Here is a 57,671-nt window from a genome sequence, read left to right as displayed (position 1 = left end):
GCGGCACCAAAAGAACCTACAATTGGTGAGTTCGAATCAGGCAGAAACGGATTTGAATTGGTTGAAAAACTTTTGGTATGTCATCAGCATTTTGCTGTTGTTGTGGATCATTGAGATCGTTTTTTATACCAATTTTCTAGGCGGTGAAATGAGTTGGGCGTATTGGTTAGGGACTTTTTATTTGGGTGCTTACGCGATTCAACAAAAGGAGATTTACCCGTTTGTAGCCCAGGAATTGGCTGAAATCAAGGAAATCATCCAGGAGAAAAACCTTTCTCAGATGGGTGCCATCGAGGTTGATCCATTGCAAAAAGAGCAACTGCTTACACTGATGAAGGATCAGAAACCCTACCTCGATCCCGAGCTTAGTTTGCCCAAATTGGCTCAACTGATGCATTGTAGCACCCACGAACTTTCCCACCTGATCAACCAAGGGTTTGAACGCAATTTTTACCAATTCATCAACACTTACCGCATCGAAGAAAGCAAACGTTTGTTGCAAGATCAAAAACTGGATCACCTGAATATCCTGGCGATTGGATTTGAGGCGGGATTCAACTCCAAGACGACATTCAATACCACGTTTAAACAGCTGGTGGGAATGTCGCCGCTGGAGTTTCGCAAACTTATGGCCTAAGGACGACTAGCCTTCGCGTCCAGACCTGATTTTGACTTTGTACTTCTATTATTGTCCAACCGGCAGCACCACAAATCCGTTTTGCGCCAATTGCCCAAAATGCTCGTAAGAAATCCAGATGTAACCCGCGCGACCCCAGTCACTGCCCCAAGGGCTCATCAATTCGATCATCCTTTTGTCCTCATTAAAACTCACCACCGCCATGGGATAAACTTGCGAAGGTGCACCCGTTGGTATCCAGGTGTCCTTCCCATTGGCTTGCACCAGACTAGGATCGGCATTGAATTCCACAATGACCGGATTACCACGTACCAGGGCCTTCCGCAGTTCAAAGATTTTTTGCAGCGACTTGGTCAAAGGGGTGAATACGTGCAGGTAATTGGTGATGCGAAACTTGCTGGCGTTGTAGACGGCATTGGTCAATTTTTGCGAGCCATAAGGTAAAATAGCCGAGTCAACGGTGCCATTTTGGGACAAAAACTGGAAGGCGTCTTTGAATTGTAGTGCCCGGTTCTGCCCCAACAAATTGAGGGTGATGAAGTCGGGGCTGAGGTTGATTTTATAGTTGTTGTCTTGATTAAAGTAAAATTCCAGACAAGCGGCCAGGGTGTAACTCATTTCGGTGCCTACTTGTTCGATCTCTCGCACCGGCATCATGAAAGGTTTTACACTTTGTTCCCGCAGATTGTCCAAACTGTTTGCCCGACCTACCCCTTTTACGAAGGGCATCATCATGTCGATCATTCTTTGGTCTTGTACACCAAAAGCAACGGCTTGGGCATTGCGCAAGTTGATGGATTGATTTTGAGTGCTAGTGGGTTTGTCTTGCGCTTGTAAATTGTTGACTATCAATAACCCCAAACTACATACTAGGCTGAAACTTATTCGGTTCATAAAAATCATTTTGCAGAAAGAACGTCAATTTGCCCCACTTTGGTTTGTAACGGTTGAGGAAAAAATAAATATCTATGTGTAAAAGGAAAATGTAATCTCCCAACCTAGGGTTTGTAGGTGTGCTTACTTAAGCGTACCTTTGTAAGCTAAATGGACAAGAGTCGGAGTAATGGAGCAGGAACCAATTGAACAAGAAGACAACAATCATCAGTATTCCGACAACCTCAGCGACGAATTTTACGAACATCGGATCATTGAGGTTGATGCAAAGCAATCACCTTTGCGGATAGATAAGTTTGTGATGGACCGAATCGGGGACGTATCCCGCAATCGGGTGCAAAATGCCATCAAAACCGGAGCAGTACTGGTCAATGACCAAGAGATTAAACCCAATTTCAAGATCAAACCCGGGCAAAAAATCACCCTGATTTTACCCAAATCCACGACCGACAAGTACCGCATCGTTCCGCAGAATATCCCGCTTACAGTGATCTACGAGGACGAGGACTTACTGGTGGTGAACAAACCTGCGGGTTTGGTCGTACACCCTGGGGTTGGGCACTTCCGAGGCACCCTTGTCAATGCCCTGGCGTATCACCTCAAGCTGGATCCCACTCAATTATCAAGCGGCAATTTTCAGGAACGGGTTGGTCTGGTACACCGCATCGATAAAAACACTACCGGCCTTTTGGTGGTGGCTAAAAATGAATTTGCGCTCAGTCATTTGGCCAAGCAGTTTTTTTTCCACACCATCGAGCGGACTTATTACGCCCTGGTTTGGGGCGAACCCGAAGAAGATAAGGGTACCATCAACGCCCACGTGGGTCGTCATCCCCGTTTCCGCAAGGATTTTACAGTTTTCCCGGAAGGTGACCAAGGCAAGTGGGCCGTTACCCATTACGAAGTACTTGAACGTTTGTACTACGTGAGTTTGATCAAATGTACCCTTGAAACGGGGCGCACCCACCAAATCCGGGTGCACCTGAAATACCTCGGCCATACCTTATTCAATGATGAAAAGTATGGTGGCGACGAGATTCGGAAGGGCACAATCTTTAGCAAATACAAAACTTTTGTTGACAACATGTTCGACGTCTTGCCTCGGCACGCCCTGCATGCCAAGTCACTGGGTTTCGTTCATCCCCGCACCAATAAATTCATGCACTTTGAATCGGAATTACCCGACGATTTTAAAGCGGCCCTGGAACATTGGCGGGTGTACCTGGAAGGCCGAAAATCTTCGGCCAAAGGGAACATGAGTCAGCTTTAGCTCCGCAACCCATGGCTTTAGCCGTGGGCAGGCACATAAAAACTAGCCCACGAATGAATTCGTGGGTTGGCACCATAGAGTAGCCTCCCACGGATGAATCCGTCGGTTGGCGGAAAGAACCCGATTATTACCATGCAACTTTCACAACGCCTCAACGCACTCATCCAACTCGGCGAACATCTACGCGGCGAAGACGACTACCTAAAAGCCGTAATCCACCGCACGTCGTACCATAACCCCTGGTTCACCGCCGAAAACCAGGAGCGGGCCATCGCTGCCATCGCCGAGCAATTTTTAGCCACCGCTGCTTTGGAAGAATGGCTGAGCCGGTATTCCATTCCCAATGAAACCGCGATAAAAACGGTGGGCCTGGTCATGGCGGGCAACTTACCCCTGGTTGGATTCCACGATGTATTGTGTGTTTTTGTAGCTGGGCACAAGGCCAAGATTAAGCTGTCGGAAAAGGACCCTTACCTCTTGCCGTATTTGTTGAAATTGTTGGAAAAAATAGACCCGGCCACCACAGCCTATTTTGAAATTACCGAACGACTCCTGGATATGGATGCGGTGATCGCCACCGGGAGCAACAATTCGGCGCGTTATTTCGAATCCTATTTCAGCAAATACCCTAATATCATCCGCAAAAACCGCAATGGGGTGGCCGTGTTGACAGGGACTGAAAGCAAGGATGATCTGCATGAATTGGGGCACGATGTCTTTCGGTATTTTGGTTTGGGTTGCCGCAATGTGGCCAAGTTGTACTTGCCCAAGGGGTATGATTTTATTCCCCTTTTGGAGGCTTTGCACGAATACCGCGACATTATTTTGCACCAAAAATACAAGAACAACTTCGACTACAATTTTGCCCTTTACATCCTCAATAAAGTGCAATACCAGGCCAATGGCTGCATCCTGATGATTGAAGAAGCTTCCCTGCATTCGCGGATTGCCTCCCTGCACTACGAATATTACGATTCGCTGGAGACAGTGGAACATGAACTAGAGCGCCACGCCGAAGCGATCCAGTGCATCATTGCACAACCCAATGTATTAAAAACCAAAACTTTCCCCTTTGGAAAATCCCAGGAGCCCGCCCTCTGGGACTATCCTGATGGAGTGGATAGTATGGCTTTTTTACTCAGCTTAAATTAAACAACAATGCGTTTTGTAGCCATTTCCGATACCCATGGCAAACACTTGTTTGACCTGCCGCCCGGCGATGTGATTTTGCACGCTGGCGATGTGTCTTCACGCGGATTAAAAGCAGAAATAGAACGTTTTTTGGACTGGTTCTCCAGTCTGGATTACGCTTACAAAATATTCATTGCGGGCAATCACGATTTCTTTTTCGAAAATGCATCTCCTTTAGAGATTCAAGCGCTGATTCCTGACAACCTGATTTATCTGAACGATTCTGGGGTAGAAATTGAGGGCATCAAAATTTGGGGTTCACCCATTCAACCCTGGTTTTACGATTGGGCTTTTAACCGCCAAAGGGGGCCAGCCATTCAAAAGCACTGGGACTTGATTCCCGATGACAGCGACATCATCATTACCCATGGCCCGGTTTTTGGCATTCACGATCGGACGGCGAGTGGCCAGTTGGTGGGTTGTGAAGATTTGCTCCCGGTTATCCAGCGCATTGCCCCCAAAGTGCATTTGTGCGGGCACATTCATGAGGCTTATGGAACCGTGCAGGTCGGCGAGACCTTATACATCAATGCAAGTATTTTAGACCTTCGGTACACCATAGCCCACGATCCTGTCGTTTTTGATGTATAAATATGAAAATATGATCTATAAATTACTCCTATGCGCCCTTTTAGGCCTCGTTTTGAGCACTGAAATAGCTGCTCAAGGCAAAAGTAATGGCCAAGGACCACCACCCTGGGCCCCTGCACATGGCTTTCGCGCCAAAACCAGACACGTATATTTCCCTGAGTACAATTTATATTTCGACATCGAAAAAAGGGTGTACATCCATTTTCAGGCAGGGCGATGGAGCATTTCAGTAGATTTACCTACTCGTTTGGGCAACATCAATTTGCGCAATGCTTCCAAGTTTGAATTGGACATCGACATCGACAATCCCCAAATTTACAACGGCGAACACCAAATGCGCTTCAGGCCTAAATATGCCCTGGCTGACGCCTCCGCTCCGGTCAAAGTACATCCAACCAAGGCGGTACATCCGGGTAAAGGCCACGGCAAGAAAAAATAATCGCGGGTTTTACGCTTAGTCCGCTTCCTGTTTCTACTTTTTTGGCTATACTTACTGAGGATTAGTACTCAAGTTTAGCCACATGAAACACAGCATCTTTTTTCTCCTGTTTTTAGCCTTTACCCGCATCCAGGCCCAGGAACAACTCAAACTCCCCGGACTGGAACAAGCCGTGGAAATCATCACTGATCAATGGGGCGTCCCCCATATTTATGCCCAAACCGAGCATGACCTCTTTTTTGCCCAAGGATTTTACGCCGCACGCGACCGCACGTTTCAGTTTGAAATGTGGCGCAGGCAGGCAACGGGTACCGTAGCCGAAATTTTGGGTGAACGAGAACTGGATCGCGACCGGGGCGCCCGACTGTTTCGCTTCCGTGGAGACATGGACCAGGAAATGATGCATTATCACCCCCGAGGCAAACAAATCATCACGGCATTTGTAGCGGGTGTAAATGCCTGGATTGCACAAACGCAGGCCAAACCGGATTTACTTCCCCTGGAATTCAAATTATTGGGCATCAAACCAGGTTTGTGGACGCCGGAAATTGTCATTTCTCGCCACCAGGGTTTATTGGAAAATGTCACCGATGAATTAAAGAATGCCCGGGCTATTGCGCTCCTTGGTGCCGACAAATTGAAAGGACTGCAATGGTTTCACCCCAAGGAACCCGATTTGCGCCTTGATCCCAAAATTCCAGCGGCGCTTTTTCAGCAGGATGTCCTGAAATTGTACAATGCCTTCCGCGAACCACTCAAGTTTCAACCCGAAGATTTAATTGGGGCGGTCCGCAACCCCAACCCAAAGGACTACTCCAATCTAGCAGCCCTGGAAACCCGGGAATACCTCGAAGCCCAGGCTGATCGAAGCTCTAACGTAGGCAGCAACAACTGGATTGTCAGCGGCAAACTCACCCAAAGTGGTTTTCCCATGTTGGCCAACGACCCCCATCGGGCGATTTCTACCCCTTCTCTGCGCTACATGACGCATCTGGTGGGGCCAGGCTGGAACGTGATTGGGGGCGGTGAACCAGTGATCCCCGGCATCTCCATTGGCCACAATGAGTATGGTGCCTGGGGCTTGACCATCTTCGCGACCGATGCTGAGGATATGTACGTGTACGAAACCCATCCGAACAACCCCAACTTGTACAAAGTCGGCACAGAATGGCGGAGTATGCGCATCATCAAAGACACCATTCGGGTCAAAGGAAAGGCTCCCGTGATTGTGGAACACAAATACACCCACCACGGCCCCGTGGTTCATGAAGATCGGACCCTAAAAACAGCCTGTGCCGTGCGTTGCGCCTGGTTGGAGGTGGGTGGTGCTCCCTATTTGGCAAGCTTGCGCATGGGGCAGGCCAAAAACTGGCAGGAATTTCGTCTGGCGTGCCAGTACAGCCACATCCCGGCCGAAAATATGATTTGGGCCGACCGAGCTGGCAACATCGGCTGGCAGGCAGTGGGCATTACGCCGATTCGCCGGCAGCACAGCGGTTTGGTGCCCGTACCCGGTGATGGGCGCTATGAATGGGATGGCTATTTGCCGATTTTAGAACGCCCCAGTGTATTGAACCCTGAGCAAGGTTTTCTGGCTACCGCCAATGAAAATGTCACCCCAAATGATTACCAACACTGGGACGCGGTTGGCTTTAAGTGGGCTGATCCTTTTCGGGGAGATCGTTGTGCGGAAGTGTTGAATACTGGCCGTCGACATACTTTACAGGATTTTATGAACCTGCAAACGGATTATTTGTCCATTCCAGCGCGGAATCTGGTGCCTTTGTTGCGCAATTTGCCTTGTGCGGATACCAGTGCGGAATGGGCGCGCCAGCAATTGTTGCAATGGGATTTTCAACTGGAAAAAAACTCCATCGCGGCGACGCTTTACGATGCCTGGGAGCGGGAACTGCGCAGCCAATTGGAAAAAATACTTTTGCCTGAAAATGCCCGTTCATTGGTGACGATGCAAGCCTATCGCATCCTGGAGTTTTTGATGCTACCCGACGGAAAGTTTGGAGCGAATCCGGTGCAAGATCGAAATGCCTTTTTGATCAAAGCACTGAGTACGGCCATGCGCAATTTGGAAACTCGCCTGGCGGGGCTGCCGCGCAGCCAATGGCAATACGGGCAAGAAAAATACAAACATGTGCTGATCCGCCATCCTTTGAGTAGTTCGGCTAGCCCCGAGCTGCGCAAAAAACTGGATCATGGCCCGCTACCCAGAGGGGGAAGCTCCCAAACGGTTGGAGCTACTTCGGGAAATTACAACCAAACCCACGGTGCAAGTTTTCGATTGGTGGTGGATACGGGCAATTGGGATTATTGCCTGGCGACCAACACACCGGGGCAATCGGGAAACCCTGATCATCCGCATTACCGCAATCTGTTTGAGATGTGGGCAAATGATCAGTATTTTCCTTTGTTTTATTCGAAGGGGAAGATTGAGTCGGTGCAGTTCAATAGGTTGAAATTGATGCCTTAATTTTTCACCACCTAAGAAACCTAAGACACTAAAGACACACCTAAGACGTTTAGGTGAAAAAACTGAGGTGTCCCTTTAGTGTCTTAGGTTTCTTAGGTGGTGAAAAAATTAACATTGTATACTCAATTTTTCCTGCACCAATTTCGCGATGCGCACCGCCTCCTCAACACTCTCCGCCAGCACCGTAGCATGCCCCATTTTGCGGAAAGGTTTGGTTGTGCTTTTGCCATAAAAATGCAACTTAACTCCTGGTAAAGCCAAACAATCCTCCAGGCCCACATACCGCGTTGGCCCACTAAACCCTTCTGCGCCCAACAAGTTGACCATCACCGATGGGCATTTCATGGCAGTACTCCCTAAGGGAAGATTGAGGATACCCCGCAGGTGTTGCTCAAATTGGGAAGTGTAACAACTATCAATGGTATGGTGGCCGCTGTTGTGTGGGCGGGGTGCCACTTCGTTGATCAGGATTTGATTGTCATTGGTGAGGAAGAGTTCAACCGCCAGAAGGCCACAAATCCCGAAAGTTTCGATGACCTGTTTGGACAATTCGATCGCCGCTTGCTCAATGGCTGGATCAAGGCGGGCGGGACAAATCAGGAACTCCACCAAATTGGCTTCGGGGTTAAAATCCATTTCTACAACCGGGAATGCCGCGATCTCTCCACGGGGATTGCGCGCCACAATCACGGCCAGCTCTTTTTGGATGTCTACCATGGTTTCGAGCAAACAAGAGCCCTGCAATAACTTGTGCTGCAAGTCCGACTCGTTTTTAATCACGGCTACTCCCTTGCCATCGTAACCAGCGGTGCGGGACTTTTGCACAAAAGGATACTGCCAACGACCGGAATGCACGGCATGGCGCACCGCGTGCTCATCCTCAAACAATTCAAAATGGGAGCTGGGCAAGTGGTGCTCCTGGTAAAATAATTTTTGTAAACCTTTGTCCTTGATCAAATCCAGGGCTTCTGGATGGGGATGTACCGTAACTCCCTGTGTTTGCAACAACTCCAACGCCGCAGTATTGACATGCTCAATCTCAATGGTCAGCACGTCTTTATCCTGACCAAAGGCGAGCACATCGTCGTAGTTTTTAAAATTGCCTTCCACAAATTCGGCGGCAACAACCCCGGCTGGAAAATCACGGGATTCATCCAAAAAATACAGTGGCAAATGCCAGTTGGAGGCTGCTTGGCCGAGCATTTTGCCTAGTTGGCCACCGCCGAGTATGCCCACTTTGAAGGTGGGGGAGAGGATTTCTTTCATGGTTGTATTCTTGGGGTTGAGGAACAAAGAGCATCTCAATGAATAAACTCGACTAAAGCAACATTATTTTCACAAAGGACACAAGGCAGCACAAAGAACACAAAGTTAGACGTTGACGCCTCTTTGTGTTCTTTGTGCTGCCTTTGTGTCCTTTGTGCTCATTTGTATTCGCTTTGTGCTACTTGGTTTACCTTGAGCAGCTTCATGCAAACTCAACAGTGATCTTTTTCCGCGAAATACCTCATTTTTCCTGAAATTATCCGCACGATTTGCCCAAAATCGGTTTATTTCGCTCTCACAATTGTACACACATGGCCAGAATATTGTTTAAAAATGCCCAAATCGTCAATCGGGGGCAGATCAACAGTGGGGATTTGTTGGTGGAAAACGGCAAAATTAGCAAAGTTGGGGGGGTGATTGACGCCGCTGGCGCACGCGAAATTGTCGCTGAGGGTAAGTTTTTAATTCCAGGCATCATTGACGATCAGGTGCATTTTCGGGAGCCAGGTTTGACCCACAAAGCCGATTTGTACACCGAACCCCGGGCAGCAGTGGCGGGCGGAGTTACTTCTTTTATGGAGATGCCCAACGTCAAACCACCCACTTTGACCCAGGAACTGCTGAAAGAAAAATACCAGATTGCCGCCCAAAAATCCCTGGCCAATTATTCTTTTTTTATGGGTGCTTCCAACGATAACCTGGAAGAAGTGCTCAAAACAAATCCCCAAAACGTATGTGGGATCAAGGTGTTTATGGGCTCCAGTACGGGAAACATGCTGGTGGATGATACTCAAACCCTGGATGCACTTTTTTCCCAAGTTCCCATGCTGATTGCCACACATTGTGAAGATGAACATACCGTTCGTGCCAACGAAGCGACTATGCGCGAGCGCTATGGCGAGGAGGTACCCATTGCCATGCACCCCATCATCCGGGATGTGGAGGCTTGTTTAAAATCTTCCAGTATGGCGGTTGAATTGGCCAAAAAGCACAATACCCGACTGCACATCCTACACATTTCTACGGCGGAGGAATTGGCCTTGTTTCGCAACGATATTCCTTTGACGAAAAAACGAATAACAGCCGAATTATGTGTACACCACCTCTATTTCAGTGCCGATGATTATGCCACTTTTGGCACCCAAATCAAGTGCAACCCGGCGGTAAAAGAAAAACGACATCGGGAAGCTCTACTAGCTGCTTTGTTGGACGACCGGCTCGACATCATTGCCACCGATCACGCGCCACATACCTGGGCGGAAAAACAAAACAGCTACTTTCAAGCACCATCTGGCGTCCCACTAGTACAACATACCCTGAATGTGATGTTGGAGTTTTACCACCAGGGCTTGATCAGTTTGGAAAAAATTGTGGAAAAAATGTGCCACGCTCCAGCTCAATGTTTCAATGTGCATCAACGTGGCTACCTGGACGAGGGCGCTTGGGCCGATGTAGTTTTACTCGATTTGAACAAAGAATGGACGGTACAAAGGGACAATATTCATTACAAATGCGCCTGGTCACCTTTTGAGGGGCATTCCTTTAAGGGGCAGGTGGAGGCTACCGTGGTTAGCGGGCATTTGGCCTACCAGCACGGCCAGTTTTTTGAAGACAAAAAAGGCGAACGTTTGACCTTCAAAGCCTAATTGCTAAGGTGTTTCTTGAGTGTCTTAGGTTTCTTAGGTGGTGAAATTAATACCTTGCTTCGCAAGGCTTTTTCTTTTTCACCACCTAAGAAACTCAAGACACCGAAGAAACACCTTAGTTGCGTTTGAACTTGGGACTCACGAACTCCCAATCCTTAATATGTGATGGCACGTGCTCTCGCTCCACGATTTTATCCATCTCATTTAAGCGTTGCGGTAGTTCCTCCGCACGGTTCTTCTGCTCACTCCGGTCGCTGCTCAAATCATACAATTCCCATTTGGCGGCGGGATTGGTTTTCATCTGCACTTTCACCCCTTTCCAATTGCCCAAGCGTACTGCGATTTGGCCCCCTTTTTCGGGAAACTCCCAGTACAAATAAGGGTGCTGCTTTTGCAAGTCCTTCTTACCCAATAAAGTGGGCAAATAAGAAACCCCATCATTTTTGGGCGCTTCGATTTTGAGCAAATCTGCTAATGTAGCCATCAGATCGTATTGCACTGAGAGGTGATCACTCACCTGCCCTGGCGCAATTTTTCCTTTCCAACGCGCCATAAAAGGCACCCGAATGCCCCCTTCGTAAAGCTCTGTTTTTAAGCCCCGTAGCCCTTGTGTGCTGTTGAAAAAACCGGAATTGACCCCACCCACTTCAAATGTCGTTCCATTGTCGCTGGAAAATAGAACCAGCGTATTGTCGTCCAAACCTTGAGCTTTTAGTGCTGCTATGATGATGCCGACCTGATCATCGAGGTACGTAATCATACCCGCATAGGCAGAAAGCGGGTAACGTTGAGGGGAATAACCTTTGTCGCCAGTATAAGGCGCTTCGGCAAATTTGCCGAGATAGGGTGAAAGCGCCTTTTCTGGCACCTGCAAAGACAAATGGGGTAGGGGGAAAGCTAGGTATAGGAAAAAAGGTTTGTCCTTCCGTTTTTCAATGAATTTTAGCGCTTTGGCCGTCATGTGATCAACGACATACTCCTTGCCAATGAAATACTCAAATGGTGTTGTTGGAGATAAACGCTGGTGCACCGTGATCGGAGGATTGTTCAAAGTATCCCATTTTCCGTTTTCCCAGAGGTGGGTAGGGTAGTAGTTGTGTGCTTGTTTTTGGCAGAGGTAGCCGTAGCTATAGTCAAAACCTTGCAGATTAGGGTTACCCGTAGTGGTATGCATGCCCAAGCCCCATTTGCCCACAATGCCCGTTTGGTAGCCATTTTTTTGTAACATATGCCCAATGGTGATGGTGCCCTCAGGCAAAGGCATTTGGCCACCTTCCATCTCGTCACTGAATTCTCCCAATTCATAATTCCCCCGGATGTAGGAGTGTCCTGGATGTTTGCCAGTTAACAGCATACAGCGGGAAGGCGCACAAACCGGAGCACTGGCGTAATGTTGAGTGAATCGGATACCCTCACCTGCCAATCGATCGAGGTGTGGCGTTTTGATTTTTTCCTGGCCGTACACACCTAATTCGCCGTATCCGAGATCGTCGGCAAAGATGTAGATGATGTTGGGCTTTTTGGCCTTGATTTCCAGTGGAGTGGAAGGGCGATATGCCAACAAAAGTGGCACCGCTAATACGAGGAGGAGTGCGATTTTATTCAAATTCATGTTGCTTGCGAACTACATTAAACAATATTCAGAGTAGTTTCGAAGATAGCAACAACTTTCAAATGGCTACTACTTTTTTAAAATCCATTTTTTAAGCGCAAAATCCATGAAAAAATAACTCAAAACCGCCAATGAAACCAAAAAAGTGCTAAAGACCATGGGATTGGAAAAAACACCTAGATTCAGAGTGTACCCCCATATTATATTGAGCTCTCGTTGGGGCAACCCTACGTGGTTGCCCATACCCGTGTGGTTGCCCAGCACACCATGCCCAGCAAAAAACAGGACCAAACTCATAACCGCAACGGCACCTACCAAACTACCAAAAATACGTACCAAACCTTTGGGTAAAATATCCGCCGAGGTATGAACTGGTCGATACAAAGCAGGCAATTGTTCAGTCACATTGGCACTAAAACGCATAGATGGCTGTTCTGGCTCCATTTCTTGAAGGCTTTCCTGCAAACTTTTGGCTAGCTCTAACTCCTCGGCAAAGGCCATGTCATGAGTCAGTAAGTGTTGTACCTGCTCTTTTTCCTGAGGCGTACACTCCCCATCGAGGTATTTCCAGATTAAAATAGACTGCTCATTTTCCATACTCAGTGTTGATCCAAAGCGCTGGCCGTCAATTCCTGGCGCAACTGCTCTCTTAAACGAAACAATTTTGTTTTGACATTGGTCACACTCAAACCCGTAATTTCGGCAATCTCTTGTACCGATTGTTCATTCAAATAATACAGTGTAATGATGCTGGCGTCACTAGGTTTTAGCCGATTGATGACCGACTGCACCTGATGCTTAAGATCATTGTCCTGGGTCAGTTCAGCCGGACTTTTGCTGTGTACATCTGGCGTTTGGAATGCTGTATTGCCCGACTCAATACTCTGCAAAGGTAATTTTTTCTTGCGGGCATTGTCAATAGCAGTGCGGTAAGTAATGGCATACAACCAGGAACTAAATTTGGACTCCTGCCGATAACTGCCCAGCATTTTGTACACCTTCAAAAACACATCCTGAGCCACCTCTTCCGCTTCCTCACGTGAATTGAGCACCCGCATCGCAATGGTAAAGACATAGTTTTGGTATTGTTCCACCAGTTGGCGGAAAGCAGTCTGTTCTCCTCTCAGTACGCGCTGAACCAAAAGTAGGTCTTCTTCCATGTATTGCGTTTGCAAAAATCCTAACTCGAGCTAAGACGAGGTTTTACTTTTGCTAGGTTACAACTTTTTGGGAAAATATTCCAATCCGAATAGATATATTTGCGCAAGACGAACCCCTCATGGGCGATAAAAAAGTGTCGATGCAAGCATTTGAATTCATCACTACAAAGGAAGGACTAGAACAATTTGCTCAAATCAACGCGGATGTTGAGTGGATGTGTTTTGACTCAGAATTCGTCGGGGAAAAAAGATTTACGACCCGTTTGTGCCTCATTCAGGTGGCAACGGTGCATGGTTTTTTTTTGATTGACCCGTTTCCACTCAAAAACTTGGATCCATTTCTGAAAATGATTGAGGATCCGAACATTGTCAATATCACTCATGCGGGCGAAAATGACTACCGTTTGCTCTATGCTACGCATGGCACCATTCCCAAGAATACTTTTGATACCCAAATTGCCGCAGGTTTTTTGGGTTATCGCTATCCTTTGGCTTTCAAAAAATTGGTAGAAACAGAGTTGAAAATCAACCTCAATAAAAGTTTCACCGTAGCAGATTGGGAAGCCCGTCCTTTTAACCAGAACCAACTCAAATACGCCATCCAGGACATTGAACCCCTGTATGATTTGTGGAAAAAACAAGAGGCTGAACTCGCCAAACAACACCGCTTGCATTGGGCAGAGGAAGAATTTCGGGTGCTGGAACGGGAAGCATATTACGCCAGAGACCCTCACCACGAAGCGCTAAACAGCGATTTGATGAAGTCTTTAAACAAAAGGGAGCGCTTGTTTTTGCTGCGTTTGTTCGAATGGCGACGCAAAACGGCTGAGGAAAAGAACTACTCCAAAGAAATGGTGTTGCCCAGCAAGTTTATGAGCCAAATCGTGCGCAGCATGCGCTCGGGCCGGGCCGGCTTGCGCGAAAACCGCCGCATTCCCGATAAGTTCGCGGGCGATTTGTGGTCAGTGATGAACGAATTGTACATCCGCGAAATGAGTGAAGACGAAAAGTTTCTGCTGCTCCAGGTGCCTTCCGAAGACGAGGAAAACGCCAACGAAGAAATCCTGACCGAATTTTTATACCTCATCATTCGCCACCAATGTATGCAAAAGGGGGTTTCCCATTCCTTGGCCCTACCGCGCAACTGGTTTAAAAAAATCAAAAACGACCCAGCTTTTGCCGAAGAGGTTTTTAACCAGGGTTGGCGCAAGGAATTGTTCGGTGATACTTTCGTGAGCTGGTTGAGCCAGCCGGATAATCTGCGCATCGATATCAAACCAGATGTGATTGAATTGCGGCTTGCGGACAATTAAGACAAGTTTTAAGCATTAGAAGTATGGAGGACTTGTTGGAAGTGCAAAATCTAAGCATTCGCTTTGGTGCCAATACCGTGGTGGATGACCTATCCTTTGTACTGCCAAAAGGAAAAACCCTCGCCATTGTGGGGGAATCAGGCTCCGGAAAATCCATGACTGCCCTCGCTTTGTTAGGGCTTTTGCCCCCCGAAGCCCAACTTAGTGCCCAACAATTGCGTTTTCAGCCCTCCACCGAACAGCAATTCCAGCTGCAAAATTGCCAGGCCAACGATTGGCAACACATTAGAGGCAAAGCCATCGGCATGATTTTTCAGGAGCCGATGACCTCCCTCAATCCCTTACAACGTTGCGGGGCGCAAATTGATGAGGTGCTTCGCCTGCACCTGGACCTCAACGCCCAACAAGCCCGCCAACGTAGTTTGGAATGGCTCATCAAAGTGAAAATTCAAGACCCCAAGCGCATTTACCACGCTTACCCCCACCAAATTTCGGGTGGGCAAAAACAAAGGGTCATGATTGCCATGGCCATGTGCTGCAATCCCGGCTTGTTGCTGGCCGACGAGCCTACTACTGCTCTGGATGCCACGGTACAAAGGGAGATTATCCTGCTCATGCGCGAATTGCAGCAGGAATTCAATACGGCTATCCTGTTTATTTCCCACGATTTGAGCCTGGTAGCAGGTTTCGCGGATCAAGTGCTGGTGATGCAGCAGGGCAAATTGATAGAAAAAGGGAGCAGTGAGCAGATTTTTGAACAGCCCGAGGCCGCCTACACCAAAGCACTGCTGAGCTGCCGCCCGCCATTGGATCACAAAGTGGAGCGTTTGGCGACGATTGATGATTTTGTAGAAAAAGAAGAAAAACCAGTAGCAAAGGTTCCCGCTACACCAATAACCCCGATCGTTACCACAAATTTACTGGAGGTCAAAAACTTATCAACCTGGTTTCCGCTGCGCAAATCCTGGTTTGGCAAAACACGCAATTGGGTGAAAGCGGTCCAAGAGGCTACGTTTGACATCAAAGCCGGACAAACCCTCGGCCTGGTAGGGGAGTCTGGCAGTGGAAAAACCACCCTGGGGCGTAGCATTCTACGTTTGATTGAACCTACTTCCGGGGTAATACACTACAACGGTCAAGACATTGAAAAAATAGACGCCGAGGCAATGCGCCAATTGCGCCGGGAACTTCAAATCGTATTTCAGGATCCTTATTCTTCGCTCAATCCCCGCTTGCCTGTCGGTTTGGCGATCACCGAACCGATGAAGGTGCACGGCATTGGCAGCAATGACCAGGATCGGGTGGAGCGGTGTATTGCACTTTTGGAGCAGGTGGGTTTGCAAGCCGATCATTTCACCCGCTACCCTCACGAATTTTCCGGCGGTCAACGCCAGCGGCTTTGCATCGCCCGAGCACTGGCCGTTCAACCACGTTTTTTGGTGTGCGACGAGGCAGTTTCCTCTTTGGATGTCTCCGTACAGGCCACGGTGCTCAATCTCCTCAAAGATTTACAAGCCCAACAAGGTTTGACTTACCTATTTATTTCCCACGATTTGGCCGTAGTCCGCTTCATGTGTGACGATATTATGGTGATGAAAGATGGCGTTATTGTAGAGAAAGGACCCGCAGAACAGGTTTTTGAAGCACCCGCACATCCTTATACGCAGGCTTTGTTGGAAGCTTCCCGCTAGGGGCGATAAAAAAATAAGTGCTTCATTTTGCCAAAGGATTAGATGAGTAAACGGTTCATTTTAAGTTTCTTATCTGATCCTTTGGCTCAGGGAAAATGAAGACTTATTTTTGCCCCACCACTTAGGTTGGGAACTTTTTTGGGCAAAAGATGCTTTTCCCTGCAATTAGCTTTTAATCCCTTTTTATGGCAAAAATTCAAATTCGAGGCAAAGACTTAATGAAAATGGGGTACCCAGAAGGTCCCGTGATCGGCCTTTGCATCAACCTGATCCCCAAACATTACAAACGACACAGCCAGGAACAAGTCGACGAACTCCTACAATCCATCCTGGCGAACCCAAGCGATTACGCCGAAGATGCAGTTTTGGGTCGTATTGTGGAAGCATTAGTGCAACCCGAAAAGCAGGGCCCGGTTGTGATTGACCTGTTGCCAAAGGCCAAAACTTATCCAGTTTTTGGTGCTGAAAAAATTGAGGCCGGAGCCATCCAACAAATGGAAATCGCCATGCGCCTGCCCGTTACGCACGCAGGTGCCCTCATGCCCGATGCACATCAGGGCTATGGTCTACCCATTGGTGGGGTGTTGGCTACTGAAAATGCGGTAATTCCATATGGTGTGGGTATGGACATCGGTTGCCGCATGTGTATGACCATCTATCCGGTCGAGCCGCAAGCACTGGATGCAAAACGCAGCATGTTCAAAAAATTGCTATTGGAAAATACCCGCTTTGGGTTCAGCACTTTTGAAAAACCAATGGATGACGCCATCTTTGAACGCAGCGAGTTCAAAGAGGTGCCCAAGTTGCGTTCTTTGAAAGGCAAAGCCTGGGATCAAATTGGTTCTTCGGGCTCGGGTAACCACTTTGTAGAGTTTGGCATCGTGGAAATCATGGATGAACACAACGAGTTCAACCTACCCTTGGGCAAGTATCTGGGCTTGATGTCGCACTCAGGGTCGCGCGGATTGGGGGCTACATTGGCACAACATTACACCAAACTGGCCATGGAAACCTGCAATCTGCCAAAACAGGCTCAACACTTGGCCTGGCTCGACCTGGATACCGAAGCTGGGCAAGAATACTGGATCGCGATGAACCTGGCGGGTGATTACGCCTCGGCTTGTCATCACCAGATTCATCACCGCATGGCGAAATCATTGGGTGAAAAATCCCTAGCGATTGTGGAAAACCACCACAACTTTGCCTGGAAAGAAATCCTGGCAGATGGCAAGGAATACATCGTACACCGCAAAGGCGCTACTCCAGCGGGTAAAGGGGTGTTAGGGGTGATTCCAGGTTCAATGACGGCGCCAGCTTTTATTGTTCGTGGCAAGGGCTTGGAAGACTCCTTGAACTCCGCTTCACACGGTGCGGGTCGCCAGATGTCGCGTCGTCAGGCACTGGGAGCGGTGACCAAATCCGAACTGGACAAACACCTGCGTGCCCACGGAGTGGATTTGCTGGGTGGTGGATTGGATGAGGCACCATTTGCGTATAAAAACATCCATCAGGTCATGGCCGCCCAGGAATCATTGGTGGAAACGATCGGCACCTTCCACCCCAAGGTAGTGCGTATGGAAGGCGACTCGTAGGGGCAACCCTGTGTGGTTGCCGACGCCTGACACCCGAAAGGGTTGCCATCCGATCAGGGCAACCACATAGGGTTGCCCTTACCGCATCAGCCAAGTATATGCCCCAGCAAATTCGCTGGCCCAAAAAGCTTCATTGTGTTTGCCGTCCTTGGGAAGAGCCGTGAACAATCGGCGTTTGTTAAAACCAGCCTCTTTGAGCACTTTGGCCATCCGTTGCATGGGCTCAACCATTTCGACCTGGCCTTCCAGTGCTCCAGTGAAAAGATAAATTTTGAGGTTTTTGGCCTGTAGACCTTTCTTTTTGGCGAACTCAAATGCCGCTTCGGAATGCCAGAAAGATGCTGAAAACACACCAGCACGTCCAAACACTTGAGGGTACTCCAGCGCAGCATAAAAAGCAATCAGGCCACCCATCGAAGAACCAATTACGGCAGTGGATTCAGGCCCTTTGAGCGTGCGGAAATGTTGATCGACGTAAGGCTTAAGCGTTTCAACCATAAATTTGGTGTAAGCCACTCCTTCCCCCTTGCCAAAGCGGGGATGATCCCAGGGGGCGTATTCGGTCATGCGCTTTTCAGATCCATTGTCGATGCCAATGACGATACAACTGCGTTTGAGGGTGCTATCCAGGTGATTGAGGGTTTCATCGATGCGCCATTCTCCGGCAAAACTGGTTTTGGCGTCAAACAAATTTTGCCCGTCCTGCATGTACAACACTGGATAACGCTTCTGGCTTTTGTCGTAATCCAAGGGCAAATAGACCCAAATGCGGCGTTTGCGCTTGAGTTGTGGAATCTCAAAATCTGTCGCCAGAATTTTTACATTCGGGGCTGCCGTACTCTCTTGAAAATGGTGTGGTCGGGATAAACTTAGAGCAAAAGCCTTTTTATTGCGCATGCTGAGGCTACTTATGGTGCTTAAAATGATCAAAAAGAGGATGTTCATTGCGATGGTCAGGTTGGTGTAGGATGGTGCAAAGATACGTAAAAGTCTATAGCTTAAACGGCTTGACCAAAACACAAAAAACGATTACCTTCGCATCATGGCCAAATACGATGAAAAATCCCTGAAGGATATACTCCTGGAGATGGTAAACCAATACCGCCTTAAACAAGGCATCAGCGAGTCGCAGATCAAAGCTGCTTGGGCGCGTTTGATGGGGCCTTCCATTGTCCAGCATACCACTCAGATTCGGGTCATCCGCAAAAAAATGTATTTGATGATTGATTCTCCTTCCTTGCGGCAAGAGCTGTTTTATGGGCGGGAAAAAATTCGCAAGATGCTCAATCAGGATTTGGGGGAGGATTATTTGGAGGAGGTGTTTGTTAAGTAGGTGCCTCGGCAACCAGCACTGAATGATTCGGATAGCGGCATTAGCCGCCAAACGTCTGTAGGGCCAAAGGAACGAAGGTAGATTTTAAGGTGCGTAGCACCGCAACTTTTCATCTGTTCCGGTGCTACGCACCTTAAATGCAGGGTATGGACTAAATGCTACAGACGTTTGGCGGCTAATGCCGCTGGTCGTAAGCATAGAATGGTGCAATTTGTAAAACATTTCAATGAGTCAGCTTAACAAACAAGTCCCAAGCCACAATCCCCACACATACTGAGATATTTAAAGAATGTTTGGTGCCAAATTGGGGAATTTCCAAGGCACCATCTACAATGCCCATCACTTCATCGGCTACGCCAGTCACTTCATTGCCAAATACCACGGCGATTTTGCTATCCTTGTTTGGGTGAAACTGTTCCAAAGAGGTGCTGTTTTCGGCTTGTTCCACCGCCCAAACTTGCCATCCATCGGCTTGTAGCGCTTTTACAGCCTCAGTGGCGTCTTCCATGTACGCCCAATCTACTGAATCTGTAGCACCAATGGCAGTTTTAAGGATTTCCTTATGCGGGGGCTGGGCGGTAATGCCACAGAGGTAGATTTTTTGCAAAGCAAAGCCATCCGCAGTCCGGAAAGCCGAACCAACATTGAGCGCGGAGCGTACATTGTCCAGTACCAAAATCAGGGGCGTTTTTTTCTGGTTTTTGTAATCTTCAACGCTGCTGCGCTCTAGTTCCAGGATGTTTTTTTTGCGAAAAGCCATTGCTGCTTATGGTTTTTTGAATAGTGTAGTGGATAGACCTGCTTTTTTCATAGTCAAAACCGGAGTCCATTTTTCAAAAAGCAATTTCCGGTCCTCATCCGAAAAATCATTCATCACGCTGGAGTAATAAACGTACTCATTTTGAGCCAAATTTAAGGGACTAAATCCATCCTGCCGAGCATTTAAGTCGCGCCAGTGCAGAGGGCCGATCTCGGGGAAGGTCGTTCCAACGCTTTCCAGTGGAATACCTTGTTGGTCCAAATAGTTGATTACTTCCTTACGAATTGCGAAGTGCGGCCAATGCGCAGGAGTACTATCCCAGCCTTGAGAGACCCCCATCGGGTACACCCAAAAATTCCCACTAGCCAGACCCAGCATGACCAGGCCCAGGATCATGGATTTGACTTTGGTTTTGAGTTGACTTTGGATCAGGAGCATGAAAAAAAACAAATGCAAGGCCAGAAAAAAAGGCAACAAATACCGGTGCGCACTCACTCCCTGGAACAACAAAAAATGCGGAAGCTGAATGAGCAAGCTGATGACGACCAAGGGGAAAAAAGGATTGGATTTTAAAGATTTGAACTGTCTGTAGCTCAAGCAAAAAGTGGTCAGTACCAAAAACACTCGCCCGTAATCGGCAATCCGCCAGGCCAGCACGAATCCATTTTTTAGCATTCCTTTGAATCCAACCACCGTAAAACTCTCCCGCCAGGGCGAATCAGCATGAAAGCCTACCCATGATTTTGCCCAAGCGTGATACCCTAAAAAAGCCAAAGCCAATAAGCCAGCTGGAACAAAGGGCAGTGCGCTGCGCAACCAATCAGCCGGGTTTTTCCAGTCAAGATTTTTAACCTGCATAAGCTGAAAAAAGTACAAAGCCAATACGGCCATCATCCCGCGTAAACTGATGATTGCCAAAACAATCGAGCAGATTAGCAGTAGAATAGTCCGTTTTTCTACTACCCCCAACAAGCCCCAAATGAATAAGGCAAGCAAAGCCACATCTGGACTAATCAACGAGATTTGCCCCAGGAACACGGGATCGATGACGACAAGTAACGGCAAGAATAAACCTAAAGGACTGCTAAAAATTTTACTCAGTCGAAATAATCCCCACAATATTAAAATAATAAAAGGCAAAATAGCCAAATGACTCACCAAAAGCGATTGCCCAAAACCACGCCAACACAGTGCCAAATACATCCCAAAACCACTGGGATGGCCACTATCAATGACATCGGGTAACAAGAGGTATTTGAAATGCTGGTCGTAATACCATTGAGCTTGGCGTGAGGCCAATTGGATGGTATCCCAGAAAAAAGGATGGCGACAGGAGCGGAGCCAGACAAGGATGGTGATTAAAACGGGAGCGATGCCAAAAATAATCGCTCCTGTTCCTGGCCATTGGTTAGGCTGGCGCAAGGATTTTACTTTTTTCATGCCCCTTTTGAAAAGCTATCGCGGCCTTGATGAACTGTACAAACAAGGGATGTGGGTTTTCAACCGTACTTTTTAGTTCTGGGTGAAACTGCACACCGACAAACCAAGGGTGGTCTTTTAGTTCTACTATTTCCACCAGATTGGACACTGGATTGATGCCAGTGGCCAACAACCCTGCTTGTTCAATTCGCTCGCGGTAGTCGTTGTTGTATTCGTAGCGGTGGCGATGGCGCTCACTGATTTTTAAGGTTCCGTAAGCATGAGCGGCTTTGGATTTGCGTTTGAGTTCACATTCAAATGCACCAAGGCGCATGGTTCCACCCTTGTTGGTGATTTTTTTCTGCTCCTCCATCATGTTGATCACTGGGTCGGGACCGTTGGGGCTAACCTCGGTGGAGGCAGCATCCTCCAAACCTAACACATGCTGGGCAAATTCAACCACTGCACATTGCATACCCAGGCAAATGCCGAAGAATGGAATGTGGTTTTCCCGGACGTATTTGATCGCCGCTATTTTGCCGTTGATGCCCCGCTCTCCAAAACCAGGGGCAACGAGTACGCCGTGCAAACCAGCTAGTTTTTGCTCAATTTCCAGCGGGTCACCTTCCAATTGCTCGGAGTGAATCGGCACCACTTTTACCTTACATTCATTGGCTGCGCCAGCATGTACGAAGGACTCGTGGATGGATTTGTACGCATCCTGCAACTCGTTGTATTTGCCTACCAAGCCAATTCTGACCTCAGATTTTGGTTTTTTGAGTTTGCTCAAAAAGCTTTTCCAACGAGTGAGATCGGGTTCGCGGCGATCGGGTAGGCGTAATTTGGTCAATACCGTAGAATCCAGACGTTCTTCCAACATCAACAGGGGAACATCGTAGATGGTCTCTGCATCCATGGCCTCGATCACTGAGTTCACATCAACGTTACAAAACAAAGCCAATTTGCGCCGAATGTCCATGTTGATGGGGTGTTCGGTGCGGCAAACGAGGATATCGGGTTGAATCCCGGTATTGAGCAGTTCTTTTACCGAGTGCTGGGTTGGTTTGGTTTTGAGTTCCTTCGCCGCATTGAGGTACGGAATCAAGGTCAGGTGGATGACCAGACAATTGTCGGCACCCAAATCCCAGCGCAATTGCCGCAGTGATTCCAGATAGGGTAGGGACTCAATGTCGCCAACCGTGCCGCCTAGCTCAGTGATCACAATTTCAAACTGTCCCGTGGATCCCAAAATCTGCATGCGCCGCTTGATCTCGTCGGTGATGTGTGGAACGACCTGTACGGTTTTGCCGAGGTAACCACCTTGACGTTCTCTTTCGATCACCGTTTGGTAAACCCGGCCAGTCGTGACGTTGTTGGATTGCGAAGTTGGAACATTCAAAAAACGTTCGTAATGCCCTAAGTCCAGGTCGGTTTCGGCGCCATCGTCCGTTACGTAGCACTCGCCGTGCTCATAAGGATTGAGGGTGCCGGGATCGACATTGATGTAAGGATCAAATTTTTGGATGGTTACTGAGAAGCCCCTAGCTTGAAGCAGCTTGGCCAACGAAGCTGAGATGATCCCCTTGCCCAAGGAAGAGGTGACACCGCCCGTAACAAAAATGTACTTGGTCATGATGAATGAAAAGTGAAAAACGAAAAATGAAAAATGAAAAATGAAGGGAGAGAAATGAAAAACGACGCCACAGAGTTGTCATTTTTCACTTTTCATTTTTCATTTTTCACTTTGGTTGTTACGGATCGTAAAGATAAGACAAATGCACGGAAGCTTTTTAACACAATTGACATTTTTCCTTTAATCATATGAGATACTGCTGAGGATCAAGGACAAAAAAAACTAAACTCCGAAAGATTATTTTGTTTCAGGGCCTTTTTTGTGTTATTCATCAAAAATACAGGGGAAAAGGAACCTTTTATTTGACATCAATGTTAATTTAATGTAAATTTGAAGTAAAATTAAGATTAACTGGTTGCAAAGCCAGCCCAAATCTATGGTTTCATCTTTTAAATCACCGAAAAATGAAGGGGTTAAAAGTGTTCTGTGTTTGGGTCCTTGCAATTGCCGTAACCGTTGTAGATGGCCAAAGTAGAATTGCGTATTTGAAGACCCGAAATCGAGATGTACCTGTCGTTGTAGAAGACTTGTCTGCAAAAAAGAGCATGGAATTGCCCATTGAAAAAATTGGGGAATTGTGGTTGGTTAGAGCCAACTTGGATGGGGAAGAAGGAAATTTCATTTTGGATACAGGTGCACCCTATTTGGTGATCAATCAATCCAACATTCGGGGAGATTTTAGTGCATACGGAACCACGGGTAACGTAAAAGTGGATGATACAACCGTTAGCCAGTTTAGTCTAAGTACCGCTCAATGGAAGAACCACAATGCCCTAGCGTTGGACTTGCGTCATTTTGAACGAAGTTTGGGCACTAAACTCATGGGTATCATTGGTTATGATATTTTGAAGCGCTTTGAGTTAACCATTGCCCCGGAGCAAAAAATTATGTATTTGAGTGTCAACGAATCCATTTACCGCAAAGAAGCAGGGATTACAAGCATAAATATGAGCATTGAAGGCCATTTGCCAGTGGTTGAAGTGGAAATCAATCATCAGGTATTTCGGTTTGGAATTGACACAGGGGCCGAAGTAAACATGATTAACCCGGAGTCGCTGGAAAAGTTAGCAAGCAATTCCATTTCAGAAGGTGGTCATGTCACGGCCATAGGCTTAGGAAAAAAAAGCATTAGGCAAAGGATCATTCAAATCGAATCGATGAACTTGGGGCAGCACCTTTTTGAGGAAATTCCATTTGCGGTGCTGAAATCTCCGGTCTTAAATGAGTCAAGTGGGATCGATGGTATCTTAGGCAATCAGTTTCTTAATAAGATTGTATACAGCATGAATTACCGAAAGGGTGTGCTGCAATTTTTTGTACACTAAGACTTTAGCTAGTTTTTTTGTCCCAAAGAGCAGGGTTTCCAAGCGGAAATCCTGCTCTTTGTGTTTGAGGAAACTTAATCACCACTTAAAATTCAGTTTACATAATAAGTTGAAATTTGTTGTTGATTTTGTGGGGGTTTGAAATGAGTCATTACTAAACAGTTTTCCTATAAAGTTAAGAAATTGTAAAATTTTAGTGGCAATATTAATAAAAGGTTAAACTGGAAAGGGGCCAAAGGTGGAACATTGGGTCTAATTTTGCACCCGATTGTTTGGTCACATTGCCTTAATCATTGTTCAACCTAAATGACGTCCTTTCGCAGCTATTGTGATGCGATTCTTTAGGATGCCATCCCATCGAAAAGGAACCAAACGCACGAGTTGATCACTTTCTAATTGGAAATTTTCGCTCAGAACAAACAGCATTCAAACATGATTTATATGCAGAATCTTTACAAAATCCTCACTTTTTTAGCTCTATTTCTTTGCGTTGGTAGCGCTTTTGCACAAAAAGCGACTCTGAAAGGCAAGATGATCGATGGTAAATCAAAAGAAGCCTTGATCGGAGCCACTGTGTTTGTAGTCGTCCAAGGAGAGAACACCGTTGGTGCGGTTTCCGACTTTGATGGAAATTATGAAATGGCAGAAATTCCTGCGGGAACTTTCAAGTTGGTAGCAAGCTACGTCGGTTATGCTTCTGATACTACCGAGATGACTTTTGCTGACGGACAAGCGCTTACCAAGGACTTTGAGTTGGGCGAAGAGGTTACCGTTTTGCAAGGGGTTTTGATCGTTGGTAAAGCAAGTAGAAGTACTACAGCAGCGCTTACGATGATCCAGCAGAAGAGTCCTTCTTTGGTAACAGGTATTACCAATCAAGAAATTCAGCGTTCACCTGACCGCAGTACCGCTGATGTTTTGAAGCGGGTAAGTGGTACAAGTGTTCAAGACAATAAATTTGTGGTTATTCGCGGATTGGCGGACAGGTATAACATTGCTACGGTCAATGGCCTGGTATTGCCTTCTACTGAACCGGATCGCCGGGCTTTTTCTTTTGATTTGATTCCTTCAGCTTTGTTGTCCAACCTTTTGATTTACAAAACTGCTACACCTGAATTGCCAGGTGAATTTGCAGGGGGGGTAATCACTGTTAACACGCGTGAAACTCCTGATGAGCCTTTCGTAAGTTTGTCAATCAACGCAGGATACAATACCCAATCTACATTTAAAGCATACGATTATTATCCAACTGGAAAAACAGATTGGTTGGGATATGACAATGAAACCCGTGCTCTGCCAGAAGGTGTTACTAAGGCGGGTCTTGAAAATAATGCCACCCGTTTTGAACAAAGTAAAAAGTTTGCGAATGATTGGAAAATTGCCAATCAAGGAAATCTACCTCCCACTTGGGGTTTTCAATTGGCAGCAGGTACCCAAACTAAGTTGTTCAAAAAAGAACTTGGCATGATTGGAGCCTTGACCTACAACAATACCCAGCGTATCCTCGATGTTTCAAGAGGAGACTACGAGGTAACGAAGCAGAGAGTCTTCGATTACAATGATCAGCAGATTAGAAAAAACATCACGGTAGGCTCTATGCTCAACTTTGCATTGCGCCTTTCTCCAAACAGCAAAATTTCCTGGAACAATTTATTAAGCTCCAACGGGAGTGATGAATATGTATTCCGCAGTGGCCGTGAAAACGACCAAAGCCGTCTGATCAATGCTTACTCAATGTTTTACAATGCGACTCGGTTGTTTACTAGCCAATTGTTGGGTGAGCACGCAATCGGAGAAAAAGGAACGAAGTTGAATTGGTCTTTGGGCACCAATGACATTGATCGGAACACGCCATCCTTGAGACGGATTACTTACCTCAAAAATGAGGATCAACTTGAAAGCGATCCTTACTCTGCATTCGTGCCTTTTGGTACCCCTTCACCTAACTTTGCAGGTAGATTTTACTCAAATCAAGGAGAAACATCACAAACTGCAAACTTGAAGCTTACCATTCCTTATGGTAAAAAGGCTGAAGACGAAGACAAACAAAGCAACTTTAAATTGGGTGCTTTTGCTGAAATAAAGGATAGAGAGTTTGACGCTAGGGTTTTTGGTTACACGGTTACAAGTACCAGAGATTTCAATTTTGACATTCTAAACACTCCTGTTAGTACTATTTTTGATCCAAAAAACATTGGTCAACAAGGATTTACCATTCGGGAATCCACTAACCCTAATGACTCTTATACTGCGGGCTCGGACCTTTCAGGTGGGTTTTTAATGTTGGATCACTATTTAAGTGAAAAATTTAGAGTGATTTTTGGCGCAAGAGTTGAAAATTTTGTTCAAAAACTGGACGCAAATACCTTTGGTGGAACTCCAATCAATTTTGCCAAAACAACCACGGATGTTCTTCCTTCCTTAAACTTGTCTTACGCCTTGACCAAGCAGAGCAATCTTCGTTTTGCTGTTTCTCAGACGGTTTGCCGCCCTAACTTCCGCGAGTTGGCTCCTTTTACATTCTATGATTTTAACCTTGCCGCTACTATAGATGGTAACCCGGATCTGGTACGTACAAAAGTTACCAACTTTGACTTGAAGTACGAATTGTTCCCTACGCCATCTGAGTCGGTTTCTTTGACTGCCTTTTACAAGGACTTTAAAGATCCAATCGAAGCTTTCTACGAAGCATTGGGTGGTGGTGGCCGTAACTTTAGTTTCAAAAACGCCCCAACTGCTCAAAACTTTGGTTTAGAATTAGAAGTTCGTTACAAGTTGAATCGATTGGGTAGCGCCCTTGAGAACTCTGCAGTTTTCAGTAACCTGGCGTGGATCAATTCCAATTTGGATGTATCCAATGACCCACTTGCTTCTGTTAATGGCGATTCTCGTCCATTGCAAGGCCAGTCGCCTTACATCATCAACCTGGGCTTTTCTTATGCAACACCAAAGAACGACCTTAATGCAACCCTTTTGTTTAACCGGATTGGCCGGCGTATTTGGTTGGTAGGTTCAAATGGTTACCGCGATACGTACGAAAACCCAAGAAATGTACTGGATTTCCAGGTGACTAAAAAAATCTTGAAGAACAAAGGTGAGCTGAAGTTCAATGCTCAAGACATTTTAAACAACAATGCCATTTTTTACCAAGATCAAGACAACTCAGAGAGTTATGACGAGGCAGAGGATACAGTGATCCAAAATATCCTTTATGGCGCCAACTACTCCTTGACATTTACCTATCGTTTTTCCAGGTAATTTTCGACTATAAGAGATGTGCAATTGTACAAATTGCACATCTCGCCATTTCGAGATTCATCAACCATAACAATAAATTTTAACCTATGAAGAGGTTTTTGACAACTCTATTGCTGTCCTGTTTAGTGGCAGTAGGTGTGAGTTTCGGTCAAACCGTGGTTGAAGTAACGGCTAACATTACTTCTAACACGTCTTGGACCAAAAACAACATCTATGTGCTCAATTCAGGCCCATGTTTGTATGTTACCAACAACGCAGTTTTGACAATTGAACCAGGAACCTTGATTAAAGGTAGCCCTTCTGCTCTTATTGTTACCCGCGGCGCGAAGCTGATTGCAGAAGGAACTGCTGAGCAGCCCATTGTATTTACCTCTGCCAAAAACCCCGGCGAACGCCGTGCTGGTGACTGGGGTGGTATTGCTTTATTGGGTCGTGCACCGCTTAACGTACCTGGGGGTGAAGCAACTTTGGAAGGTGGATGTGACGCGACTTTAGCGAGATACGGAGGTACTGATGCTGCTGATAATTCTGGTAGCTTGAAGTATGTGCGTATTGAATTCGCTGGTATCGCCTTCGTTCCCAACCAGGAGTTGAACTCTTTGACTTTAGGTGGGGTAGGTACTGGTACCACTATCGAAAACGTACAAACCTCCTACGGTGGCGATGACGCTTTCGAATGGTTTGGTGGTTCTGTAAATGGACGCAACCTGATTGCTTTTTCTACGGTAGATGACATGTTTGACACAGACTTTGGTTACAGTGGCAAAAACCAATACCTCTTGGGGTGGTCTGATCCCAACATCTTCGACATTTCAACCTCTAACGGTTTTGAATCTGACAACGATGGTACTGGTACCAGCAATAAACCGTTGACTTTATCCAAATTTGCTAACGTATCTTTGTTTGGTCCTCGCCGTACACCAGAGCAATCTGTGAACAGTTTGTTTGGTCGTGGTGCACACATTCGTCGTTCATCTCGTCAGAGCATCCACAACGCGATCTTCTCCGGCTTCCCAACAGGCATTCGCCTGGAGAGTACCAACTCACAGAATGCTTTTTTGACTGATACCCTGAATCTGAAAGGAATTGTAATAGCGAATGCTACGCGTACCTTGGATTCTTTGGCTACAAACTTCCCGAACATTCGTACCAAATTCAACAGCCTTAACACTGCGACCATTGCAACATTGGCTGACTTGAATATCGCTAATCCATACCCAACTTCAGGCCGTCCTAGCTTTTTGCCTAATACAGGTTCTGTTGTATTGACTGGTGCAAACCAAGACATCTACACCGATACTTACTTCCAAAAAGTAAACTTCCGTGGCGCATTTGGTACCACTGACTGGTCTGCTTGCTGGGCTGAATTTGACCCTCAGAATGCAGTTTATACCGGAGCTATTGATTATACAAAAGAAATTCCTGCAGACTTCAATGCTGCTGTTACTACCAATAGCGTTGCTTTTTCGGCTACATTGCCTGCTGGTGCTACTGTAAAGTGGGAGTTTGGTGATTTCAGTACTTCTACTGAGCTCACTCCTACCAAAATTTACCCTGCTTTGGGTACTTATACGGTTAAACTGACCATCACTTCCGCTCGTGGTTGTACCAAGACCATCAGCAAGCAGGTAACCATTGCTACTGGTGCGAGTGAAGTTGCGATCACCAGTGATATCACGACGAATACTACTTGGACTTCAGACAAAATTTACCGTTTGACTGGTTCAACCTGTTTGTATGTACGCAACAATGCTACACTGACCATCCAACCAGGTACAGTAATTAAAGGTGATCCATCTGCCTTGATTATCACACGTGGTTCTAAGTTGATTGCAGAAGGTACTGCTGACAAGCCTATCGTATTTACTTCTGGCAAAGCTGCTGGTCAGCGCCGTGCTGGTGACTGGGGTGGTATTGCCTTGTTGGGCCGTGCTCCGCTGAACGTACCTGGCAATGAAGCTACTCTGGAAGGTGGTTGTGATGCCAACCAAGTTAAATATGGTGGCACTGATGCTGCTGATAACTCTGGTAGCTTGAAATATGTACGGATTGAGTTTGCAGGTGTAGCCTTCGTTCCCAACCAGGAGTTGAACTCTTTGACTTTGGCTGGGGTAGGTACTGGAACTACTATCGAAAACGTACAGACTTCTTACGGTGGTGATGACGCTTTCGAATGGTTTGGTGGTTCTGTAAACGGCCGCAACCTGATTGCCTTCTCTACTGTAGATGACATGTTCGACACTGACTTTGGTTACAGTGGTAAAAACCAATACCTCTTGGGTTGGTCTGATCCTAATATTTTTGACATTTCCACCTCAAACGGTTTTGAATCAGACAACGATGGAACTGGCACAAGCAATAAACCGCTGACTTCAGCTAAATTTGCCAACGTATCTCTGTTCGGTCCTCGCCGTACTCCAGAACAATCTGTGAACTCTTTGTTCGGCCGTGGCGCACACATTCGTCGTTCATCTCGTCAAAGCATCCACAACGCGATCTTCTCTGGTTTCCCAACAGGTTTCCGTTTGGAAAGCACCAATACCCAAAATGCTTTCTTGAGCGATACTTTGCAATTGAAAGGAGTTGTGATTGCGAATGCTACGCGTACATTGGACTCTTTGGCTACAAACTTCCCGAACATTCGGACCAAGTTCAACAGTCTTAACACTGCTACCATTGCAACTTTGGCTGATTTGAACATCGCCAATCCATACCCAACTTCAGGCCGTCCTAGCTTTTTGCCTAATACCGGTTCTGTAGTATTGACTGGTGCAAACCAAGACATCTACACCGATACTTACTTCCAAAAAGTAAACTTCCGTGGTGCCTTTGGTACTACCGACTGGTCTGCTTGTTGGTCAGAATTCGATCCTCAGAATGCAGATTACTCTCGTGGTGTAGATTATTTTGCTACGTTCCCCGCTGATATTACCACCACAATTACGACCAACCGTGTTGCCTTCACCGTTACACTCCCAGCAGGAGCAAAGGTTGAGTGGGACTTCGGTGACTTCACAAAATCAACAGAAGCTGCTCCAACTAAAACGTATGCAGCTCTAGGAACTTATACCGTTAAGTTGACCATTACTTCTGATCGTGGTTGTACCAAGACCATCAGCAAGCAAGTAACCATTGCTTCTGGTACTTCTGAAGTTGCGATTACTGGTGACATTACTACCAACACAACCTGGACCAACGATAAAATTTATCGTTTGACTGGTTCTACCTGTTTGTATGTACGCAACAATGCAACTTTGACCATCCAGGCAGGTACCATCGTTAAAGGTGATCCATCAGCTTTGATTATCACACGTGGTTCCAAGTTGATTGCTGAAGGTACTGCTGAGCAACCAATCATCTTTACTTCCGGCAAAGCTGCTGGTCAGCGTCGTGCTGGTGACTGGGGTGGTATTGCGCTTTTGGGCCGTGCTCCGCTGAACGTACCAGGCAATGAAGCTACCCTTGAAGGTGGTTGTGATGCCAACCAGGTTAAGTATGGCGGTACCGATGCTGCTGATAACTCAGGTAGCTTGAAATATGTACGGATTGAGTTTGCAGGCGTTGCCTTCGTTCCCAACCAGGAGTTGAACTCATTGACTTTGGGTGGGGTAGGTACTGGAACTACTTTGGAAAACATCCAAACATCCTACGGTGGTGATGATGCTTTCGAATGGTTTGGTGGTACTGTGAACGGCCGCAACTTGATCGCTTTCTCTACCGTAGATGACATGTTTGATACTGACTTTGGCTACAGTGGTAAAAACCAATACCTCTTGGGTTGGTCTGATCCTAACATCTTTGACATTTCAACCTCAAATGGTTTTGAATCAGACAACGATGGTACTGGTACCAGCAACAAACCCTTGACTTCGGCTAAATTTGCCAACGTATCGCTATTTGGTCCTCGCCGTACCCCTGCTCAAAGTGTTAACAGCCTCTTCGGTCGTGGTGCACACATTCGTCGTTCTTCTCGTCAGAGCATCCACAATGCGATTTTCTCTGGCTTCCCAACAGGTTTCCGTTTGGAAAGCACCAATACCCAGAATGCTTTCTTGACCGACACCCTGCAATTGAAAGGGGTTGTGGTTGCCAATGCTACGCGCACATTGGACTCTTTGGCTACCAACTTCCCGAACCTCCGGACCAAGTTCAACAGCCTTAACACTGCTACTATTGCAACTTTGGCTGATTTGAACATCACTGATCCATACCCAACTTCAGGACGTCCTAACTTTTTGCCTAAATCAGGTTCTATTGTGCTGACAGGTGCAAACCAGGATATCTACACAGATACTTACTTCCAAAAAGTAAACTTCCGTGGTGCCTTCGGTTCAAGCGACTGGACAGGATGCTGGGCTGAGTTTGATCCTCAAAATGCGGATTACAGCGTTTCTCCAGTAAACTACTTCACTGGCAAACCAACCACCTTCGCCTTTGTATCTCCGTCCAACAAAGCAACCTTTACTGGTCCTGCTGGCGCTGGTCTGAAGTACAGCTGGGACTTTGGTGTTACTACTTCTACTGCGGATACTTCTTCTACTGCAAACCCAACGTTTGTTTACCCAACAATCGGAAGTTATACTGCTACGCTAGTTGTAAGCAACGCTCGTGGTTGTTCTACTACGTTGACCAGAGCAATCAGTGTTACTACTAGTCTTGAGGAAATTAAGGAACTGAACGCTTTCCGTTTGTTCCCTAACCCAACTGCTGGTAACACTACGTTGGAATTGAACTTGACTGCTCGCATTGATGCAGTTGTTTCCGTACGCAACGTAGCTGGTCAAGTGATGCTGTCTCAGAAACAAACATTGCTGCAAGGCATGAATCGTTTGGAACTGCCTACTGCAAATCTTGCCAATGGCATCTATACAGTTGAAGTAAAGTCTACTTCTGGATTGAATACCTTGAAATTGATGGTGACCAAGAACTAATTGGTTCGGTCATTCTATAAAAAGGGACGGCTTGGAGTGTGATGCTCCAAGCCGTTTTTGTTTCCACCAAGATGCAGACTCTATAGTAGAAAAAATTAAGCTACCGAATAATATCTTCTCCGTAACCAAAACGCCACATTCACCAACACAATCAACGCTGGCACTTCCACCACCTTTCCAGATCAAAAAGATCAAAATTTGAGATGTTGGTGCATGTCCCACAAGCCCCAGTAAGCGCCTACGTCGCCTTCGGCACCTACTTTCCAGGACTCATCAAAGGAGGAGAAATAAAAAATCTCAATGTTTTCCTCCCGCGACCATTGCTGGGTATTGAGGAAGTATTTGATGGCATTTTCCATAGAGGGCTCAGCACCCTCGAAACTTTTGCCCTGGCTGGGCCAACCAGTCTCCGTGATGATTACTTTTTTGCCCTTGGCGGCAAGCATAGCCTGTTGGTACATCTGTTTCATGTAGACCAGTGAATAGTCGATCTGGCAACCCTCCCAGAAGGGGTAGCAATTGGACAGAATCACATCACAAGCTTCGCTTATTTTTGGACAATCGGTAAATTCGTAATAGGCGTCCACATAGCCGACAGTTGTTTCCGGGATCGCGCTTTTTACCCGCTGAATGTATTCTAGCAATTCCTCTTCGCTGAAGTCTTTTCGGTAGAGCACTTCGTTGCCAACGGCGGCAATGTCCACGTAGCCTGCTTTGGCCAATTGGATCAGGCCAGCTATTTCCTGCTCGTTCAAATCTTTGTCTTTGCCCAACCAGGCACCTACCAAGGTTTTGATCCCAAATTCACGGGCTACTTGAGGCACCAGTTCATTGCCCTCGATGCAGGAGAATGAACGAATCCATTTGGTGTAAGGAGCAATGACCGCCATCCGCCGCCGGATTTGTTCAATCGTCAAGATATCGCCCGGTTGTTGCCCCTCTTCGTAAGCGCTGTAACAAAGGCCATGCATACCCGCTTCTAATGTTTGTTTGAAAAGAATTTGGAGCTGCTCCGGTGATTTGCCAGAATAGTCTATGCCTGAGAGGGCTAAATGTTTTCCTAATCTGAATGACATAGTTGGTTACGCTTTTGGAGTGAAACAAGAGTTGAAACAGCTTGAAATAAATCTTGCTGTTTCAACTGAATTCTGGTATTTCATGAATGGCTCTACGACCTTTATGAAGCATTCACCTTATGATGAAGCAGTGGCTTTTTTCTGGTTTATTTCTGCACGGATTTCCATGGCTCGTTCTTCGGACACGTCGTAGTCGCGCATGATCCAAATGGCAATCAATGTCCCGACAATGGGAACCAGGGAGAAAAACAGCCGCAGTCCCTCCACAGCGCCTTCGGGTTGGGTAGTCGCGTTGGGGATGAATCCAACAAAAGTCATGATGGTGCCGCTCAGCAATCCAGCAATGGCAAAACCAAATTTCACCATCCACCAATAAATGGCACCGAAGATCCCTTCCCTTCTTTTTCCGGTATTCAGTTCGTCCAAATCGCACACGTCGGCAGTCATGGACATCATTAGGGTGAACAAGCTGCCGATGCCAAAGGAAAAGAACGGAAGCGCGAACATGAACATATAGGGTTTACCTGGTACAAAAAGGAACCAAAACAGGATATAGCCAATGATGGAAATGGCCTGAGAAAGCATAAAGGCATTTTTCTTACCCATTTTTTTGGACATCCAGGCTACAGTGGGAATTACCGCAAATGTAGTTATCAAAGCCCCCAAGCTCCCGAATAAAGTAGGCCAGATACCTGCTGCTCCTGCATCGCCATTGAACAAATAATATACAATGATGAAAAAGGAGAAGGAAGCAACCGTATTGAACGCATTAAATATCAGAAAGGTAGAAAAACACAATTTTCTGAACGGACGAATTTTGAAGGCTTCCTTGAACCCATTCACAATTTCTTTGAGACCACCTCCAATATTCTTCAAGCTCAATGGAATGAGGCTATTGTCATCTTTGGTGGATTTACTCTTGATAAAAAATGCGGGAATCATCGCTAAAATCATACAGAATATGCCTACCCAAATGGATAGCGTCCGGGTAGCTGTATCCGCATTTTCAAACCAACTTGGATCATACATCACCACCCAAAACCAAGGGGCAATTACCCAGGCCCATTGTCCGATCCATTGTGCTACAGCCATGATATTGGTACGGTCATGAAAATCATCGCTCATTTCATAGCCCATGGCTACATATGGCACACTAAAAATGGTTAGCCCGGTGTAGAAGACAAATGACCACAGCAGAAAGTAGGTGAAGTTGTATTCCACACTGTTTTCCCGGTGCAACTGCCACATCGCCACAAAAGAAATGCCCATGATGATGGCACCGATGAAGACATAATGCCTGCGTCTGCCCCAAACGGAACGGGTATTGTCGGTGATAAATCCCATGATTGGGTCGGTTATGGAGTCATATACCCGGGGAAGAAAAAACAGGATGCCCCACATCCAGCCTGGGAAACCTAAATCCTGTACCAGCACAACCATAAATATCCCCAGGGCAGCTGGGAACATTTGATTGGCCAGCATGCCCAAACCGAAGGCAACCTTTTGCCCAAAAGGAACTTTTTGCGATGATGTAGTTGAATTACTCATTGTTGGTTTGTCATTGATGAATCAATAGAGTTGAAGATGAATCTTTTAAAAAATGTAAAAGTTTTGCCACATCGCCGAAGGCGAGGTGCTAAACTTTTACTAAAAAATAATCAATTGCCTGGAGCCTTTCCTTTTTTTACCGGAGGAAGCGGCACCTGTTGGAGCAAGGTTGCTTTGTTTCCACCGTAGGTTTTTACAATTGGATTCCCGTCCCTTGACAAACCTTTCAGCACACCCTGGTCTACCAAATCCCAGATGGCGTACTTGGCCTTTCCATCAAGGGTAAATAACCCAAAGTGGTTTTCCGATCCTCCGGGATTGGCAGCATCCTTCCAGATTTCATCAAAAGCTTCAAAGTAAAAGCAGGCGATGCCCTCCAGATTTGTCCATTCTCGCATCTTCTGGTAATAAAGCCCTTCCTTGTATTCATCGGTCGCTTTGGAACCATTCACGCCATAGTGTTCATTAGAAGCGCTGGCCCAACCCGTTTCGCCGATGTGTATGGGTTTTTGAATGCCCAATCCCTGCATGTATTTCGCTACACTTTGGTATTGTGAAATGGCATAGTTGACAGCACGGGTCATGGCCGCGTCAATTTTGGCCGTATCAGAGAGCCTTTCTTCGCCCTCGAAATTGCCCCAAAAGACAGGGTTGTAGTGGGTGTCGTGCATCGGGTAGGTATGCATTGACACATAATCAACCGCCTGGAATAATTTTGTTAAATCTTCGACGTGGTATTCAGCACCACCACCGCCCCAGGACGCAAAATTGTCGGAGCTGGTAATCCATAAGTCCACGGGCAGTTTTCCTGCTTTTTTCAGCGCTTGCAACTGGTTCACGTATTTTAAAATCACCCAGGGCTGGACAAAATAACTGGTGGCCCACTTCACCATCGCCTCGTTGCCGACGGCGATGATTTTTACGATGTCGGGGTATTGGCTGGCCATATCCACCGCTCTTTGAATTTCAGCGACGTTGGACTCGACCTCTTCCTCTTCGTGTATTGGCGGGTTCTTCGTCCAGGCGTTTTTGCAATCAATCCAGGCCCCCAACATGACATACATCTCGAAATTGGGGTCTTCCTGCTTTAATTCACGAATCGCCTTCAGCAAGTTGGAAGCTTCAGCCAGCTTTGTATTGTAAGTCCGCAGCACCCTGATGTTCATGGCGAAGAGGATGTTCATGTCCTCTTTCAATTGTGCTATACTCGGCTGCAATTCGCGGCTGTTTTCCCGGTAGCCACCGTAAGAAATGGCCAGGTATTTGGGGTTTCCCAAGATGTCTTTTGCCGTCAATTCTGCTCTGTTTTGTAGTCGTGATTGTTGATTTTGAACTATTCTTGCCCCGCAGGATAAGGTGAAGGTCAGTATGAACAAGATTGCCGTCTGCCACAGGTTTGTTTTCATCCTATTTCAAAGTTGACGTTTGGATGTGCACCCTGATTTGAATGATCTCACCAGTCCGTTCAAAAATTTTCAGGCTGTTGCTTTCATCCACGGTTAAGTCGTTCAGCGTAGTAGTGGTATGTTTTTTATCTGTAATGCCCAGTTGGTTTTCGGCTGCCAGGGTATAGATGATGGGCACCTGGCAATAAGTGAAACAAAGGGAGCCTTTTTCAATCCGCAATCGCCGGGGTTCCTGATGAACGTCCAGGTATGCAAAGGTTTTGGCTTCCTCCAGAAACTCGCTTTTTCGGAGTAGACAGGGATTGAAATGCAACTGCCCATTTTTCACCTGAACGCCCAACTCACCGAACCTGCTCAGAATGTCCTCCTTCACCTGACCGGTCATGCCGGGTTGCTGTGCGCCTTTTCCGGCGGGCGTATGGGAATAGGGGTCGGTTGGAAAAGCTCCATACAACGATGGTGATTTGTGGACACCAATGCCTTCGCTGATTTCATAATAATGCGCCAATAATTGGCCGATGAGTTCAGGGTTTTCCTCTTCATCAACGGCTTTTTGGCAACATTCCAGCACGGCCAATTGGAATTTCGACACCATGTGCCAATAAATAGATCCTAAGCCCTCATAACCATAAAAAGTACCAGATCGTCCGGTAAACGCTTTGTGGTTGAACAGGTCCTCAAAGATTTGCAGCACCCTTTTTTTGTCTTTTTCCACAAGGGACGCGTAAGGCGTATTGGAAAGTTCATTCAAGGCAGAGGTCAGATCGCTGGCGTTTTTAAAATTGCTGTTGAAATGGAACAGCCCATTGACGTCTTTTTCGATGATGTCCACGTTGCCGTCGGATACCAATTGAGTGAGCAGGGTAGAGTGTCCGACGGCTTCTTTGGGTACATTGTTTTTTACAAAAAAGCCTGGTAGGTCTTTGTTGGGATAAAGCAGGTAACTGTACTGGTCGGGTCGGAACAATTTACTTCCTTTCAAACTGTCCAACAGTGTCAATACCTCCTGGCCGGATAAATATTTGGAACTCAACACCGCCACTTGCCCCTCTAACATTTCGCTCAAATGGGAAATGGAAACGGCATCTTCGCCCTCGATAGTCATCAAGTTATAAGCGTGGTACAAGTGGTCTGGCCTTTTGTTGGCTTCAATTGTATGCTCCAAAAAGCGGAGGCTCAAATCAAAAAACGCGTTGATTTCATCCAACGCAAGCACGTGCTTTGCTCCTGAAAATGGCTGGCTGTAAAGCTGCGTGCGGTATGTGCTGCCGGCTTTTCCCAAGCCGTCCAGTATTTGTTTGCGATCCTGGTCGCTGATTTTACCAGAAAGTAAATGTTCGGAATGCTTCAAGGCCTGAGCTACACCATTCAAAAAACCAAGCAATTCGGTGGAAATACCAGCTTGTTTCGCGGCTGAAGCGGCGAATACTTTTTTGAAAAAATACAAAAATCGGCGTAGGTAGCATAGGGTCACGACCGAAACACCGTTGCCCACCAGGGCGTTGTTGGCGTCGTTCCATTCAGGGCGCTGGGTGTTCATCCAAATGCCGCCTTCGGGAATAAAATTGGACAATTTGGCCAGTACTGTTGCCAGGATTTTTTCCACAAAAGTCACCGTATGGATCTCGCCCTGTTGGTTCCGCAACAAGGCTCCGTCTGCACCCAGACTTTCTTTTTGGGCATGGATTTCCTTGTCTGATTCGTGGTCAAACTCGATGGTGTCTTTGGGGTTTTGGAGGGTGTCTTCGTAAGTTTTTATTCGGTAAGGTACATTGGCATATACGAAGCTGGCCTGGTCAAAAAGACTTTCCAACTGACCGGGTTCATGGTCTTCCATGAATTCCAGAAACTTCAACAGGTAGATAATCTGGTGGTCACCCCAGTAGCCGATGTATGACCAGGGGTTGTCCGGCTCGATGGTCTCCCAATCGAACCCGTCTTTGGTCACCCGGTAAGGGTTGTAGCCATCGAAAGTAGTTGCATTCAAAAACTTGAACACCATACTTTCGATGTAGGCAGGGTAGGAGTGGGCCAAGGCTTCCCAGTTTTGGAAGATGTCCCTCCAGTTGCCTTGGTAGTCGAGGATTTTCGAGCCATCCTTTTCACTTCGTGTATTGATCGAAAACCAGTTCCAGGGGCGGCTGGGGTCGCCGTGTCTACGACTGAATTTGAGTGGCAGGTATTCGAGACACAAGCGCGTGAAATGCGCATCCCCGCTTTGTTGAGCTATTTGTTTTACCTCAAAAAAGGAAAAAACAGCGGGCAATTTGTCCAGAATCGGTTTTGCTGTTTCAAAAACGGTTTTGTTGGCCTTGGACAAATAATGCTTGAAATCCCATTTCTCGATTTGATAATTGTCGTCAAAAATACCACCCCGCATGATGTTGAACAGCACATTGGAAAAGTGACGGGTATCCTTGCGATGGTCAGCGCTCATTTGCAGCCCATCCGCAGCTGCGTTGAGGGCGCTCAAACGTTTGGTTCCAGCGTCAACATCCTCGTTGACGAGTTGTACTAGCCCTTTTTCATTTTTGATCCAGTCCAGCAGTTGGGCAACGGTTGTATGGCTTTGGTTCACATTGGCAACGATCATCCACTCTTTTTCCGATTTGGGAGCCAGCACTACTTGTTTGTGGAGAAAATAGGCCCCTTTTTCCGCCTTTACATCTTCTTCCTGCTGGAGCGGCTTGCCTTTTCGGAAAGCAGCGAGTTGTAGGGATGAAAGCAAATAGGTGGGATTTTCAAGGCCTAGCGACCATACCACGTTGGCTTTCAGCGCCTCGCTGGGTTCAGCTTTGTCCACTATGATGGCACTCAAGGCATAGATACCTAAACCCGTCGCCGGATTCAATTCACTCCTTTTGTAAGCGTCTACCAGGTTGCTGGAGCTGTTTTGCAAACTACTGGGCACCCCATAAGGGAGTATATTTTGGATGCCGTCTACCAGGGAAACACTGAGCTCGGACGGCCCATTGTTGATCAGCCTTGATCTGCGGACAAAACCAAATTGATCACTGGAATTCCATTCCACCTGAAAGGTCAATTGCAGGTCGTGATTGATTTCTTCGAAGATGATTTTATTCCCAAAAACATGCTTGTACAAATTCTGGCTTCTGCGGTGTATGCCTTCGTACCGGGAGGAAAAGGGTTCCCAGATGTGTTTGGCTCCGGCTTGCTGCACCAAAAATATGGACTTGCTGCCCGTTATTTCGACTGACTCGGTTATTTTGTCGTCGGTGTAATAAGGGAACAATGCGTAATCGGCATTTTTTCGCCCTGCGCTCAGTCCACCATTACTGGAGATGAACATCCAGTGGTCAGAGTCGCTGACAATGCTCATGAAAAATGGGCGAAGTGCATCGCTATCCGCTATTTTAAAATAGCTATCGGTGCCTATTTGTGTATATTCTAGCTCCATGGTTGATTAGTTGACCTCTTTGTAAACTTTGATATAATCCACCAGCATGGTTTGAGGAAATGGCGTTTGGGGCGTAGGGAAGCCTACAAAGTTGCCGCCCACAGCAACATTCAGGATGATGAAAAAGGGCTGATTGTAAACCCATTCTCCAGGGGTATCTTCTGGTTTTAAACGCTGATAAAGGACGTCATCAACGTAATAATCAATAAAGTCTTTACCCCATTCAACCGCAAAAACATGAAAATCCACATCGAAGCGGTCATTCGTAAAACCATAACTTTTGGTGATGGCCGCTCCGCCAGAATAGCCCGGGCCGTGCACGGACCCATGAATGAGGTTGGGTTCCTGCCCACGGTACTCCATGATGTCAATTTCGCCGCACTGAGGCCAGGGAACCTGATCAATATTGGCACCTAGCATCCAGAAAGCCGGCCAGATTCCAGGCCCCCAGGGCATTTTAATGCGCGCTTCAAAGCGGCCGTAAGCTTGTGCGAAAATTCCTTTTGTATTCAGCCTCGCCGAAGTGAAAGCACGACCTGAGTAACTTTCAGATCGGGCCGTAATAGCTAGGTTGCCATTGCCGTCAAGGGCGGCATTTTCAGGTCGATTGGTGTAGAATTGTAATTCCTGATTGCCCCAGCCGTCATTTCCAGGCCCGATTCCGATGTCGTAAGCCCATTTTGTGGCATCCGGGGCCTTACCGGCCAAGCCAGCGAAATTATCTTCCCAAACCAATTCGTAGTTGCGATCAACGATGACATCATCATCCTGGCAGCTCCAGAAAGTGCATAACATCACGACAAGCAGAAAGCTATTGATGAGTGTTGAATGATTCCATTTCATTGTAAAAGGATTAGTTGAGATTATTTGTGAAATAGAATATTGTCGAAATAGATTTTCCCGTTGCCTTCAAATTTGAACTGGAAAACCTTGTTCAGGTCAACCGTTGGAGTGAATTCCTTCAGCGGAATGTCGATACTCGTCCAGCCAGAGGTGGGCACTTTTAAGGTATATGCCTTCTCCGCAGGGCCCGGGCTGATGAGGGACACCTTTAGCTCGGTGGAGTTTGCAGTCCAGAAATCGAGGTGCAACTGAGTCATGCCGCTTACATTCTGATCACTGCCCAACTGAAGGCCTTGATAATTCAATCCGGAATACACGAGCGTATTATTGCCGGCTACTTTTACTTCGCTAACTTGGGTTGCCTGTCCCCAATTTGGATTGAGGTCAGATCCGGCAACGTTGGTATAAGCGTCACTGAACACCGAGATGACGTTGGCCGCAGCATAGGTAGGTGTTGGCGCAGCAGTGGTGGGTTCTGTGGCCGCAGGTGGATTTTTATAAAAGTAAATGTTGTCCAAATAAATGTCGCCATTGCCTTCAAATTTGAATTGAATCAGGTCGTTGAGGGCAACCGGGGAGAAATCACTCAGGGGGATATCCACACTGCCCCAACCGTTGGTGGGTACAGTTAAGGCCACTGCTTTCTCTACCGGCCCAGGGCTGATGATGAACACATTCAAATTACTTGAGTTCTTGCTCCAGAAATCAAGGTGCAGGTGAGTCATGCTGGAGACATTGAGGTTGCTGCCGAATTGTGTCCCCTGGTAATTCAAGTTCTCATAACGCAGCGTGTTGTTCCCTGCAATCGGCAATTGGGTAACCTTGGTCGCCTGTCCCCAATTCGGGTTAAAATCTGTTCCGGCAGCGTTGTTATAGGCATCGCTAAAAATGGAAGTGACATTGGCAGCACTACGGGTAGGGGGTGGCGCTGCAACAGTAGGCCCAACAGGCACCTCCTTTGGGGCAATGTAAAAATACACATTGTCGAGATAAACATTTGGCAAGTCGCCCGATAGTACCAATTGAGCAAGGTTTCCTCTTCTATTCAATCCCGTGAATCTCGAAAGAGGAATATTAATGCTCACCCATTCTTTGGAAACCAAGGTTGGGCGAGTGACTGCTATTTCGTGTGAAGAATCATCGCCTCCACCAAAAGTTCCATTCGCGCCAAAATCCACCAGCTGCACCTTGAAGGTCTTTGGAAGGTCGGTAGGGTCAGGTGTCCAAATATCCAAATGGAAATTCGTCATGGCGGATGCATTAATGGTCTTGGAGCTGAACTCAATGCCTACAAAATTGAGGCTTCGGTAGCGTTTTGCATCGTTCCCCGCAATTTTAACATCGATGGTCTGAGCGGTTGAAAACTGCCAGCCAGTGTTCCAGGTATCGACGGTCACATTGTTGTAGGCATTGCTGAAGAGGGAAATGACACTGTCTGCTTTGATAGTAGGGGTGGGGGCTGGAGTTTCGGGGCCAACTGCTTTTCCACTTGAATTGAGCGTCATTGAGCCGAGTGCATTCAGTTCGCCAACTTTGGCAGTGATGACTGCCTTTCCAGCATCAACTACCGAAACAACACCAGCGTCACTGACCGAAGCCACTGCTGGATTGGAGGAAGAAAAACTGAAATACGCCGGAGTTGCTTCCACACTTTGATCAATGCCGGTTGGCAGATTAAAAGCAACCTTCAATCCGCCAATGTTCAGCTTTTGATCCGTTTCCACCGAAAAGACCTGATCTTGTCCATCCAAAATGGCAGGTTTCGGATGAGCAATGGTCCCTAATTTTTCAAATTTCAGGTCATCAATCCAAAAGGTATAACCGAGCTCGTTTTCCGGGCCTTCCGAATAAAAGAACATGCCTCTTTCTTGTTTTAATTTTGAAGGATCGGGGATGGGGATGATGAATTTTTGCCAATTGGAATTGACTTTTACCCCTCTTAGCGTAACCTGGTATTTTGACTCGCCAAAGTCGTTTCCAAAACCGACTACGTCAATCGTGGCCGCTTTGGAGGCTTTGGCCCAAAAGGTCAGTGCATCGTAGCCCGATAGGTCACGCCCAACTGTAGTAAGGTATCCACCACCAGCATAAGCTCCCTGGGGGTCGCCAGCGTCCGGCACCGCAAACTTCATAGAGGCTGTTCCTTTGTATTTTACCTCTGCATCCACATCAAAGGCGGTGACTTTAGAGCCACCGAAGGCGGCGTAGTTGAGCCCGGCGCTGAATCCGTCAATGAAGACCTCAGGAGTAGTGGGAAAGGTAGCTGGCGCGAGGCCATCGATGTCTCGCTTGCAACTGAGCACCGTTATTAGGGCCGTGCTGGCGAACAGGACGAGTGTAGCTATTTTATGCTTTAAATGTTGCATGGTAGATTTCTTGAAATTGACTAATTGTTGTTGATGTTGATTTGCAAATAGGTCTGAAATTCCCATTCTTGGCCATTGCCAAAACCTATGGCAGTGGGGTCACAAACGAGTTGTCCACTTGCATCAAATTTCGTTGCCGGGCAGTAGCGGGGCGAATACTGATCAAGGGAACGCCAAGTATAGCGGATGCCCAAGCGAGAAGTGGGCAATTCAATCCAGGAAGGCTTGGCAAGGCTGGTGGAAATATCCGCCATGAGTTGCAGGGGGAAGGTTAAGTTGAAGTCGCGGTGGTAGTCAAAAGGCCCCCAATCGTTTACTTTGGCCATGGCGATCAACTTGGTCTTTTTATAAATGAGTCGCAAATCGCCGCCAAAGCGTTTGATGAGTCGGCCATCACTACCGTTGGCCTGGGCTGTCCCGGCGAAAAGGTTGGCGATAAACCCAAATTCAGGGGTCATTTTTGAAACGATGCGCGAATGAGCCTCCCAAAGGTCTTGTGCCGGAGCGGCGCCAGGGAAGGCAAAAATGGTGCGCCCATCGCCAAGGATACCAATCGCTGCGTCCTGAGTGGTGGGCAAGTGGCGGTAAACGAACCCAGCGTTGATGGCAAAGGTTGCATCTTCCGCAATGTCGTTGTCCCATTCATACATCCAGGTGCCGGGAGTAGGGTCGTAGGTGAAAAGGATTTCACCCGCCACGGTTTCACGGTTTGAGCGCACTGCAAATGGATCGTCGAGAATATTTCTCGGACGCCCCGGTGCTGGCACACCGCCGGGGATGGGGTCTTCGATTGGTTTCTGCCACAAGAAGTTGGGAGCAATTTGGAAATCGCCCAATCCGACGGTGAAGCCGGTCAGGAAATTGTATTGATTGCCGCTGCCACTGTCTTTGAGCCGCCAGCCAGTGTAGGTTTTGGTGTAATCAGCTCCACCTTGCGCGAGAATTCCCTGTGCTGCCCCTTGAGCATACCATTGGAATGGCCCTGAAGCATAAGTCACCTTGAACTTACCACCCCAGGTATCTTTCATGGTGGTTTTATCCTGGAAAATCTCGTATTTACCTTCTTCGGTTTGGTGGGCAACCTGGAAAACTTCCCCAACGCGGTTTGAGTTCGACCAAATGCCGCCTAGTTCAAACCCCACTGATCCCATCATTCTTTTGACATGCAAGGAAGCCCTGCGGGTAGGTGGAATCGGCACTGCAAATGAGCTCACTGCAGGGGCTTGCCGATCGATGTCTTCGTGGAAAACTCCCGTCAGGTTGTATTTGCCGATTTGTTTGCTGTATTTCGCCAAGACGGCCGGGTTGGCACCCCACCACAATTGAGGGCCGAAAGCCACTTTTAAATTTTTGATCTGCTTTTTACCCGTCAGTTCAAAGCCAAATGGCGCATCACCATTGTAAATGTCAATATTGGGGCCGTAGTTGGCTTCTGGATAAAAGCCGAAAAAATCGCCTTCGTATCCCCAATGGTAATGTCCGGTACGGTAGAAAGCCTTCAAATCGAAATGTTTGGCATTCCAATTGATATCGGCACGATAGACTTTGAAGCGTTCGGCATCTGAAAGCTCAACAGCGCTATTGGTATTGTTGCCAATATTGAAGGATTGAACCGTGCGGATGCGGCCTCGGTTTTCGTAAAATATTTCGTTGATGGGGTTTTCTGCAACGTTCCCCAGAATGTTGAAAGACACGTTGGCCCGCAAGTTTTCGGAAGGCTTTGCCTCTACACCGATAAAAAAAGACTGCATGTGGTCAAAGCCCAATTGGTCGGGGTAGGCGGTTCGACCTGGAATAGGGTCATTGGGTGTAGCGATCCTTTTTCCTCCCGTATTAAAGGTGTAGAGATCGGCCCTGAATTCGCTCAATCGCACCTTTTTTGTCTGCTCTCCGGTGAGGGCTGCTTTGTCTCCACGTGCCTTTATCACCACATCCATGAGTTGGATTTGGGAGAAATGATTGTCCACATCGGCAATTGTCATTCCTTTTTCCAATGGGTTTAGGCCGTGGGCTTCTTTCAGTGCATAATAGGCTGCACGAGGATACAGCTGGTAAAGCCCTCTTTCATTGGTGGGCCCTTTGGCACAGATGCCAAACCATTCCTCGTTCATGTTGTTTTCGCCCTCTTCATAATCATGCAAGTAACCACCGTTGCTCCAGGAGGCGTTGTTGTCGTGGATCGAGAGGTTGCTGGTTTGTCCAAACTTCCACCAACCATCGCTGAACTGGAAGGTGAAACCTCCAAGGCTATTGCCTGCTTTGCCCAGTCCCGCAGCATTTTCATAAATTTCTTTCCAGTTGCCCAACATATAGTAGGCTTGGGATTGCTGGTCTTCCTCATTGTCGCGGGCGTTAAAGGCATCCGCACCAAATTCCGTAAACAAAATAGGTTTCTTCAGTTCAGCCTTCACCTTCTGAAAGGCATCCCCGAAGGAAAGGCCGCGGTACATGTTGGTGCCCAAAATGTCTACGTCTTTGCACTCTTTAACAATGAGGTCCAAAAAAAGCAGATCGCCATTACACATCGCCACAGGGTGTGATTGGTCAATGCTTTTCATCGCTACTGCTGCCTCATTGAAGAGTTTGTACATCGCCGTTGCTCGTGCAGTGGATTTTCGGTCTTGCACCGGGATGTCCTCCGTTTCGGCACCTTCCCAAAATAGTCCGTAGTTGTTTTCATTGCCGAGCAGGAACAGCAGCAAACCTGGCGTGTCCTTGTATTGTTCGGTCATCGTTTTTACCTCGGCAAGGAGGAGATCTCGGGTGCGGGGGTCGGCATATTCCGTATTGGCTACCCATGCACCACCCAAGGTGAGGCCGTAGCGCCCAAAGGAATGGTTGAGCATGGTGTAGATGCCGTATTTTTCGTAGATGTAGCGAATCCAGCGGGCTGGCACTCCGGTGTACTGTCGTACCACATTGACCCCCATGTTTTTCAACAGGGGCATTTCGGTGTCGAGGGCTGCCCGAATGATGTCGTCGGGCTGTTTCCACAGGCTGTAGGAATAATTGGCCCCGATTGGGAAGTAGTCCCAATTCATACCGTTGATGAAGAAGTCCTTGCCGTTGACGACTAGTCTCATCCCATCCTGCTGGTTTGAGATGTTAACCTTGTCAACCTGGGCCATGGCTGAAATGGCAAGAAAGGATAGGATCAATGTTTTAATTATTTTTTTCATTTCCAGGTTATTGTAAAAGTAAATGATCGGGTCTGGCGAATATTTCCTTTCTACTTGGGTGCAAAGCCTTTTTTTATTTGGTTTTTCAAGTAGAACAGGTGATTAGCTCAAAAGTAAACTCGAAAATCAACAGAAAAAAGAATTGAACCCCATCAAATATTTCATCAATGATTTTTTTGACTACTACAAAAAAGTATTTTTATCTTTATAATTAATTTGTTGTTAATTTATTATGAAAAATAAAGACTTTCACAATAACCGCAACTTACCCTACATGAAGTACATTTTTTGTCTGCTTTTTATCTTTTCGCAAACCGGCATCAGCTACGCTATTGTAGGAAAATATCCTATTCAAAATTTTATGCCTTCCGACTACAAAGCCGGAATACAGAATATTGATTTTGCACAAAACAGGGATATGACTTTGTTTGTCGCGAACAACCTCGGTATTCTTTCTTACAATGGTAAATCTTGGGAGAAGCATGCCCTCCAAACGGGTAAAAAACAGCGCTCCTTGGCATTTGACAAACAAGCAAACCGTTTGTATTTTGGTTCACAGGGGGCATTCGGCTACTTTGACGGCGACTGGAACATGGTGTCGCTCAAGGACAAAATACCACAGTCTTCTCCTGATTTCGATGAGGTATGGGATGTTTTCCTACTCAACTCAAAAGCCTATTTTTGTACCTTCCAAGGCATTTACATCTATGATGGCCGGACCATTTCCGTACTTTCCCACAAGGATGGGTTCAACCGAAGCTTTCAGACCAATGGAAAGTTATTTGCCCAAAGCAAGCAGGGACAACTTTTTGAGATAAAGGACAAGCAACTCCTCACTCCTGCTTACCTGCCCAGTTCGAGCGACGAAACCATTGCAGGTGTCATCTCACAGGACGGTGGATACCTTTTGATCTACAATTCGGGGAAAATCGAATTGGCCACTTCATTTGGGGTTGAGGGCAAATACGACGCTTTGAGCAATGCATTGCGGGGCAAGTACGTCAACCATGTGCTCCAACTATCCGATAACCGTCTGGCCATTTCTACCCAGACCGCTGGCGTATTTCTTTTCGATTTACAAAAACAGTCCATCGAAAACATCACGACCCAGGATGGCTTATTGTCCAACGCCTGTTTGCGGGCATTTCAGGACTATTCCGGAAACCTGTGGGTGGGCATGCAAAACGGGATTGCCCTCATCGACATCAATTCCCCGATGCGCTTCATTAACCAGGAAATCAACATTCAGGGCAGCGGGTATGAAGCTTTTCAAAGGGATGAAGGCACCTATTACACTACATCAGGCGGCATCTACTTCTTGGCAAAGAATGCTGGCCAAAGCGTATTTCTTAAAGGAACGGAAGGCCCTGCTTACGGGATGCAAAACATCTCCGGGAAATTGTATGCCGGGCATCACACCGGACTTTTCCTACTGTCGAATGGAACCGCTAAACGGATAGCCAACACGCATGGATTGTGGGTGGTAAAACAGTTCCAATCTAACCCGGGTTTTGCCATCGGTGGCACCTACTCAGGCTTGTATCTCTTCAGGATGAATGAAAAAATGGAACTTGAGGGGGCCGGAAAAATCTCCGGTTTTAAGGAGTCGAGCCGTTTTTTTGAAGAAGACCGGGAAGGAAAAATCTGGGTAGGGCAGTTCTACAAAGGCTTATACCAGTTGTCGCTGTCAACCGATTTAATGGCAGCGGTTGTGCACAAAATTTCTGCCAGTCAGGGCCTCCCAATGGATGAGCAGATTATTTTGAGCCGAATTGACAACGAACTGTATCTGGGCACCCCCAAAGGAGTTTACAAAATAGATCAGTTAAAGAATCGCATCGTAAAGTCGGAAACCTTTTCTACCGTTATCGGGGAACACCAGGTTTATTTGATGGTTCAAGACAACCAAAAGAATGTCCATGTTTACACGGATGACATCGCTGGCTTTTTTAAACAAATCAGTGTCGACAACTATACATTTGTGCCATCCTCCTTGTTTCGATTGCGTTATTCTTTAAACAACGATTTGCTGAATGTTTCGACACACACCGACAATGGCTTGATGTTCAATGCCAACGAAGGTTTTATCCAGTACCGAGCCGAGTTAGAGAATCTTTTGGCTGCTGAAAAACCCCTGATCGTAAGCAAAGTAATCAATGTGGCTGAAGACAGCATTTTGTATGAACGAAAACCCTTTGGTGTGAAGCTGGAAAACCCGGTGCATTTGACGGTTTCGTATCGGGCCAAAGTTTTGCAGTTCGAAGTGGAGGCGTTTCAGTTCAATGAAGTGGACAATCAGCAGTTTCGTTATTGCCTGAAAGGTTTTGACGAGGGTTACGGTGAATGGACTTACGCTACGGTCAAGGAATACACCAATCTTAAGGAAGGTGCATACGAGTTTAGAGTGCAAACCAAAAACTTTCTGGGACAGATCATCACGAGCCAGCCCATTTTTTTAAAAGTAAAACCGCCGTTTCACCGGAGCCTGCTGGCCCGGATTTTATATGTGGCGTTGGGTGTTTTGTGTCTGCTGATGGTGTCAAAGCTACAAAAGCGCCGGTACAAGTTGAGGGCACAAAAAGCGGAAGAGGCGAAACAAAATGAATTGATGAAAAAACAACAGGAATTGATCGACATAGAACATCAAAAGGAGCAAGCAGTACGACAAATAGAGGAGGACAAGATGAAAAGTGAACTGCAACACCTCAATAGCTTGCTGGCTGCTTCCACCATGAATTTGGTGGTGAAAAATACCTTCATGGAAACCATCAAAGAAGAATTGGAAGAAGTGAAGCAAAAAGGGAAAAGTGTAGAAACAAAATACGCACTGGAGAAAATCGTGAGGGAAATTGATACTTCGTTAAGGCTTCAGGAGGACTGGAATCAGTTTGAATATCATTTTGACCAGGTTCACGGTGACTTTCTAAATCGCCTCAGGGAGTACTTCTCCGACCTTACCCCCAATGAACAAAGGCTTTGCATCCTGCTGCGGCTAAACCTGAGTACCAAGGAAATCTCCAACCTCATGAGCATCTCTCTCCGGGGGGTGGAAATTGCCCGTTACCGCCTCCGAAAAAAATTGGGACTGGACTTGGGGCAAAATTTGTCGAAGTTTATTTTGGAGTATTGAAACACGAATCATCCCGAATTTTTCAGAAAACATTAAAGCGACATTTTTTTTAGCACAAAGGACAGAAAGGCAGTACAAAGGACACAAAGGTGAGACGTTGACGAGGCATTACATCCAAAGTAAGATAAAGGCCCTATGTTGGAAGGTAATATCTTTTTCTAAGCCAAAACGCCACATTCACCAACGCAATCAACGCAGGCACTTCCACCAATGGTCCAATCACCCCGACAAAAGCTTGTCCACTGTTGATGCCAAACACCCCAATCGCCACCGCGATGGCCAACTCAAAGTTGTTGCCCGCCGCAGTAAACGCAATCGATGCGTTTTGAGCATAATCAGCGCCAAAGGCTTTGCCGATGAAGAAACTCACCAGGAACATGATCGCAAAGTAAATTACCAGCGGCAGCGCAATGCGCAATACATCCAGCGGAATTTGTACAATCAGTTCCCCTTTGAGGCTGAACATCACCACGATGGTGAACAACAGCGCGATCAAGGTAATGGGAGAAATGAAGGGTATAAATTTGTTTTGGAACCATTCTTCCCCTTTGATTTTGATCAGTGCATAACGACTGATGATCCCGGCAAGGAAAGGAATGCCCAGGTAAATGGCCACACTTTCGGCAATTTGGGCGATGGTGATGTTGACATCCAAACCCTTCATGCCAAAAATCGGTGGCAAAATGGTGATGAAAAAATAGGCATACACACTGTACAAAAGCACTTGAAAAATGCTGTTCAAGGCCACCAAACCCGCGGCGTACTCGCGGTTGCCTTCGGCCAATTCGTTCCACACAATCACCATCGCGATGCAACGCGCCAAACCGATCAGGATCAAACCAATCATGTAATCAGGGTGGTCGCGCAAAAAGGTAATGGCCAGCAGGAACATCAAGATGGGTCCAATCACCCAGTTCAGGAGTAGGGAGGCGGTCAGAATTCTAGTATTGCGGAATACTTCCCCCATTTTTTCGTAACGTACCTTGGCCAGCGGCGGGTACATCATCAGGATCAGGCCAATGGCCAGCGGGATATTGGTGGTGCCGGACGAAAAGGAGTTGATGAAATTGGAGGAAGAGGGAAAAAAGTAGCCGATGCCTACACCGATGCCCATCGCGAGGAAAATCCAGAGGGTGAGGTATTGGTCGAGGAAGCTTAATTTTTTGCGTTCGTGCGCTGGCGCACAGTCGTTGGCAGACATGTTTTTAGGTTGAAATATTGTTGAAGAATTAGATTTCAGGCGAATTGATTATCAGGGAATTATTAAGCAACGACTAGCGGCAGCGCCGCCAAAACGTCTGTAGATTTAATGCACAATACCTGATTAAAGGTGCAGAGCACCGTAACTCCTGCTTCTTTGTTGCGGTGCTCTGCACCTTTATCTCAGAATTCGGCACTTCAGGCTACAGACGTTTAGCGGCTCTGCCGCTGGTCGTTAAGCCTATGAGTGCTTAGTTTATTGACAATCAATCCACCTCAAGTCTATTGAAGGTACTCTTTAGCAAAATCCCCAAAATACCCCTTAATCACCTCCCGCACTTCCCGAAACTGCTGCATGATTTCCTCTTCCGTTCCACTTGCCTTGGCCGGATCGGGAAAATTGTGGTGAAATTGCTGTGCTTTGCCCGGAAAAATGGGGCAACGTTCGTTGGCATTGTCGCATACCGTGATCACGTAATCGAAATCTACATCCAGGTATTCGTTGACATTGTTGGAAGTATGCTGGCTGATGTCGATGCCATCTTCCTGCATAGTGGCAATGGCGCGTGGGTTAACCCCGTGGGTTTCCACTCCAGCGCTGTACACTTTTACTTTGCTCGGATCGGTGAAATGTTCCAAATAACCGTGGGCAATCTGGCTGCGGCAAGAGTTGCCAGTGCAGAGGACAAGGACGTTTTTGTGATTCATTTTGGTGGGTATAAAAAGATTAACAATTACAAGGGAAATCGTGAATGGTTAGGGCAAACAAGGCTTCAAATTGGGCTTTGACCACTCGCCATTGCTCCGTATTCAAACAATAATTCACATTCAAACCACTGATTTCTCCCTTGATCAGCCCCGCATTTTTTAACTCTTGCAAATGCTGGCACACGGTGGCACGACTTAGGGGCAATTCATTGGCAATGTCACCGGAAATGCAACTTTTCTGGGCCGCCAACAACTTGATGATCGCAATCCGGGCAGGGTGGGAGAGGAGTTTGGCCGCTTGGGCTAATTCCTGTAATTCCGGGGGAAATTCAGCAGTTTTGGCGTGCATTTGCGCAGATTTAATTTGTATGTCGTAAACATACGAATTAAAAATTCTACTTTCATACAGCCACTTAAAACTTAACCCAGACTTAATGTAACTGTTCCGGTGCTATGCACCTTAACCGTCCTACTTGGTCTAAATTCTACAGCCGTTTTGGCGGCTCTGCCGCTGGTCGGTGACCTTTAGTTTGATTAACTTATTGATTATCAATTTACCTAAAGTCTAATAATGTTTTATCTCTCTAATACCAAACGTATTGCCTAAATTTCTAAGGTGACCCCTAAGGTGAACTAAGGTGTCTAAGGTGGTGAAAAAGAAAAAACCCCTGCGAAGCAGGGTTCCCTTCCATAACTCTAAATTTTTACCATTCTTTCTTCACCCCAAATCAGTCCCACTAAACCCAAACGGCAACAAATCCCCAATCGACTTAAAACCATATACCTTTCCCTGTGGCCCCTGAATAAGCATGGTGATAACCCCCTCATTCCGCTGTTCATTTTCCCAAATCACCTGCCGGCAAGCCCCACAAGGTGAAACAAAAATGTCTTCTTTTGCAGCAACTACGGCCATTGCTACCATTTTTTGGGAAGGATACTGTATATTTGCCACGGCTAAGGCATTTCGTTCGGCGCACAAACAAAGCGGGTAGGACGCATTTTCCTGGTTGGCACCCGGTACCAGGGTTCCATCCTCCAGCAAAATGGCAGCACCCACTTTGAATGAAGAATACGGCGAATAAGATAGGCCCAACGCTTTTTTTGCACAGTCCAACAACTCTTGATACTCTGGTGGAAGTTCTGTCGTTGATGCATAACAACGATAGTCCACTTGTAATTTCAACTCTACCATCAGCGCAATTGGTTTACTTAGTTCAAAAATATACCATATGAACAACATTCTGATCATCGGAGCCGGACTTTCTTCCAGTTCACTGATCAAATATGTATTAGAACAAGCCGCAGTGCGGTCTTGGTTCGTTACTGTTGCGGATGCCCAACTAGAAAACGCCGAAAAAAAAGTAAAAAACCACCCCAATGGCCGCGCGGTATGGTTGGACGTACTGAAGGTCAATGACCGCCGTGAACTGATTAGCCGCGCCGATGTGGTCGTATCTATACTGCCCGCACACTTGCACCTCGAAGTAGCACACGACTGTGTAAAGCTAAAAAAGCACCTGATCACTGCTTCTTACGTGTCGCAGGAAATGTACCGCCTGGGGGATGAAGCCCGCGATCGGGAGCTGATTTTTATGGGTGAAATGGGCCTGGATCCCGGAATCGACCACATGTCCGCCATGAAGGTCATCGATGAGATCAAAGAAAGTGGCGGCAAAGTCACTGCTTTCCGCTCCTATACTGGTGGATTGATTGCACCCGAAAGTGACGACAATCCCTGGCATTACAAAATCACCTGGAATCCGCGGAACGTGGTATTAGCGGGCCAAGGCACTGCCCAATACCTGGAAAATGGCCGCTTGCGCTACCAGCCTTACCACCGCTTGTACAAGGAATGCCGCACCATCGATATTCCCGAAGTGGGTAAAATGGAGGCTTACGCCAACCGCGATTCCCTCTTGTACCGCGAAGCTTACGGCCTGGGTGATATTCCCAATATTTTAAGGGGCACCTTGCGTTATCCCGGATTTTGCGAAGCCTGGGATGCGCTGATTCAGATTGGCTTGACGGATGCTGACTTCCCAATTTTGCATTCTGGCGAAATCTCTTACCACGAATTGATGGATGCCTACGTGGATCAACACATCGGTGGATCGGTCAAAGAGCGGATTGCCCAGATGTTGAATGAAGAAGACGTCAATTCACCGATCATGAAAAAACTGGAATGGTTGGGAGTCTTCAGCAAGAAAAAAATCAAACTGCCCAATGCGACGCCAGCACTAATTCTGGAGCACTTGCTGCGGGATAAATGGAAGCTCAAACCGACCGACAAAGACATGGTCGTGATGCACCATGAATTCGAATACGAGAAAAAAGGCGAAAAACGCATCCGCACTTCTACCATGTCCCAAAAAGGGGTAAATGCTGACGAAACCGCGATGGCCCAAACCGTAGGTTTACCGATGGCCATTTTTGTGAAACTGGTGGTGGAAGGGAAAATCAAGTCACGCGGGGTACAAATTCCGGTGATGAAGGAGGTGTACGAGCCGGTGTTGAGTGAGTTGGAGGAGTATGGGATTGTGTTTAAGGAGATTGATCGGAAGTTGTAGGGGGGTGGTTGAGACTTGATCTAATGGCTGGCATTTAACCTTTGGATGGAAAACATAGATCCAGTCTTGACTACTTTTTATTTTCCAAGAGTTTATTATTATTTTATTATCAATAATTTAGAATTAAAAACGATTTTGTTTTCATTGTAAGCAAACTAATCACTAGTGTCCGGTTCTAACCAATTGAATATCTTTTGATTAGAACCGGACACTAGTGCTAACAAATATAGACTCATTGTGTTAAGATTGCAAGCCACTTACTTATTGAATTTTTGAATCGTCAACATGGCCTTTGACCTGATCCCAAAAAACCTACTGCCGCTTAAAAAACTCCCAAGCCTCCACATGCACATCAATATCCCCCGGATAATCATGCTTCCCCCCAATCACTTTCAGCAAAGTCACTTCCGGTTTCCCTTTTGCCTTGAACTGATAACGCTCAATGGTTTTACCATCCTTGGGATCAGTATTAGGTAAAGTCGTTTTCATGGGTTGACCGGTATACCCTGCCAAATCGGACCAATATTGAAAGCTACTTTCCGTAGAGCGGATCAAACCCATAGTGACCCCATTGCCGAGGATGATTTCTCCACCTTCCCAACGATTCAAGGGGTCTGCGGTCCCATTGACAATCATCACGGGTTTGGCTACTTTTTTATCAATACAGTCAAAATTGCTAGGGTCGGGCAAACTGGCTACAATGGCAGTGATGGCCTTTATTTTTTCAGGCAAGGTCATGGCCAATTTGTAGGCCATATGGCCACCGCCACTGGTGCCCACCACAAACACATTTTTTGTATTGATCCGGTACTGCTTTTTGAAGTATTGGATCATCGCCTCAAAAAAGGCTTCCTCATTGATGTTCTCCAAGTTTGGAGGAGTAGTGGCGCTTTTCCGGCACTCGTTCCAGTACCGCTTGTATCCATCGGGATAAACAACAATCAAATTTTCGCTGCTGGACAATTTATCCAATTTGCTTGCACCGGCCATCATTTGTTTCCCATTTCCTCCTGAGCCGTGTAGCACAAAAATGAGTCTCTTGTTCTTTTTGTTGTTTTCTGGTCGGTTGAAATGAAAACGGCGGAAATGCTTTTCAACCTCAATCGAATCACTGATCAATTGAGCAGCTGCTGTCAACGAGAACAAACAGCAACATACCGGTAAAATTGAAAGTGTAAGGAATTTCATCTGTTGAGTAGGTTTCTGTATTTAATTTAAGTTTGAAGTTACCTTGAACTAGACAGGCTTGAGCTGGTCAACTGGGATTATTTTGGAATGCGATTTTTCCTGAAAGAATTCTTAACCGCGATTTTTCCGTTTTTGAACGTAAAGAGATCACATCCCGTTACTTCAACCCTTGTTCCATCTGATTTTGTCCCGGAAAATGTCCATTCCGAAATTCCTCTGTCTCCAATGATCAGGTGGCTGGGATTGGACCAGCGCGCATCAGGAAAAATCTTAAATACATTTTCAAACGCTTTCCTTACTTCTGCTTGACCCTGAAACGTTTCACCCTCAACGTTGGGGCCTGCGGAAGCTTGAAAAACACAGTCATCGGTCATGGTGCTCATGATTGCATTGATGTCATGTGCATTAAATGCATCAGCAAATGATTGCAAAAATGCTTCATTAACAACTGATGATTGAGCCATAGCTAAGAGTGATATTGTTGAGAAGATTCCGATTAATATTGGTCTCATTGTGAATGATCATTGGGCGATAATTATTGTTTATTTTTTACTAATTTCACTATTTTACTGTGTAATAATTTTTCGTCAACAGGTTTGGATATATAATCATTCATTCCAACAGCTTTGCATTTTTCAACATCAACTGTTGTGAGGTCAGCTGTAAGGGCAATGATGGGGATTTGAGAATTCATTTTGCTGCGAATATGCTGCGTGGCTTCAAAGCCATTCAGCTCAGGCATTAGCAGATCCATCAGAATAATATCATACTTGTTTTCTTGCAGCTTTTCGATTGCCATTTTTCCATTGTCTGCAATATCTACATCAAAGCCAAAATCTTTTAAAATTATTTTCACTAAAAGTTGATTCAATAGTATGTCCTCCGCAACCAATACCTTGATGTTTTCAATGCGCTCGGCTAATTCCACGCTATGATCAGTTGCGGTTATTTCTGCCATTGCTGTTGTTTCTACAATGGCTTTCTTAAAATTCAGAACAAAACCAAAGGTTGACCCTATTCCTGGTTTACTATTTACAATGAGGGTTCCACCCTGTAGCTCTACAAATTGCTTAACGATAGAAAGTCCCAAGCCTGTCCCTCCGTATAATCTGGAGGTTTCGTCAGCTGCTTGTTGGAAGTCGTCAAAAATATGTCCCAGTTTATTTTCAGGAACCCCGATCCCTGTATCTGTTACTGAAAATTCTATGGCTATACTGTCAGCCCCTTCTTTCAGCATGCGCACACTTACGGTTATTTTTCCTTCATCTGTAAACTTTACGGCATTACTCAGTAGGTTTAAAATGATTTGACGCAAACGCAACGAGTCGCCTAGTAAAATTTCAGGAATAGCCGCATCATAATTTTTAATCAATTCCAGGTTTTTTTCCTGGATTTTTGGTTCAAATAAATGAAGCGTTGCAGCAATGGAAGTGGACAATTCAAATGGAATTTGCTCAAAGGTCATCTTTCCTGCATCTACTTTGGCAATGTCAAGTATATCATTGATTAAAAGGATCAAGGAATCCCCAGATACTTTAATGGCATTTATGTATTCTTTTTGTTTTTCACTTAACTCTGTTTTTAATACCACATTGGTAAAGCCAATGACCGCATTCATTGGTGTCCGTATTTCATGGCTCATATTAGACAAAAATAGCTGCTTCGCCTTTATGGCTGTTTCTGCCTTACTTTTGGCTTCTAATAGCTCATGAATGTCGGTAGTACTGCCCACCCACATCTTAAGTTGACCATTTTCATCTTTTATAGGCGATGCAAGGTTCAAGTGCCATCGGTAGTCACCTTCTTTATTCATAAATCGCATTTCCATTTCTAAAACCGTACCGGTTTCTGCTGCTTTTTGAAAGCGCTTTTGAAATTCGTCCAGTTCATCAGGGTGCATAATCTTCTGGTAGCCAAAATCTCTTAATTCTTCAAAACTGTAACCTGAGTAGTCCAGCCAGTGTTTATTAAAATAGGTAACATCGCCAACTGCATTGGCATTGCTGATTTTTGCAGGCATCAGATCGGCCAAATGGCGGAAATGGGATTCACTTTCTTTTAAAGCATTTATTGCCAGTATAGTTTCATGAATATCAAAACCAGCACCTATAAAGCCCATAAATTCGCCATTGGGCAAATAGCGTGGATTAGCATGAATCTGAAACCACCGGTACGCTCCATCGTAACGCCTAATCCTTATGGCAGGCAGAGTATAGGGTTGCCGTTTTTCAAAGGCTGACACATAAACATCCATAATTAACTGTACATCATCGGGATGAATAATGTCATCCCATGTTCTACCCATGGCTTCTTCAATTGTTTGCCCTGTGTAATCTAACCAGTAGTTATTAAAGTAACTGATAGAGGCTTCCGCATTTGGCTCTGCAATAAAAATATGCATGGGTACAGTGTCGGCCAGCGTGCGGAAACGTTCTTCGCTTTCCTTGAGTTTTAAACCATACTACTGGACATTTTTACAAAAAGGCTTCCTTTGCGGTTTTAACAAGCTAAAGACATGCCTTAAAAATTCAAGGAGGGAAAAACACTTTTTGGTCAAGACGCTCAATCCTTCCCTAAAAATAGAGACCTCCAGGGT

39 protein-coding genes and 1 pseudogene (1 of these 40 running past the window's edge) are annotated in these 57,671 nt (G+C 46.4%); 16 read left to right on the top strand and 24 right to left on the bottom strand.

The window, feature by feature from the left end; all coding sequences use genetic code 11:
* A protein-coding gene (locus ACEW9O_RS05315) for a helix-turn-helix domain-containing protein (RefSeq protein WP_373549093.1) crosses the window boundary here: on the top strand, nt 1-637 show its 3' portion. It extends 479 nt beyond the left edge of the window; 637 of the gene's 1,116 nt are visible here — the last part of the coding sequence; its start codon lies beyond the left edge, outside the window; it ends in the stop codon at nt 635-637.
* A gap of 48 nt (nt 638-685) precedes the next feature.
* Here ACEW9O_RS05315 and ACEW9O_RS05310 read toward each other — a convergent pair whose 3' ends face one another.
* Nucleotides 686-1,531: a hypothetical protein gene (locus tag ACEW9O_RS05310; RefSeq protein WP_373549092.1), complete on the bottom strand. Its 846-nt coding sequence runs from the start codon at nt 1,529-1,531 to the stop codon at nt 686-688.
* Between the two features lie 169 nt (nt 1,532-1,700).
* On the opposite strand from ACEW9O_RS05310, the gene ACEW9O_RS05305 reads away from it, so the two are divergent.
* The 5 genes from ACEW9O_RS05305 (at nt 1,701) to ACEW9O_RS05285 (ending at nt 7,507) form a co-directional block, all read left to right on the top strand.
* Nucleotides 1,701-2,801, top strand: coding sequence for an RluA family pseudouridine synthase (locus ACEW9O_RS05305; RefSeq protein ID WP_373549091.1), 1,101 nt, complete (start codon nt 1,701-1,703; stop codon nt 2,799-2,801).
* Nucleotides 2,802-2,933: 132 nt separating this feature from the next.
* Complete coding sequence (locus ACEW9O_RS05300) at nt 2,934-3,953, top strand: acyl-CoA reductase (protein ID WP_373549090.1); 1,020 nt, start codon at nt 2,934-2,936, stop codon at nt 3,951-3,953.
* A 6-nt stretch (nt 3,954-3,959) separates the two neighbouring features.
* Entirely contained in the window at nt 3,960-4,583 is a 624-nt protein-coding gene (locus ACEW9O_RS05295) for a metallophosphatase domain-containing protein (RefSeq protein ID WP_373549089.1), read from the top strand.
* A 10-nt stretch (nt 4,584-4,593) separates the two neighbouring features.
* Nucleotides 4,594-5,022, top strand: a complete 429-nt coding sequence (locus ACEW9O_RS05290; protein WP_373549088.1) for a hypothetical protein — start codon at nt 4,594-4,596, stop codon at nt 5,020-5,022.
* 82 nt (nt 5,023-5,104) lie between these two features.
* Entirely contained in the window at nt 5,105-7,507 is a 2,403-nt protein-coding gene (locus tag ACEW9O_RS05285) for a penicillin acylase family protein (protein ID WP_373549087.1), read from the top strand.
* Nucleotides 7,508-7,615: 108 nt separating this feature from the next.
* Here ACEW9O_RS05285 and purK read toward each other — a convergent pair whose 3' ends face one another.
* A complete protein-coding gene (gene purK / locus ACEW9O_RS05280; protein ID WP_373549086.1) occupies nt 7,616-8,773 on the bottom strand; it encodes a 5-(carboxyamino)imidazole ribonucleotide synthase in 1,158 nt (385 codons plus the stop codon).
* Nucleotides 8,774-9,084: 311 nt separating this feature from the next.
* Between purK and ACEW9O_RS05275 the strand changes: the two genes are divergently transcribed.
* Nucleotides 9,085-10,419, top strand: a complete 1,335-nt coding sequence (locus ACEW9O_RS05275; RefSeq protein WP_373549085.1) for a dihydroorotase — start codon at nt 9,085-9,087, stop codon at nt 10,417-10,419.
* Between the two features lie 115 nt (nt 10,420-10,534).
* Here the strand turns inward: ACEW9O_RS05275 and ACEW9O_RS05270 are convergent, their stop codons facing one another.
* From ACEW9O_RS05270 to ACEW9O_RS05260, 3 genes are all read right to left on the bottom strand, one after another.
* Complete coding sequence (locus ACEW9O_RS05270; RefSeq protein ID WP_373549084.1) at nt 10,535-12,031, bottom strand: arylsulfatase; 1,497 nt, start codon at nt 12,029-12,031, stop codon at nt 10,535-10,537.
* A 69-nt stretch (nt 12,032-12,100) separates the two neighbouring features.
* Entirely contained in the window at nt 12,101-12,628 is a 528-nt protein-coding gene (locus tag ACEW9O_RS05265) for a hypothetical protein (protein ID WP_373549083.1), read from the bottom strand.
* A 2-nt stretch (nt 12,629-12,630) separates the two neighbouring features.
* A complete protein-coding gene (locus ACEW9O_RS05260; RefSeq protein WP_373549082.1) occupies nt 12,631-13,191 on the bottom strand; it encodes an RNA polymerase sigma factor in 561 nt (186 codons plus the stop codon).
* Between the two features lie 140 nt (nt 13,192-13,331).
* On the opposite strand from ACEW9O_RS05260, the gene ACEW9O_RS05255 reads away from it, so the two are divergent.
* The 3 genes from ACEW9O_RS05255 (at nt 13,332) to ACEW9O_RS05245 (ending at nt 17,787) form a co-directional block, all read left to right on the top strand.
* Complete coding sequence (locus ACEW9O_RS05255) at nt 13,332-14,504, top strand: ribonuclease D (protein ID WP_373549081.1); 1,173 nt, start codon at nt 13,332-13,334, stop codon at nt 14,502-14,504.
* Nucleotides 14,505-14,527: 23 nt separating this feature from the next.
* On the top strand, nt 14,528-16,195 hold the full coding sequence (locus ACEW9O_RS05250; protein WP_373549080.1) for an ABC transporter ATP-binding protein: 1,668 nt from the start codon (nt 14,528-14,530) through the stop codon (nt 16,193-16,195).
* 185 nt (nt 16,196-16,380) lie between these two features.
* Nucleotides 16,381-17,787: an RtcB family protein gene (locus tag ACEW9O_RS05245; RefSeq protein ID WP_373549079.1), complete on the top strand. Its 1,407-nt coding sequence runs from the start codon at nt 16,381-16,383 to the stop codon at nt 17,785-17,787.
* 78 nt (nt 17,788-17,865) lie between these two features.
* Here the strand turns inward: ACEW9O_RS05245 and ACEW9O_RS05240 are convergent, their stop codons facing one another.
* The gene (locus ACEW9O_RS05240) at nt 17,866-18,732 is read right to left on the bottom strand and encodes an alpha/beta hydrolase (protein WP_373549078.1); all 867 of its coding nucleotides are present in this window, start codon (nt 18,730-18,732) and stop codon (nt 17,866-17,868) included.
* Between the two features lie 97 nt (nt 18,733-18,829).
* On the opposite strand from ACEW9O_RS05240, the gene ACEW9O_RS05235 reads away from it, so the two are divergent.
* Entirely contained in the window at nt 18,830-19,120 is a 291-nt protein-coding gene (locus tag ACEW9O_RS05235) for a DUF721 domain-containing protein (protein WP_373549077.1), read from the top strand.
* A gap of 223 nt (nt 19,121-19,343) precedes the next feature.
* Here ACEW9O_RS05235 and ACEW9O_RS05230 read toward each other — a convergent pair whose 3' ends face one another.
* From ACEW9O_RS05230 to ACEW9O_RS05220, 3 genes are read right to left on the bottom strand one after another with little or no spacing between them, the layout of a single operon-like run.
* Nucleotides 19,344-19,880, bottom strand: coding sequence for an RNA methyltransferase (locus tag ACEW9O_RS05230; protein WP_373549076.1), 537 nt, complete (start codon nt 19,878-19,880; stop codon nt 19,344-19,346).
* A 6-nt stretch (nt 19,881-19,886) separates the two neighbouring features.
* On the bottom strand, nt 19,887-21,320 hold the full coding sequence (locus ACEW9O_RS05225; RefSeq protein ID WP_373549075.1) for a hypothetical protein: 1,434 nt from the start codon (nt 21,318-21,320) through the stop codon (nt 19,887-19,889).
* Complete coding sequence (locus tag ACEW9O_RS05220) at nt 21,289-22,932, bottom strand: CTP synthase (protein ID WP_373549074.1); 1,644 nt, start codon at nt 22,930-22,932, stop codon at nt 21,289-21,291. The genes ACEW9O_RS05225 and ACEW9O_RS05220 overlap by 32 nt, the downstream gene beginning before the upstream one ends.
* 404 nt (nt 22,933-23,336) lie before the next feature.
* Between ACEW9O_RS05220 and ACEW9O_RS05215 the strand changes: the two genes are divergently transcribed.
* From ACEW9O_RS05215 to ACEW9O_RS05205, 3 genes are all read left to right on the top strand, one after another.
* Nucleotides 23,337-24,257: an aspartyl protease family protein gene (locus ACEW9O_RS05215; RefSeq protein WP_373549073.1), complete on the top strand. Its 921-nt coding sequence runs from the start codon at nt 23,337-23,339 to the stop codon at nt 24,255-24,257.
* A 396-nt stretch (nt 24,258-24,653) separates the two neighbouring features.
* Complete coding sequence (locus ACEW9O_RS05210; protein ID WP_373549072.1) at nt 24,654-27,515, top strand: TonB-dependent receptor domain-containing protein; 2,862 nt, start codon at nt 24,654-24,656, stop codon at nt 27,513-27,515.
* A gap of 86 nt (nt 27,516-27,601) precedes the next feature.
* On the top strand, nt 27,602-32,446 hold the full coding sequence (locus ACEW9O_RS05205) for a PKD domain-containing protein (protein ID WP_373549071.1): 4,845 nt from the start codon (nt 27,602-27,604) through the stop codon (nt 32,444-32,446).
* A gap of 191 nt (nt 32,447-32,637) precedes the next feature.
* Here ACEW9O_RS05205 and ACEW9O_RS05200 read toward each other — a convergent pair whose 3' ends face one another.
* The 7 genes from ACEW9O_RS05200 to ACEW9O_RS05170 all read right to left on the bottom strand — a co-directional run bounded on the left by ACEW9O_RS05200 (nt 32,638) and on the right by ACEW9O_RS05170 (nt 46,282).
* A complete protein-coding gene (locus tag ACEW9O_RS05200) occupies nt 32,638-33,522 on the bottom strand; it encodes a glycosyl hydrolase family 17 protein (RefSeq protein ID WP_373549070.1) in 885 nt (294 codons plus the stop codon).
* 117 nt (nt 33,523-33,639) lie between these two features.
* The gene (locus tag ACEW9O_RS05195) at nt 33,640-35,070 is read right to left on the bottom strand and encodes an MFS transporter (RefSeq protein ID WP_373549069.1); all 1,431 of its coding nucleotides are present in this window, start codon (nt 35,068-35,070) and stop codon (nt 33,640-33,642) included.
* 110 nt (nt 35,071-35,180) lie between these two features.
* Complete coding sequence (locus ACEW9O_RS05190) at nt 35,181-36,476, bottom strand: glycosyl hydrolase family 17 protein (RefSeq protein ID WP_373549068.1); 1,296 nt, start codon at nt 36,474-36,476, stop codon at nt 35,181-35,183.
* Nucleotide 36,477: 1 nt separating this feature from the next.
* Nucleotides 36,478-39,894, bottom strand: coding sequence for a hypothetical protein (locus tag ACEW9O_RS05185; protein ID WP_373549067.1), 3,417 nt, complete (start codon nt 39,892-39,894; stop codon nt 36,478-36,480).
* A 6-nt stretch (nt 39,895-39,900) separates the two neighbouring features.
* Nucleotides 39,901-40,737, bottom strand: coding sequence for a family 16 glycosylhydrolase (locus ACEW9O_RS05180; protein WP_373549066.1), 837 nt, complete (start codon nt 40,735-40,737; stop codon nt 39,901-39,903).
* Nucleotides 40,738-40,757: 20 nt separating this feature from the next.
* Entirely contained in the window at nt 40,758-43,103 is a 2,346-nt protein-coding gene (locus tag ACEW9O_RS05175) for a hypothetical protein (protein WP_373549065.1), read from the bottom strand.
* Between the two features lie 20 nt (nt 43,104-43,123).
* Entirely contained in the window at nt 43,124-46,282 is a 3,159-nt protein-coding gene (locus ACEW9O_RS05170; RefSeq protein ID WP_373549064.1) for a glycoside hydrolase family 2 TIM barrel-domain containing protein, read from the bottom strand.
* A gap of 274 nt (nt 46,283-46,556) precedes the next feature.
* On the opposite strand from ACEW9O_RS05170, the gene ACEW9O_RS05165 reads away from it, so the two are divergent.
* The gene (locus ACEW9O_RS05165) at nt 46,557-49,412 is read left to right on the top strand and encodes a hypothetical protein (protein ID WP_373549063.1); all 2,856 of its coding nucleotides are present in this window, start codon (nt 46,557-46,559) and stop codon (nt 49,410-49,412) included.
* Between the two features lie 133 nt (nt 49,413-49,545).
* Here ACEW9O_RS05165 and arsB read toward each other — a convergent pair whose 3' ends face one another.
* From arsB to cdd, 4 genes are all read right to left on the bottom strand, one after another.
* Complete coding sequence (gene arsB / locus ACEW9O_RS05160) at nt 49,546-50,613, bottom strand: ACR3 family arsenite efflux transporter (RefSeq protein WP_373549062.1); 1,068 nt, start codon at nt 50,611-50,613, stop codon at nt 49,546-49,548.
* A gap of 281 nt (nt 50,614-50,894) precedes the next feature.
* On the bottom strand, nt 50,895-51,320 hold the full coding sequence (locus ACEW9O_RS05155; protein ID WP_373549061.1) for an arsenate reductase ArsC: 426 nt from the start codon (nt 51,318-51,320) through the stop codon (nt 50,895-50,897).
* A gap of 19 nt (nt 51,321-51,339) precedes the next feature.
* Nucleotides 51,340-51,669: an ArsR/SmtB family transcription factor gene (locus ACEW9O_RS05150; protein WP_373549060.1), complete on the bottom strand. Its 330-nt coding sequence runs from the start codon at nt 51,667-51,669 to the stop codon at nt 51,340-51,342.
* Between the two features lie 369 nt (nt 51,670-52,038).
* Nucleotides 52,039-52,512 (bottom strand): cytidine deaminase, encoded by a 474-nt coding sequence (gene cdd, locus ACEW9O_RS05145; protein ID WP_373549059.1) that lies wholly within the window; start codon nt 52,510-52,512, stop codon nt 52,039-52,041.
* A gap of 37 nt (nt 52,513-52,549) precedes the next feature.
* Here cdd and ACEW9O_RS05140 point away from each other — a divergent pair, with 37 nt between their 5' ends.
* A complete protein-coding gene (locus ACEW9O_RS05140) occupies nt 52,550-53,887 on the top strand; it encodes a saccharopine dehydrogenase C-terminal domain-containing protein (protein ID WP_373549058.1) in 1,338 nt (445 codons plus the stop codon).
* Between the two features lie 312 nt (nt 53,888-54,199).
* Here ACEW9O_RS05140 and ACEW9O_RS05135 read toward each other — a convergent pair whose 3' ends face one another.
* From ACEW9O_RS05135 to ACEW9O_RS05120, 4 genes and pseudogenes are all read right to left on the bottom strand, one after another.
* A complete protein-coding gene (locus ACEW9O_RS05135) occupies nt 54,200-55,075 on the bottom strand; it encodes a PHB depolymerase family esterase (RefSeq protein ID WP_373549057.1) in 876 nt (291 codons plus the stop codon).
* Nucleotides 55,076-55,152: 77 nt separating this feature from the next.
* Nucleotides 55,153-55,587 (bottom strand): nuclear transport factor 2 family protein, encoded by a 435-nt coding sequence (locus ACEW9O_RS05130; RefSeq protein WP_373549056.1) that lies wholly within the window; start codon nt 55,585-55,587, stop codon nt 55,153-55,155.
* A gap of 23 nt (nt 55,588-55,610) precedes the next feature.
* Complete coding sequence (locus ACEW9O_RS05125; RefSeq protein ID WP_373549115.1) at nt 55,611-56,540, bottom strand: ATP-binding protein; 930 nt, start codon at nt 56,538-56,540, stop codon at nt 55,611-55,613.
* Between the two features lie 15 nt (nt 56,541-56,555).
* Nucleotides 56,556-57,509, bottom strand: a pseudogene (locus ACEW9O_RS05120) (PAS domain S-box protein); the annotation flags it as partial.
* Nucleotides 57,510-57,671: the final 162 nt, after the last annotated feature.

Source organism: Haliscomenobacter sp. (assembly GCF_041740695.1).
GTDB lineage: Bacteria > Bacteroidota > Bacteroidia > Chitinophagales > Saprospiraceae > Haliscomenobacter.
This window is presented reverse-complemented; position numbering and strand designations above follow the sequence as displayed.

What these genes read in the sequence shown, in the direction of transcription:
- ACEW9O_RS05310 (WP_373549092.1), bottom strand. Translation starts at nt 1,531, where the DNA reads ATGAACCGAATAAGTTTCAGCCTAGTATGTAGTTTGGGGTTATTGATA.
- ACEW9O_RS05305 (WP_373549091.1), top strand. Translation starts at nt 1,701, where the DNA reads ATGGAGCAGGAACCAATTGAACAAGAAGACAACAATCATCAGTATTCC.
- ACEW9O_RS05300 (WP_373549090.1), top strand. Translation starts at nt 2,934, where the DNA reads ATGCAACTTTCACAACGCCTCAACGCACTCATCCAACTCGGCGAACAT.
- ACEW9O_RS05295 (WP_373549089.1), top strand. Translation starts at nt 3,960, where the DNA reads ATGCGTTTTGTAGCCATTTCCGATACCCATGGCAAACACTTGTTTGAC.
- ACEW9O_RS05290 (WP_373549088.1), top strand. Translation starts at nt 4,594, where the DNA reads ATGATCTATAAATTACTCCTATGCGCCCTTTTAGGCCTCGTTTTGAGC.
- ACEW9O_RS05285 (WP_373549087.1), top strand. Translation starts at nt 5,105, where the DNA reads ATGAAACACAGCATCTTTTTTCTCCTGTTTTTAGCCTTTACCCGCATC.
- purK (WP_373549086.1), bottom strand. Translation starts at nt 8,773, where the DNA reads ATGAAAGAAATCCTCTCCCCCACCTTCAAAGTGGGCATACTCGGCGGT.
- ACEW9O_RS05275 (WP_373549085.1), top strand. Translation starts at nt 9,085, where the DNA reads ATGGCCAGAATATTGTTTAAAAATGCCCAAATCGTCAATCGGGGGCAG.
- ACEW9O_RS05270 (WP_373549084.1), bottom strand. Translation starts at nt 12,031, where the DNA reads ATGAATTTGAATAAAATCGCACTCCTCCTCGTATTAGCGGTGCCACTT.
- ACEW9O_RS05265 (WP_373549083.1), bottom strand. Translation starts at nt 12,628, where the DNA reads ATGGAAAATGAGCAGTCTATTTTAATCTGGAAATACCTCGATGGGGAG.
- ACEW9O_RS05260 (WP_373549082.1), bottom strand. Translation starts at nt 13,191, where the DNA reads ATGGAAGAAGACCTACTTTTGGTTCAGCGCGTACTGAGAGGAGAACAG.
- ACEW9O_RS05255 (WP_373549081.1), top strand. Translation starts at nt 13,332, where the DNA reads ATGCAAGCATTTGAATTCATCACTACAAAGGAAGGACTAGAACAATTT.
- ACEW9O_RS05250 (WP_373549080.1), top strand. Translation starts at nt 14,528, where the DNA reads ATGGAGGACTTGTTGGAAGTGCAAAATCTAAGCATTCGCTTTGGTGCC.
- ACEW9O_RS05245 (WP_373549079.1), top strand. Translation starts at nt 16,381, where the DNA reads ATGGCAAAAATTCAAATTCGAGGCAAAGACTTAATGAAAATGGGGTAC.
- ACEW9O_RS05240 (WP_373549078.1), bottom strand. Translation starts at nt 18,732, where the DNA reads ATGAACATCCTCTTTTTGATCATTTTAAGCACCATAAGTAGCCTCAGC.
- ACEW9O_RS05235 (WP_373549077.1), top strand. Translation starts at nt 18,830, where the DNA reads ATGGCCAAATACGATGAAAAATCCCTGAAGGATATACTCCTGGAGATG.
- ACEW9O_RS05230 (WP_373549076.1), bottom strand. Translation starts at nt 19,880, where the DNA reads ATGGCTTTTCGCAAAAAAAACATCCTGGAACTAGAGCGCAGCAGCGTT.
- ACEW9O_RS05225 (WP_373549075.1), bottom strand. Translation starts at nt 21,320, where the DNA reads ATGAAAAAAGTAAAATCCTTGCGCCAGCCTAACCAATGGCCAGGAACA.
- ACEW9O_RS05220 (WP_373549074.1), bottom strand. Translation starts at nt 22,932, where the DNA reads ATGACCAAGTACATTTTTGTTACGGGCGGTGTCACCTCTTCCTTGGGC.
- ACEW9O_RS05215 (WP_373549073.1), top strand. Translation starts at nt 23,337, where the DNA reads ATGAAGGGGTTAAAAGTGTTCTGTGTTTGGGTCCTTGCAATTGCCGTA.
- ACEW9O_RS05205 (WP_373549071.1), top strand. Translation starts at nt 27,602, where the DNA reads ATGAAGAGGTTTTTGACAACTCTATTGCTGTCCTGTTTAGTGGCAGTA.
- ACEW9O_RS05200 (WP_373549070.1), bottom strand. Translation starts at nt 33,522, where the DNA reads ATGTCATTCAGATTAGGAAAACATTTAGCCCTCTCAGGCATAGACTAT.
- ACEW9O_RS05195 (WP_373549069.1), bottom strand. Translation starts at nt 35,070, where the DNA reads ATGAGTAATTCAACTACATCATCGCAAAAAGTTCCTTTTGGGCAAAAG.
- ACEW9O_RS05190 (WP_373549068.1), bottom strand. Translation starts at nt 36,476, where the DNA reads ATGAAAACAAACCTGTGGCAGACGGCAATCTTGTTCATACTGACCTTC.
- ACEW9O_RS05185 (WP_373549067.1), bottom strand. Translation starts at nt 39,894, where the DNA reads ATGGAGCTAGAATATACACAAATAGGCACCGATAGCTATTTTAAAATA.
- ACEW9O_RS05180 (WP_373549066.1), bottom strand. Translation starts at nt 40,737, where the DNA reads ATGAAATGGAATCATTCAACACTCATCAATAGCTTTCTGCTTGTCGTG.
- ACEW9O_RS05175 (WP_373549065.1), bottom strand. Translation starts at nt 43,103, where the DNA reads ATGCAACATTTAAAGCATAAAATAGCTACACTCGTCCTGTTCGCCAGC.
- ACEW9O_RS05170 (WP_373549064.1), bottom strand. Translation starts at nt 46,282, where the DNA reads ATGAAAAAAATAATTAAAACATTGATCCTATCCTTTCTTGCCATTTCA.
- ACEW9O_RS05165 (WP_373549063.1), top strand. Translation starts at nt 46,557, where the DNA reads ATGAAGTACATTTTTTGTCTGCTTTTTATCTTTTCGCAAACCGGCATC.
- arsB (WP_373549062.1), bottom strand. Translation starts at nt 50,613, where the DNA reads ATGTCTGCCAACGACTGTGCGCCAGCGCACGAACGCAAAAAATTAAGC.
- ACEW9O_RS05155 (WP_373549061.1), bottom strand. Translation starts at nt 51,320, where the DNA reads ATGAATCACAAAAACGTCCTTGTCCTCTGCACTGGCAACTCTTGCCGC.
- ACEW9O_RS05150 (WP_373549060.1), bottom strand. Translation starts at nt 51,669, where the DNA reads ATGCACGCCAAAACTGCTGAATTTCCCCCGGAATTACAGGAATTAGCC.
- cdd (WP_373549059.1), bottom strand. Translation starts at nt 52,512, where the DNA reads ATGGTAGAGTTGAAATTACAAGTGGACTATCGTTGTTATGCATCAACG.
- ACEW9O_RS05140 (WP_373549058.1), top strand. Translation starts at nt 52,550, where the DNA reads ATGAACAACATTCTGATCATCGGAGCCGGACTTTCTTCCAGTTCACTG.
- ACEW9O_RS05135 (WP_373549057.1), bottom strand. Translation starts at nt 55,075, where the DNA reads ATGAAATTCCTTACACTTTCAATTTTACCGGTATGTTGCTGTTTGTTC.
- ACEW9O_RS05130 (WP_373549056.1), bottom strand. Translation starts at nt 55,587, where the DNA reads ATGAGACCAATATTAATCGGAATCTTCTCAACAATATCACTCTTAGCT.
- ACEW9O_RS05125 (WP_373549115.1), bottom strand. Translation starts at nt 56,540, where the DNA reads ATGACCTTTGAGCAAATTCCATTTGAATTGTCCACTTCCATTGCTGCA.